40 protein-coding genes and 1 pseudogene are annotated in these 45,069 nt (G+C 71.8%); 26 read left to right on the plus strand and 15 right to left on the minus strand.

Features of this window, described 5'->3' with window-relative positions; genetic code table 11:
* Positions 1 to 429, plus strand: a pseudogene (locus D7X12_RS09085) (DUF1109 family protein); the annotation flags it as partial.
* An 18-nt stretch (positions 430 to 447) separates the two neighbouring features.
* Here D7X12_RS09085 and D7X12_RS09090 read toward each other — a convergent pair.
* Positions 448 to 888: a peroxiredoxin gene (locus D7X12_RS09090; RefSeq protein WP_120624872.1), complete on the minus strand. Its 441-nt coding sequence runs from the start codon at positions 886 to 888 to the stop codon at positions 448 to 450.
* A gap of 173 nt (positions 889 to 1,061) precedes the next feature.
* On the opposite strand from D7X12_RS09090, the gene D7X12_RS09095 reads away from it, so the two are divergent.
* Both D7X12_RS09095 and D7X12_RS44965 read left to right on the plus strand, forming a co-directional pair.
* Complete coding sequence (locus tag D7X12_RS09095; protein ID WP_244224446.1) at positions 1,062 to 3,176, plus strand: chloride channel protein; 2,115 nt, start codon at positions 1,062 to 1,064, stop codon at positions 3,174 to 3,176.
* Between the two features lie 39 nt (positions 3,177 to 3,215).
* Positions 3,216 to 6,776 (plus strand): hypothetical protein, encoded by a 3,561-nt coding sequence (locus D7X12_RS44965; RefSeq protein WP_120624873.1) that lies wholly within the window; start codon positions 3,216 to 3,218, stop codon positions 6,774 to 6,776.
* 31 nt (positions 6,777 to 6,807) lie between these two features.
* On the opposite strand, the gene D7X12_RS09105 is transcribed toward D7X12_RS44965, so the two are convergent.
* A complete protein-coding gene (locus tag D7X12_RS09105) occupies positions 6,808 to 7,707 on the minus strand; it encodes an SDR family oxidoreductase (RefSeq protein WP_120624874.1) in 900 nt (299 codons plus the stop codon).
* Positions 7,708 to 7,859: 152 nt separating this feature from the next.
* On the opposite strand from D7X12_RS09105, the gene D7X12_RS09110 reads away from it, so the two are divergent.
* A complete protein-coding gene (locus D7X12_RS09110; RefSeq protein ID WP_120624875.1) occupies positions 7,860 to 8,792 on the plus strand; it encodes a LysR family transcriptional regulator in 933 nt (310 codons plus the stop codon).
* A 25-nt stretch (positions 8,793 to 8,817) separates the two neighbouring features.
* Here D7X12_RS09110 and D7X12_RS09115 read toward each other — a convergent pair whose 3' ends face one another.
* From D7X12_RS09115 to D7X12_RS09125, 3 genes are all read right to left on the minus strand, one after another.
* Positions 8,818 to 9,921 (minus strand): CgeB family protein, encoded by a 1,104-nt coding sequence (locus D7X12_RS09115; protein ID WP_120624876.1) that lies wholly within the window; start codon positions 9,919 to 9,921, stop codon positions 8,818 to 8,820.
* A 227-nt stretch (positions 9,922 to 10,148) separates the two neighbouring features.
* Positions 10,149 to 10,709: a peroxiredoxin family protein gene (locus D7X12_RS09120; RefSeq protein ID WP_120624877.1), complete on the minus strand. Its 561-nt coding sequence runs from the start codon at positions 10,707 to 10,709 to the stop codon at positions 10,149 to 10,151.
* Between the two features lie 48 nt (positions 10,710 to 10,757).
* Complete coding sequence (locus tag D7X12_RS09125) at positions 10,758 to 12,038, minus strand: amidohydrolase family protein (RefSeq protein WP_120624907.1); 1,281 nt, start codon at positions 12,036 to 12,038, stop codon at positions 10,758 to 10,760.
* Between the two features lie 372 nt (positions 12,039 to 12,410).
* On the opposite strand from D7X12_RS09125, the gene D7X12_RS09130 reads away from it, so the two are divergent.
* Genes D7X12_RS09130 through D7X12_RS09140 form a run of 3 tightly spaced genes read left to right on the plus strand, consistent with a single transcriptional unit; the run spans position 12,411 to position 16,441 of the window.
* A complete protein-coding gene (locus D7X12_RS09130) occupies positions 12,411 to 14,648 on the plus strand; it encodes a serine/threonine-protein kinase (protein ID WP_120624908.1) in 2,238 nt (745 codons plus the stop codon).
* A 10-nt stretch (positions 14,649 to 14,658) separates the two neighbouring features.
* The gene (locus D7X12_RS09135) at positions 14,659 to 15,675 is read left to right on the plus strand and encodes an extracellular catalytic domain type 1 short-chain-length polyhydroxyalkanoate depolymerase (protein WP_120624878.1); all 1,017 of its coding nucleotides are present in this window, start codon (positions 14,659 to 14,661) and stop codon (positions 15,673 to 15,675) included.
* Between the two features lie 4 nt (positions 15,676 to 15,679).
* Complete coding sequence (locus D7X12_RS09140) at positions 15,680 to 16,441, plus strand: carbohydrate deacetylase (protein WP_120624879.1); 762 nt, start codon at positions 15,680 to 15,682, stop codon at positions 16,439 to 16,441.
* Here D7X12_RS09140 and D7X12_RS09145 read toward each other — a convergent pair.
* Positions 16,428 to 18,323: an ATP-binding response regulator gene (locus D7X12_RS09145; protein WP_120624880.1), complete on the minus strand. Its 1,896-nt coding sequence runs from the start codon at positions 18,321 to 18,323 to the stop codon at positions 16,428 to 16,430. The two genes, D7X12_RS09140 and D7X12_RS09145, sit on opposite strands and share 14 nt — an antisense overlap.
* Positions 18,324 to 18,517: 194 nt before the next feature.
* On the opposite strand from D7X12_RS09145, the gene queF reads away from it, so the two are divergent.
* Complete coding sequence (gene queF, locus D7X12_RS09150; protein WP_120614360.1) at positions 18,518 to 18,877, plus strand: preQ(1) synthase; 360 nt, start codon at positions 18,518 to 18,520, stop codon at positions 18,875 to 18,877.
* A 39-nt stretch (positions 18,878 to 18,916) separates the two neighbouring features.
* On the opposite strand, the gene D7X12_RS09155 is transcribed toward queF, so the two are convergent.
* A complete protein-coding gene (locus D7X12_RS09155) occupies positions 18,917 to 19,927 on the minus strand; it encodes a serine/threonine-protein kinase (RefSeq protein WP_244224447.1) in 1,011 nt (336 codons plus the stop codon).
* Positions 19,928 to 20,198: 271 nt separating this feature from the next.
* Between D7X12_RS09155 and D7X12_RS09160 the strand changes: the two genes are divergently transcribed.
* The 11 genes from D7X12_RS09160 (at position 20,199) to D7X12_RS09210 (ending at position 30,857) form a co-directional block, all read left to right on the plus strand.
* Positions 20,199 to 21,203, plus strand: a complete 1,005-nt coding sequence (locus D7X12_RS09160; protein WP_208718901.1) for a DUF2169 family type VI secretion system accessory protein — start codon at positions 20,199 to 20,201, stop codon at positions 21,201 to 21,203.
* 32 nt (positions 21,204 to 21,235) lie between these two features.
* On the plus strand, positions 21,236 to 21,703 hold the full coding sequence (locus D7X12_RS09165; RefSeq protein WP_120624883.1) for a DUF4150 domain-containing protein: 468 nt from the start codon (positions 21,236 to 21,238) through the stop codon (positions 21,701 to 21,703).
* Entirely contained in the window at positions 21,700 to 22,284 is a 585-nt protein-coding gene (locus D7X12_RS09170) for a DUF1877 family protein (protein WP_120624884.1), read from the plus strand. The genes D7X12_RS09165 and D7X12_RS09170 overlap by 4 nt, the downstream gene beginning before the upstream one ends.
* A 7-nt stretch (positions 22,285 to 22,291) precedes the next feature.
* Positions 22,292 to 23,614: a TIGR02270 family protein gene (locus tag D7X12_RS09175; protein ID WP_158620012.1), complete on the plus strand. Its 1,323-nt coding sequence runs from the start codon at positions 22,292 to 22,294 to the stop codon at positions 23,612 to 23,614.
* 14 nt (positions 23,615 to 23,628) lie between these two features.
* On the plus strand, positions 23,629 to 24,762 hold the full coding sequence (locus tag D7X12_RS09180) for a hypothetical protein (protein WP_147443588.1): 1,134 nt from the start codon (positions 23,629 to 23,631) through the stop codon (positions 24,760 to 24,762).
* Positions 24,763 to 24,787: 25 nt separating this feature from the next.
* On the plus strand, positions 24,788 to 25,792 hold the full coding sequence (locus D7X12_RS09185) for an AHH domain-containing protein (protein ID WP_120624887.1): 1,005 nt from the start codon (positions 24,788 to 24,790) through the stop codon (positions 25,790 to 25,792).
* A complete protein-coding gene (locus D7X12_RS09190; RefSeq protein WP_120624888.1) occupies positions 25,792 to 26,385 on the plus strand; it encodes an imm11 family protein in 594 nt (197 codons plus the stop codon). The genes D7X12_RS09185 and D7X12_RS09190 overlap by 1 nt, the downstream gene beginning before the upstream one ends.
* Positions 26,386 to 26,388: 3 nt before the next feature.
* Positions 26,389 to 27,180: a hypothetical protein gene (locus tag D7X12_RS09195; protein ID WP_120624889.1), complete on the plus strand. Its 792-nt coding sequence runs from the start codon at positions 26,389 to 26,391 to the stop codon at positions 27,178 to 27,180.
* An 85-nt stretch (positions 27,181 to 27,265) separates the two neighbouring features.
* Positions 27,266 to 27,790, plus strand: a complete 525-nt coding sequence (locus tag D7X12_RS09200) for a DUF6484 domain-containing protein (RefSeq protein ID WP_120624890.1) — start codon at positions 27,266 to 27,268, stop codon at positions 27,788 to 27,790.
* Positions 27,791 to 27,958: 168 nt separating this feature from the next.
* Positions 27,959 to 29,479 carry a Ppx/GppA phosphatase family protein gene (locus D7X12_RS09205; RefSeq protein WP_120624891.1) on the plus strand — a complete coding sequence of 507 codons (1,521 nt, stop codon included), beginning with the start codon at positions 27,959 to 27,961 and terminating at the stop codon, positions 29,477 to 29,479.
* 154 nt (positions 29,480 to 29,633) lie between these two features.
* Complete coding sequence (locus tag D7X12_RS09210; protein ID WP_120624892.1) at positions 29,634 to 30,857, plus strand: zinc-dependent alcohol dehydrogenase; 1,224 nt, start codon at positions 29,634 to 29,636, stop codon at positions 30,855 to 30,857.
* 4 nt (positions 30,858 to 30,861) lie between these two features.
* Here the strand turns inward: D7X12_RS09210 and D7X12_RS09215 are convergent, their stop codons facing one another.
* Positions 30,862 to 31,887 carry an S-adenosylmethionine:tRNA ribosyltransferase-isomerase gene (locus D7X12_RS09215; RefSeq protein WP_120624893.1) on the minus strand — a complete coding sequence of 342 codons (1,026 nt, stop codon included), beginning with the start codon at positions 31,885 to 31,887 and terminating at the stop codon, positions 30,862 to 30,864.
* The gene (locus D7X12_RS09220; protein ID WP_120624894.1) at positions 31,884 to 32,606 is read right to left on the minus strand and encodes an SDR family NAD(P)-dependent oxidoreductase; all 723 of its coding nucleotides are present in this window, start codon (positions 32,604 to 32,606) and stop codon (positions 31,884 to 31,886) included. Before D7X12_RS09220 ends, D7X12_RS09215 begins: the two co-directional genes overlap by 4 nt.
* 86 nt (positions 32,607 to 32,692) lie before the next feature.
* Here D7X12_RS09220 and D7X12_RS09225 point away from each other — a divergent pair, with 86 nt between their 5' ends.
* Both D7X12_RS09225 and D7X12_RS09230 read left to right on the plus strand, forming a co-directional pair.
* Entirely contained in the window at positions 32,693 to 33,250 is a 558-nt protein-coding gene (locus D7X12_RS09225; protein ID WP_120624895.1) for a helix-turn-helix domain-containing protein, read from the plus strand.
* 207 nt (positions 33,251 to 33,457) lie between these two features.
* Positions 33,458 to 34,999: a hypothetical protein gene (locus tag D7X12_RS09230; RefSeq protein WP_120624896.1), complete on the plus strand. Its 1,542-nt coding sequence runs from the start codon at positions 33,458 to 33,460 to the stop codon at positions 34,997 to 34,999.
* A 90-nt stretch (positions 35,000 to 35,089) separates the two neighbouring features.
* Here the strand turns inward: D7X12_RS09230 and D7X12_RS09235 are convergent, their stop codons facing one another.
* Positions 35,090 to 35,794: a hypothetical protein gene (locus D7X12_RS09235; RefSeq protein WP_120624897.1), complete on the minus strand. Its 705-nt coding sequence runs from the start codon at positions 35,792 to 35,794 to the stop codon at positions 35,090 to 35,092.
* A 277-nt stretch (positions 35,795 to 36,071) separates the two neighbouring features.
* Between D7X12_RS09235 and D7X12_RS09240 the strand changes: the two genes are divergently transcribed.
* Positions 36,072 to 36,608 (plus strand): hypothetical protein, encoded by a 537-nt coding sequence (locus tag D7X12_RS09240; protein ID WP_120624898.1) that lies wholly within the window; start codon positions 36,072 to 36,074, stop codon positions 36,606 to 36,608.
* Here the strand turns inward: D7X12_RS09240 and D7X12_RS09245 are convergent.
* Complete coding sequence (locus D7X12_RS09245; protein WP_120624899.1) at positions 36,590 to 37,192, minus strand: 2OG-Fe(II) oxygenase; 603 nt, start codon at positions 37,190 to 37,192, stop codon at positions 36,590 to 36,592. The genes D7X12_RS09240 and D7X12_RS09245 overlap by 19 nt on opposite strands.
* 83 nt (positions 37,193 to 37,275) lie before the next feature.
* Between D7X12_RS09245 and D7X12_RS09250 the strand changes: the two genes are divergently transcribed.
* Both D7X12_RS09250 and D7X12_RS09255 read left to right on the plus strand, forming a co-directional pair.
* Positions 37,276 to 37,890 carry a DUF4230 domain-containing protein gene (locus tag D7X12_RS09250; protein ID WP_120624900.1) on the plus strand — a complete coding sequence of 205 codons (615 nt, stop codon included), beginning with the start codon at positions 37,276 to 37,278 and terminating at the stop codon, positions 37,888 to 37,890.
* 21 nt (positions 37,891 to 37,911) lie between these two features.
* Positions 37,912 to 38,421, plus strand: a complete 510-nt coding sequence (locus tag D7X12_RS09255; RefSeq protein WP_120624901.1) for an O-acetyl-ADP-ribose deacetylase — start codon at positions 37,912 to 37,914, stop codon at positions 38,419 to 38,421.
* A gap of 10 nt (positions 38,422 to 38,431) precedes the next feature.
* Here D7X12_RS09255 and D7X12_RS09260 read toward each other — a convergent pair whose 3' ends face one another.
* Together D7X12_RS09260 and D7X12_RS09265 are read right to left on the minus strand one after the other, a co-directional pair.
* The gene (locus D7X12_RS09260) at positions 38,432 to 39,685 is read right to left on the minus strand and encodes a tetratricopeptide repeat protein (protein ID WP_120624902.1); all 1,254 of its coding nucleotides are present in this window, start codon (positions 39,683 to 39,685) and stop codon (positions 38,432 to 38,434) included.
* A 14-nt stretch (positions 39,686 to 39,699) separates the two neighbouring features.
* A complete protein-coding gene (locus D7X12_RS09265; RefSeq protein ID WP_208718903.1) occupies positions 39,700 to 41,739 on the minus strand; it encodes a hybrid sensor histidine kinase/response regulator in 2,040 nt (679 codons plus the stop codon).
* Positions 41,740 to 41,913: 174 nt separating this feature from the next.
* On the opposite strand from D7X12_RS09265, the gene D7X12_RS09270 reads away from it, so the two are divergent.
* Together D7X12_RS09270 and D7X12_RS09275 are read left to right on the plus strand one after the other, a co-directional pair.
* Positions 41,914 to 42,708 (plus strand): DUF2270 domain-containing protein, encoded by a 795-nt coding sequence (locus tag D7X12_RS09270; RefSeq protein ID WP_120624904.1) that lies wholly within the window; start codon positions 41,914 to 41,916, stop codon positions 42,706 to 42,708.
* Between the two features lie 187 nt (positions 42,709 to 42,895).
* A complete protein-coding gene (locus D7X12_RS09275; RefSeq protein ID WP_120624905.1) occupies positions 42,896 to 43,903 on the plus strand; it encodes an isocitrate/isopropylmalate dehydrogenase family protein in 1,008 nt (335 codons plus the stop codon).
* Positions 43,904 to 43,908: 5 nt separating this feature from the next.
* On the opposite strand, the gene D7X12_RS09280 is transcribed toward D7X12_RS09275, so the two are convergent.
* On the minus strand, positions 43,909 to 44,289 hold the full coding sequence (locus tag D7X12_RS09280; RefSeq protein ID WP_120613795.1) for a translation initiation factor: 381 nt from the start codon (positions 44,287 to 44,289) through the stop codon (positions 43,909 to 43,911).
* A gap of 20 nt (positions 44,290 to 44,309) precedes the next feature.
* A partial coding sequence (locus tag D7X12_RS09285; RefSeq protein ID WP_158620013.1) for a DsbA family protein occupies positions 44,310 to 45,069 on the minus strand: 760 nt, incomplete at its 5' end.

The raw sequence follows: 45,069 nt of genomic DNA on the forward strand, positions 1-45,069 counted from the left end.
CTGCTCATCGTCGCGGGCGTGGGGGGCGGGGCGCTGCTCGGGCTCGCGCCGAGCCGGCGGACCTGGCCGCTGGGATGGGTGGCGGCGGGCGCGGGGGCCATGGTGGTGGCGCAGCTGCTCGGGCGCTCCGGGGTCCAGGTGCGGCCGTTCCTCACGGGCACGCTGGGGTGCATGGGCACGGAGGTGGCGCTGTCGGTGGTGCCGCTGGCCCTGGCGATGGTGCTCTTGTGCCGCTCCGCCTACCAGCCCGTGCGGGCGCTGGCGGCGGGATTGTCCGCGGCGGGCGTGAGCCTGCTGGTGCTGCACGTGCACTGCCCCGACGGCACCGCGGACCACCTGATGCTGGGCCACCTGCTGCCGTGGGGGGTGCTGGCCGGCGTGGCGGTGTTCATCCGCTCACGCCTGCCGTCCCGCAGCTTCGCGCCCTGAAGGCCCTGGAGCCGGCTCCTACTGGAGCCGCGACAGCGCTTCCTGGGGGAAGGCTCTCGCGTCCACCTTGGCGTGCCACTCCTTCACCTTGCCGTCCGGCCCGATGACGACGCCCACCCGGCGCGCGTTGGCGGCCGTCGCGTCGTCCGCGGCCCCGTAGGCCAGGCCCACCTTCCGGTCCACGTCGCACAGCAGGGGGAAGTTGAAGTCGAACTTCTTCGCGAAGGCCTGGTTCTCCTCCGGCGTGTCGAAGCTGATGCCCAGGATGACCGTGCCCTTCTGCTCGTACTGGGCCTTGTGGTCGCGGAAGGAGCACCCCTCGGCGGTGCAGCCCGGGGTGTCCGCCTTCGGGTAGAACCAGAGCACCACGTTCTTGCCCCGGTAGTCCGACAGCCGGTGCGTCTTGCCCGTGTGGTCGTTCACCGTGAACTCCGGCGCCACGTCTCCCTGCTTGAGCATGTGCGATGCCTCCTTCGAGGTGGGAACGGCGCCGTCGTAGCACGCCGCCGGGCAGCCAGCCGGGCACCGCTCGGACGATGTGTGGAGTGGAGTGCAGGCGGACGGTCCGGGTGTGACAGCACCTTCAAGACGCTTGAAACCCACCCCCCTCGTCCGTTTAGTAGGGGCTCCAAATGAACAACAGTGACGAACCTCCGCCTGCCCAGTCCGGGCAGCGACTGGCCACGCTTCGCGCGTGGGCACGGCTGAACCTCTCCCGGCTCATCTACTTCCTGCTGGGTGCGTCCAACCGCATCCGCCTGCCCACGCCGTCGGTGCTCCCTGTCGCGGGCGCGGTGGTGGGGCTCTACAGCGGCCTCGCCGCTGGCATCTTCTCCAACCTCATTGGCGTGATGAGCGGCATCACGTTCAGCGCCGCGGAGCTGGCGGCGACGCTCAAGCCGCAGCGGCTGCGCACGTTGATGGAGTCGCTCTCCTCCGCGCGCTGGCACCTGGAGTACGCGCTGGTGGGCGTGCCGCTGGCCATGGGGGCGCTGCTGCTCGCGCGTATCATCGAGCCCGGTGGGCCTCGCGACGAGGTGAAGCGCCGGCTGCGGCTCCTGGCGCTGCTGACGCTGGGCGGGCTGTCGCTCTACTACCCGCTGGTGGGGCTTGCGGCCATCAACTCGGTGTTCGGCCATGCGCACAACCTGCCCGAGGCGCTGCCGCACCTGCCCTGGTGGCTCATCCTGCTGGCGCCCACGCTGGGTGGGCTCGCGGTGGGCCGCCTGCTGCGCGACCGGCCGGAGACGCACGGCCACGGATTGCCGGAGGTGGTGCGCGCGGTGAAGAGCGGCGCCAACGTGGTGCCGGCGGACCGGGGGCTGCTGAAGCTCATCGCGTCCGCCATCACCATTGGCAGCGGCGGGTCCGCGGGGCGCGAGGGCCCCATCGTCTATGGCGGCGCGGCGTTCGCCTCCAGCGTGGGGCGCGTGCTGGGCTTCAGCCGCAGGGAGCTGTCCATCCTGCTGGCGTGCGGCGCGGGGGCGGGCATCTCCGCGTCCTTCAACGCCCCCATCGCGGGCGCGGTGTTCGCGATGGAGATCATCCTGCGCGAGTTCGAGCTGCGCGTGTTCTCCCCCATCATCCTCGCCAGCGTGGCGGGGACGCTGGTGAGCCGCGGCGTGCTGGACGAAGCGCCCATGCTCAACCGGGTCAACTACGAGCTGGTCAGCGGCGCGGAGGTGTTCGCCTACGCGGGGCTGGGCATCGCGTGCGGCCTGCTGGCGTTCGCGTTCGTGAAGCTGCTCCACGGGGTGGAGCACTTCTTCCAAGGCGGCTCGAAGGGACGGCTCTCCCCGTGGCTGGGGAAGAAGCCGCTGCCGGTGCGCGCCGCGCTGGGCGGCCTGTGCACGGGCGTGCTCGTGTTCCTGAGCCCCACGGTGTGGGGCAGCGGGCACGACTTCATCAACCTGGCGGCGGCGGGCCAGCTGCCCTTCATCTTCCTGGTGACGGCGTGCCTGCTGAAGCTCGTCGCCACGTCCATCACCATCGGCTCGGGCGGGTCCGGCGGCACGTTCTTCCCGGCGGCGGTGATTGGCGCCATGGCGGGCGGCGCGTTCGGGACGCTGGTGCACTACTTCTTCCCGCTGGCCACCGGGCCCAGCGGGGCCTACGCCATCGTGGGCATGGGCGGCGCGGTGGCGGCCCTCACGCGCGGCCCGCTCACCGGCATGATGATGCTGTACGAGCTGAGCGGCAGCCACGACATCATCCTGCCGCTGATGGTGACGTGCACCATCGCGTCCGCGCTGTGCCACTACCTCATCGAGCGCACCTCCACCAAGGTGCAGAGCGACGAGGACCTCCTGGCGGGCACCCATGTCCGCACCCTGATGACGGAGGTGCCAGCGGTGCCCGCGGGCACGCCGCTGCGCGCGCTGACGGACCAGCTGCTCACGTCCGAGGCGGGCGCGCTGCCGGTGCTGGACCCGCTGGGCAACCTCTATGGCACCGTGCAGGTGGAGCAGCTGCGCGAGGTGTGGCGTGACGAGTCCATGTACCCGCTGCTCGTCGCCAGCGACCTGGCGCGCAAGCTGCCCGCGCTGCCGCCGGACACGGACCTGGCGCACGCGCTCCAGGTGATGGACCAGGAGGACGTGGACGCGCTGCCGGTGTCCCCGGTGCTGGGCCTGGCCCCGTGCGGGCTCATCACCCGCGCCGCGGTGCGCCGCTTCCTCTTCGCGCAGCACGCGCGCGAGCACGCGAAGGGCAACTCCCCCGTCGCCCCGACCGAAGCCACGCACTGAGCTGTCAGGAAACCGGAGGAGCGGGCATCCTTGGGCGCCATGTCCGACTCCCGCCTTTCCGCCCTGCGCGCCGAGCTGTCGTCCACCTTCCATGATGCCCGGGTGCGTCACATGGTCGCCCTGGGGACCCGCGCCCGGACGGACCCGGAAGCGCAGGGGCTGCTGGACGGGCTGGCGCGGGGGGACGCCTCGGAGAGGCGCCTGGCGCTGGCGGCCCAGTTCACCCGGCGCGACGGCGGGGCGGTGCTGCGGGCCCTGTCGGACGAGTCGTTCCGGGTGCGCGCGCTGGCGTTCGAGCTGGTGCCGCTCGCCTGTGATGATGCCCAGGCCCTGGAGGCCCTGCGCATGGCGCACGGCATGCGCCGTGAGCAGTCATTGCTGCGCGGGCTGGTGAAGCGGCGGCGGCGCGCGGTCATCGACGCGTACCTGGACGGGCTGGCGGAGCGGTCGGACGGCGCGACGTTCGCGGACGCGGTGCCCCTGGCGTCGGAGGAGGGACTGCGCCGGCACCTGGCGCGCGCGCTGGAGCGGCCGAGCCACCGGTTCTGGGTGCGGCTCGCGCGCTACGCCCCGGCGGTGCTGGGCGAGGTGCTCATCGAAGAGGTGCGCGCGGTGACGGGGGAGGCGGACCCCGTGACGCGCCATTGGGTGGGCCAGCATCTGGAGGGGCTGGCCCGACAGGTCCCCGACACGGCGGAAGCGCTGCTGGAGCTGATGCTCTCGCGCGGCATCCCCGCGGACGTGGGCGCCCTGCGGTGGCTGGTGCGGCTTCGCCCCGCGCGCACGGTCGCCCTCCTGCGCCAGCACCCCGGCGTCGCCCTTCCCCACCTGCTGTTCGAGAAGGTCGTGGCCTCGCTGGACGCGGAGGCGCTCACGTGGATCCTCCAGCGCGACCCGACGGTGCTGGGCAGCGCGAAGGACGTGCTGGAGCAGGTGACGGAGCCCCTGCGGCGGACCGTCACGCAGGCCTGGGCCGCGGCCGTGGACACCTCGCCCGCGTGGGGCACGGAGCTCATCGCCCACGTCCAGGATCCCGCCGTGCGCGAGCACGTCTTCCAGCGCTGGAGCGCGGCGGTGCGCAACCGCGACGGCGTCATCCCCCTGGCGCACCTGGAGCGGCTGCCCGTGGACCTGCGCGAGCGCGAGGCGCGGCGGCACCTGCACGAGGTGGTGGCCCTGGGCACCCGGGCCGAGGCGCGCTTCGTGTACGCGCGGCTGCTGCCCTGGGACGAGGCGCAGGGGGAGCTCCGGGGCGCGCTGGGACATCCCGACGCGGCCATGCGCATCGCGGGCCTGGGCTCGCTGTTGGCCCTGCCCGGCCTGCGTCCGGAGGAGGCCGCGGGGGTGGCGCCCGCGCTGGCGCTGGTGCTGGCGCGGAAGAACGAACAGGACCCGGTGCGCGGGACGATGCTGCAGGCGCTCGCGGGGTGGCCCCGGCGGATGTGGCGCGCCGAGCACACCGAGTCGCTGGGCCGCATCCTGCGCGACGCGCTGGACGCCGCGGACCTGTCGCAGATGACGGCGCAGGCGGCGGAGCGGCTGCTCGTGCGGGCCTTCGGCGTGGACCCCGTCTGGGGCGCGACGTGGCTGGGCACCTTCCTCAAGGAGCGGGGCAGCCTCCAGGACGCGAGGCTGGGCCTGCGGCTGAACGACGCGCAGGTGCGCCAGGCCGCGCCCCAGCTGCTGGCCCTGGCGAAGGCCTGGGCGGAGCGCGAGCGCGGGTGGAACCTGCTCCAGCTCGTGCAGAGCCTGGGCGCGCGGGCGGCCCTGGTGCCTGGCCTCTCCGAGTGGCTGGTCTCCACGCGGGACGTGACGCCGAACGGGTGGCTGTCGGTGGAGCTGAGCCACTGGCTGTCGAAGGAGGACCGGACGCGCTTCGAGGCGACGCTCGCGGGCGCGCTGCGGCGCTGGCGGGACCGGGGCTGGGACGACGAGGTGGTGGCGCTGGCGCAGCAGGAGCCGCGCGACGTGCCCCTGCACCGGGAGCTGGTGGCGGAGCTGGAGCGGGTGGCGCTGCGGCTGGGCAAGCCGTCCGCGAACGCGCTGTGGCTCTTGCGCTCGCGCGCGCGGGCGGACTTCGACCGGATGCTGCCCACGCTGCTGAAGCGGGACGAGAGCGCCATCGCCATCCCGTTGGTGCGCGACTACCTGCACCGGCGGCGGCAGGACCTGCTGGGGCCGTACCTGGCCGCGCCGGTCATCACCGGGCAGTTCGCCACCGGGGCGACGCATTGGCTCCTCCCCTTCGACTCGGGCTTCTTCCGGTGGACGGCGGAGCAGAACCGGACGTATTCGCGCGCGCTGTCGAAGCTGTGCGAGGACCCGGAGCGGGACACGCCCTCGCTGCTGCTCGCGGTGACGCGGCTGGCGGCGCTGGACTGGGCGCCCATGGACGCGCTCCAGGCGATGGCGGACGACAAGCGCCCCGCGGTGCAGGAGCGGGCCCTGCGCGTGCTGGCCCGGTGTGACCAGGGCCAGGGCGTGCCCACGCTGCTCAAGTGCCTGGAGGACAGCCGCGCGCGCATCGCCATCTACGGCCTGCGCCGCGCGTTCAACGGCATGCCCCCCGCGCGGGTGCTGGCGCTGCTGGCGGACGTGCCGCTCTCCAAGGTGACGGTCGCCAAGGAGGTGGTGCGGCTGATGGGGGAGCTGCGCTCGGATGCGGCCTACGCGCGGCTGCTGGAGCTGGACGCGCTGCCCCTGCACCGCGACGTGCGCATCGCGCTGCTGCGCGCGCTGTGGGACCACCTGGACCGCGAGCCCACCTGGGCCGTGTTCGAGCGCGCTGTCAGCGGCGAGGACGCCATCATGGCCTCGCGCGTGGGGGACATCCCGGCGGACCGGCTCACCGAAGCGCTGGACGCGCGGCTGTCCGCGCTGCTCGCGAAGGTGCTGGCGCGGCCGGAGCCCGACGCGCGCATCAGCCTGCTCCAGCGCGCGGCGTGGCTGCGAGTGATGGACCGGGAGCGGGTCTTCCTCTCCGCGTGCGGTGCGCGGCTGGCGTCGCCCTTCGATGACGAGGTGCGCGCGGCGATGGGGGCGCTCGTCCACCGGTCCGACGAAGACGACCTGCCGCTGATGGCGCGGATGCTGGAGGCGGTGGTGGAGGACCGGCGGGCGCTGAGCGTGGCGCTGGACTCGCTGCTCCAGCGCCGGGAGTGGATGCGCCCCGTGCCCCTGCGCACGGTGCGCCTGCTGGCCGAAGAGGTGCTGGCGAAGGACCCTCGGCTGGCCACGCCGCGGGTGCGCTGCGCGGCCGTCGCGCTGGAGCCGGGGGAGTTCGCGGGCCACCTGAATGCCATGGGCAAGGCGGGATGGCTTCACGCGGACGCGCTGATGGCGGCCCAGGTGGCGGTGGCCCAACTGCCCGTGGAGTCGATGCGGGCCGTGGGCGCGCGGCTGCGCACGAGCTCCGTCCCGGAGGTGCGGCGCCTGGCCGTCGAGTGCGTGGTGCGCGATGCGCAGGAGGGGCGCGGCTGGACGCCGGAGCGGCTGGAGACGCTCGCCACGCTCCAGCGGGATGAATCACCGCTCGTCGCGGGCGCCGCGCAGTTCGTGTTCCCTCCGCGCGAGGTGGTGAAGGCGCCGCAGGCGGAGTGAGTCCTGCACGTCACCGGGAGACGGACGGCCTTTAGCCGTTGAAGTAGTGACCTGCTTCGAGGTCCGGGATGAGCGCGGCCTGCACGGGACGCCATCCCAGCTGCTTCTGGGTCAGGGTGCTCGACGCCGGGTAGTCCTGCGAGAAGAGGTGAGCAAGCCAGCCGAAATGGGCCTCTGCCCCCTCACGGGAGAGGGCGGTCACCGGCAGCTTCAACTGCCGGCCGATGGCGCCGGCGATGTCGCGCACCGGCACCCCCTCGTCACCGATCCCGTGCAGCCGTGCACCCGCGGGCGCTGCTTCCAGGGCCAGACGGAACAACCGCACCGCGTCGAGTCGGTGCACGGCGGCCCAGCGATTGGCCCCTTCGCCCACGTAGGCCGAGACCCCTTTCGCGCGGGCGACGGCAATCAGCGCCGGGACGAAGCCATGCGTGTCGCCGTTCCCGTGCACCGACGGAGGGAGCCGCAACACCGAGACGCGCACGCCGCGCGCGGAGAACGACATCGCCATCTCTTCGGAGGCGAGCCGGACCGCCGAGGGCGAGCCGGGATCCAGCGCATCCTCCTCCGTCCGGATGTGGCCCGGTGCGAGCAGGGCGGTCCCCGAGGTGACGACGAAGGGCCGATGGGAGCCCGCAAGCGCCTCGCCGAGCGTCTCGATGGCGCGTCGATCCATCTCCGCGGCAGCTCCGAAGTTCGCGAAGTCGTGGTTGAACCCCGCGTGGATGACGCCGTCTGACGCGGCCGCTCCGCGGCGCAGGCTCTCGCGGTCATCGAGTGCGCCGCGGTGCACCTCCGCCCCCGCGGCCGTCAGCGACGCAGCGGACGTGTCGGAGCGGGCAAGGCCGACGACGCGATGCCCGGCGTCGATGAGTTCGCGAACGATGGCGGAACCGATGAATCCGGTCGCGCCGGTGACGAATACACGCATGGTGAGCTCCTTCAGTGGAAGGACGCCATCGTTCGCCCGGGACGCGATCCGAGTCCAAAGCCTGTTTTGTATCGGGCCATGCACTTCAGGCATCACCCCAGGGCCTGGAGCGTTTCAGGGGCGGGCCCGCGCTGACGGGTTACGCTTCAGCCATGCCCGATTCGCCTCCTGCACCGGACCTCGACTTGCGGCTGGTGCGGTACTTCACGGTCGTCGCCGAGCACCGACACTTCGGCCGCGCCGCCGAGGCCCTCCACACCACCCAGCCGTCCCTGAGTCGTCAGGTCCGCCGCCTGGAAGAGCAGTTGGGCGCTCGCCTCCTGGACCGCACGCCGCAGGGCTGCCAGCTCACCGAGGCCGGAGAGAGCTTCCTCGCGGACGCCAGGGCGTTGCTGCGCGCCGCCAGTCAGGCGGCGGCGCGCACCCGTGCCGCCGCCGAGCCCAGCCGGATCACCATCGGGTTCACGCCGAGCCTCATCATCACTCCGGCAGTCCGCGAGCTGCGGCGACAGCATCCGGATGCCGAAGTGCAAACCCTGCATCTGGCCTGGAACGAACCCCGCGCGGCCCTGCTCGCGCACCGGGTGGACGCGGCGGTGACCCGGCTGCCATTCCCCACCGACCAACTGCACGTGACCGTCCTCTATGAGGAACCCCGACTGCTGCTGGTCTCCCGCGACCACCGCCTGGCCGGCAGGCCATCCGTCACCCTCGACGACATCGCCGATGAGCCGATGCCCCAGGTGGCCGACGCGGGCTGGAATGCCTTCTGGCGTATCGACCCCCGGCCCGACGGAAGCCGTGCACCCGACGGTCCCCTCGTGGAGGCCATCGAGGACAAACTCGAACTCATCGCCGCGGGGCAGGCCGTGGCCATCTCCGCCGGCCTCCACACCAGCAGCCTCCGCCCCGACCTCACCGCGATCCCCCTGCGGGGCGTCGGGCCGAGCCACGTCGTGCTCGCGACCCGCGTTGGCGACGACAACCGCCTCGTGGCGGCCTTCCGCACGTGCGCCCAGACCCAGCTCATCGGTCCCGGCCCTGCGAGGTCCGCGAGTGGCCCTCCCACGCGCTCCGGGGGATGACCCGCACCGAGGGGCGCGCAGGGGTTCAGTTCGGCCGGCGCTCCAGCACCTCGGGCACCCGGGTGGGCGCTCCCGAGGAGCCGCCCCGCACGGCCTCGCAGGCGTACTGCTCCAGCGCCAGCGCCCGGTGCGCCACGGTGTGCTCGGCGAGCACTCGCGCCCGGGCGCGCTGGCCCAGCTGGAGCCGGTCCGCTTCCGGCATCTCTCGCAGGTAGCGCAGCACGTCCTTCGCCGTGCGCGCCACGACCACCTCCTCGCCCAGCGAGAAGAGGTCCTCCAATCCCTCCCACGGGTCGCAGACCAGCGTCGCGCCGCACGCCGCGGCCTCGAACAGGTTCCTGCCCGGCGTGTGCTCCGCCCGCGAGACGGCCAGCGTGAAGCGCTGCGCGCCGTAGCAGGCCGGGTGCTCGCGGGACGGGGTGGCCGCGTGCCGCTTCACGTTGTCGGGCCACGCCGCATCCGCATCCACCACGGACATCGTCCCGGCGAGGAGGAAGCGCCCTTCGGGCCAGTCAAACGCGGCGTCCAACAGCAGCGGCTTCAACAGCGACCGGCGCTCCGCCGACAGCAGCCCCAGGTGCCCCAGGTCCCAGCGCACGCCCTGCGCCCTCGGGGCGAAGTGCTCCGCCTGCACGCCGGGCAGCAACACGCGCGCCCGGGGCACACCCCACTCGCGCTCCAACCTCCGGGGCACCGGCCCCCCGCTGGAGCACAGGTGGATCCGGTAGCCCGTCAGATGCTCCAGCGTCAGCCGCGCCGCATCCCCACGGTGGGCCTGCCGCTGCAACGTCCGGGGCGTGTCGTGGTCCCAGAAGGCGGTGAGGCCGCGCGCGGTCTCCGTCGCCCAGCGCCCCACCTCCGCGACCCCGGGCACGTCCGAGTCCACCAGCACCAGGTCCGCACCCCGCACATGGGAACGGAAGCGCGCATCGAGGTCCGCCACGCCCAGGTACGGCGCGCAAGGCGTCTCCGCCTCCAGTTCCAGCCGCCGCGCAGAGGGCCCCGCCTGCTCCAGGAGCAGCACCATGTGCCCGCGCTGTCGCAGCGCGTGCGCGAGCTGCCTTGAAGCCAGGCCGACCTTCACGTCAGCGACTGCCCCGCCCGGAGGCCCCAGGAAGACGATGTTCATCCATGTGGGCCTCCTTCACGCCCCCGGCCCCGACGGACGGTGGACGCCCCGCGCGGCAACTCCAGGGCTATCGCTTCCGGCCTCCGACGAACAAGGCGCCAGGCCCGGGGCCGCGTGAACTCCTCAACGGCGCACCCCTCGGACGGACCGCTCCTGCGCAGCCGCGTCCAGCAATGGACCGTGGCCCCTCCCTCCGAGGCGAGGAGCCCGTGTCATGAAACCCGGGACTACTTCGAGGGCGCTTCGGGCTTGATGGGAGGCGTATTGCCAGCGGGCGCCGTGGCGGGCTTCGCGGCCGCGGGCTTGCGCAGGGGGCACGCGACGATGGCGCCCGTGGGGTCGATGGCGTCCTTGCCCTCGTCCACCTTGAGCACCTTGCGGTCCTCGCCCACGACGAACGTGTAGCGCTTGGACACCGTCAGCACCGGCATCTTCACGTCGTACGCGGACACGACCTTGCCTTCAGGATCCGGGATGAACGGGAAGGGCGCCTTCAGCTCCTTCTTGAAGCGCGCCAGCGTCTCCGCGTCATCCGTGGAGAAGGCCAGCACCTGCCCCTGCGCCTGCTCGATGTCCTTGTAGCGGCTCGTGTACGCGGTCAGCTGGCGCGTACACCCGCCGGTGAACGCCTTGGGAAAGAAGGCCACGATGACGGGCCCCTTCTTCACCATCTCCGACAGCGTGTAGGTCGTCCCACCGGTGTCCTTCACCGTGAAGTCCGGGGCGGTTTCGCCCACCTGGGGAATCGCTGCGCTGACCAATCCGACGACGAGCAGGGGAATGAGCATGGCCGGGACTTAACGGCCCCCGGACATCGGAACAAGCCGCCCGGGGTTCTACGGCTGGTTCAGCCGAGCCCAGACGGCCGTGGCGGCCTCGCGTGACTGGTCCGCCACCACGGTGGGGTTCACCGACAGGGGCCTGCGCGCCCAGACGCGCCACACGCCGTCCACCATCACCGCCTCCACGTGCCGGCTGCCCAGCCCGTGAATCACGTGCCACGCCAGCGTCTCCGCCGTCAGCGGCGTGGGCGACAGGTAGTCCATCACCAGCAGGTCCGCGACCGAGCCCTCGCGCATGGGACCGATGGCCGCCTCGAACACCTGCGACGCCAGCCGGTGGCCGTTGGCCAGGTAGCGCAGCACGTCAATGGGCTGCCCCGCCTCACGCGAGCGCAGGTACGCCGCCTGCGCCTCCGCGAAGAGGTCCGCTGACGTGCCGTCGGTGCCCAGCGACGCCCGGGCCCCGAACTTCAGCGCCGGCGCGTAGCCCACCTCCTGCTCCTGGTTGGAGCGGGGCGTGTGCACCAGCCACGTCCCCGTGGCCAGCACCTGCGCCAGGTCCGCCCACTCCAGGTGGCCCGCGTGCGCCGCCATCGCGCGAGGCGAGAGGAGGTTTCCGTTGAGCAGCCGGGTCACCGGGGGGTTGCCGTGACGCTCGTTGGACAGCCGCTCGTCCAGCGGATCCTCCGCGAGCGGGAAGTGCAGCCCGGTGTTGGTGGTGTTGAGCGCTTCGCCCAGCCCCTGGAGGGCGTCATCGCCCAGCGTGAAGACGGGCCCCGCGCCCACCTGTCCGCGGAAGCGGCCCCGGGCCTTGCGCGCGAAGCTGACCGTCTCCTCCAGCCCCTCCTCGCGGCCCACCGCGCCCATGCGGTCCGTCACCGCGTAGGCCAGCACGCCGCGCACGCCCACCTCGTGGAGCCCGCGCGCCATGCGCAAGAGCGAGCCCGTCACCGCGTGCGGCGAGGCGTGCAGGTCGAACAGGGTGGTGGTGCCGCACTGGATGGACTCCAGGCCCCCCGCCGTGGCGGCCACCTGCACCGCGTCCAGGTCCAGGGCGTTCTCGAAGGGCCAGCGCACCTGCTCCAGCAGGGCCTGGTACGACGCGGGCGTCGGCCGGACCCAGCCGCGCGCGAGCACGTACGAGAGCCGGTGGTGCGCGTTGACGAGCCCCGGGAAGACGAGCTTGCCGGACAGCGCCACCACCTCGTCGTCAGGGGCGGGCGTCAGGTCCTCGCCCCGCGCCACGATGCGCTCACCCTCGATGCGCAGGTCCACCCGCTCCACGGACGCGGGCTCCAGTTCGACGACGTAACCACCCTTGAGGACGGTGCCCAACATCCCTCCCTGCATGCGCGACGGTGCGCGAGGTTCTCACGACGGAGCCCCCCTCCCCTTAGGGGTCCCGTTTCGAGCGGGGCAGGTTAGCACCGCATCCCCGCCCCCGGTCACCGGGTACGGCCATCCTTCCACCCACACCCGTCGTCCCGGCCCGCCCTACACGGCCCGCGTGGGCCCGCCAGGGGCCCCCGCTCCTGCTGGAACGTCCGTGCAACAGGGAGGTTCCATTGGGGACAGCCAGGCAGGCGGACCTGTAGGACCTTGGGTGCCGGGGGCGGGGCCCCGTAGACTGCCGGCACCTTGGCGTCGGAATCCGGCATCACCTGGGCAGGGAACTACCGCTTGAGCGCGCGCATCGCGACGGGCGGCATGGCCGAGGTGTACCTGGCGCGCCCCGTCGCGCCGGACGGACAGCGGGGCCCTTCCGTGGCCGTGAAGCGGCTGATGCCCCACCTGGTCGTGGACCGGCGCATCGTGCAGATGTTCCTCAACGAGGCGCGCATCACCGCGCAGGTGCGCCACCCCAACGTGGTCTCCATCCTGGAGCTGGGCATGGAGGGCGGAGAGCCCTTCATCGCCATGGAGCTGCTGGAGGGGCGCTCGTTCGCGGAGGTGCGGCAGGAGGCCGCCGAGCGGGGCCAGCGCGTTCCTTTGGGCATCACCCTGCGCGTGCTGGTGGATGCGTGCCGGGGGCTGGATGCCGCGCACCGCGCCGTGGACGAGGCGGGCCGGCCGCTGCGGATCGTCCACCGCGACTTCACGCCGGACAACATCCACGTGGGCGTCAACGGCGCGGTGAAGGTCATCGACTTCGGCATCGCGAAGGCGGACGCGCTGGGCTCCGGCACGGAGCCGGGGACGCTCAAGGGCAAGTTCTTCTACATGTCGCCGGAGATGATCGCCGGCCGCAGCGTGGACCACCGCGCGGACCTGTTCGCCGCGGGGGTGATGCTCTACGAGCAGCTCTGTGGCCGGCGCCCCTTCACCGGCATGACGCCGGACGAGGTGCTGTCGCGCATCGCGGAGGGACGCCCGAAGCCGCCCACCGCGTTCGACCCGTCGGTGCCGCAGGCGCTGGAGGGGGTGTGCCTGATGGCGCTCGCGAAGGACCCGGAGGCGCGCTTCGACAGCCTCCAGACCTTCATCGCCGCCATCGAGCACATCGGCGGGCCCGCCGAGGTCGCGACGCACGCGCAGGTGGCCGCGTACCTGGACCTCCTCTTCCCGCCGGACCGCGACCCCAAGCGCCTGGCGCTGCGCCGCGCGAGGCTCGCGGATCCGTCCAACTCCGGCGCGGAGGTGGGAGCGCCGGTGCAGGGCGGTGCGGACTGGCCCGTGGAGCTGGGAGGCACGGCGTCCCGGGCCGGCGCGCAGGGCTCGTGGCCCGTGTCGAAGACGGGACCGGGCGGCCCGGCCGAGTGGCCCGCGATGCCGGTGGGAGTCCACGGCGACTGGCCCGTGGCACCGGAGGCCAGGCCCCGGGACACGAGCTCGGATGCGACGTCCACCCGGGTCACTTCGCACGAGGAGGTGCGCGCGTCCGCGGCGGCCGCCTCCGCGGCGCGCGGAGCCGAAGCAGCCTCCGCCGCGCCTCGGGGTGAAGGCCCGGCCGTCAAGGCCAGCCAGCCACCTCGCGCCTCCACGGCGGAGGGAGGCGACACGCGCACCCGTTCGCGCTGGGGCATCGCCCTCTTCGCGGGCGTGCTCGCGGTGGGCGGGCTGGGCGCGGGGGCCACGTGGTACCTGCGCCGTCCGGATGTCACGCCCACGGCCCGGCTCGCCGCCGCGGAGACCGCCACGACGCTGGAGGCGAAGCTCTCCGCGCTGGAGGCGCTGGGCAAGGACCCGCGCGCTACGGGCCGGGAGCTGGCCCGCGCGAGCACCCTGCTGATGAGCCTGGGTGCCCACCCACAGGCCCTGGAGCTGGCGGAGACGTACACCGCGCGCTTCCCGAAGGAGGCGGAGGCGCACCTGCTCGCCGCGCGCGCCGCCACCGAGCTGCGCATGGGCAAGCGCGCCGAGCGCGCCATCGACGAGGCCGCGCTCCTCGCCCCGAAGGACATCCGCGCGCCGCTGGCCCTGGCCGAGCTGCGGGCCCGCCAGGGCGACGTGCCGGGCGCGCTCACGGCGCTCGCCAAGGCGTACGCGCAGGCGCCGGGCTCCGCCAAGGTGGCCCCGCGCTACGGACAGCTCCTGTCGCAAGGCGGGCGCCTGGACGAGGCCGCCACCGTGCTCTCCACCTGGACGCGCCAGCACGACGACGCGGCGGCGCTCGCGGAGCTGGGCTTCGTGCGCTTCCGCCAGGAGAAGCTGGACGACGCCGTCACCCTGCTCAAGCGCGCGCTGAGGAAGGCGCCGTCGCTCGCGGTGGCGCACTCGTACCTGGGGGCCGTCCTCTTCCGGCAGGGCGACCTTCGCGGCGCCGAGCGCGAGTACCGGGAGGCGGAGCGTCTGGCCCCGGACGACCCTCGCGCCCTCACGGCGCGGTGCCAGCTCCACGCCCACGAGGGCAACACCGCGGCGGTGGCCGAGGTGAAACGTACGCTGTCGGAAAGGTTCCCCGACCGTGCATCGGCACTGGCGGCGGAGTGCGGTCCGGGGAATTAGATCCCCACCCATGCGACTTCGCCTCCTCGTCCTCGCCGCGTCCTGCCTGTTGATGACCGCCGCGTGCTCCTCCACGCCGGACGACCCCACGCCCACGCCCGACGCCGGGACGCAGCCTCCAGACACCACGACGGGTGACGTGGCGCCCGCGGACCGCACCGCCTGTTCGGGCCTGACCGTGACCGCGGGCACCTACGACTGGACGGTGGAGCACGGAGGCCGCACCCGCGCCTACCGCGTCCACGTCCCCCGGGGCTACGACGCCACGAAGCCCACGCCCGTGGTGCTCAGCTTCCACGGCTTCGGCTCCGACGAGCAGGAGCACGAGCTGCTGAGCAACTTCTCCCGGCTGGGCGACACCGAGGGCTTCATCTCCGTCTACCCGCGCGGCCTCAACTTCCCGGAGGCGCTCGGCCGGGGCGACGCAGACAGCCGGAGCTGGAACGGCGTCGCGTGCTGTGGCCCGGCGCAGGTGGCCAACGTGGACGACGTGGGCTTCGTGGACGCGCTGCTCGCGGACCTGGACGCGCGCGTGTGCACGGATCCGCGCCGCGTCTTCGCCAGCGGCTTCTCCAACGGCGGCTTCTTCACCTACCGGCTGGCCTGTGAGCGCGCGCAGCGCTTCGCCGCCATCGCGCCCGTCGCGGGCATGGAGGGCTCGGCGGCCTGCGCCCCGTCCCGCCCCGTCCCGGTGCTCCACTTCCACGGCAGCGCCGACCCGGCCATCCTCTACGAGGGCGGCAACAACATCCCCGCGGGCAGGCCCTACCCGTCCGCCGCCGAGTCCGTGCGCCGCTTCGCCGCGCGCAATGGCTGCACCGGCCCGGAGCAGCAGACGTTCCAGAAGGGCGACAGCACCTGCGTCGCGGCCACCGGCTGCAGCCCGGAGAGCGCCACCGCGAGCCTGTGCACCGTCACCGGGGGCCAGCACGCCTGGCCCGGTCAGCCGAACTTCAACGGCGGCACGCTGGACCTGGACGCGACGCTGGAGATGTGGCGCTTCTTCCAGGCCCGCCCGCGTCCCTGACGGAGTGAAGGAGGACGTCACGCCGCCCCGCACCCTCATCCTCAACGCCGATGACCTGGGCTACGACCCGGGCATCACCCGGGGCATCCTCCAGGCCCTGCGCGAGGGCGTCGTCTCCTCCGCCACGCTCCTGGTGAACACCCCGTGGTCCGAGGAGGCCGCGCGTCAGGCGCGGGGACTCGCCATCGGGTTGCACCTGAACCTGGACCGGGGTCCGCCCATCGGCCCCGACTTCCCGCGCGAGTGGCGGTCCGCAGAAGGAGGCTTCGTCGGAGCGCGCGTCGCGGAGCTCCCGGCGGACGTGGTGGCGGCCGAGGCCTTCGCGCAACTCCGGCGGCTGGAGGGGCTGCTGGGCCAGCCCGCCACGCACATCGATGTGCACAAGCACCTGCACCGCCATCCCCGGGTGCTGGAGGGACTGGCGCGCGTCGCCCGGCGCGCGGGCCTTCCCGTGCGCTCCATCGACGCGGACATGCGGGCCGCGCTCCGGGCCCGGTGCGTGGCCACGAATGATCACTTCGTCGGCGAGTCCGGCGAGTCCGCGTACTGGACGCCGGAGCGCTTCGCGCAGGCCCTGGCCGGGCTTCCCGCCGAGGGCGTCACGGAGTGGATGTGTCACCCCGGCCACCTGCCCGAGGTCGTCACCAGCCGCTATGCGGCGCAGCGCGAGGTGGAGCTGGCCACCTTCCTCCAGCCCCGCTCGCGCGAGGTGTTGGAGCAGGCGGGGATACGCCCCACGGACTTCCGCCACCTCACGCCTGCGTAGCGAGCACGACCTCCGACTCCGCTGGCGTCACCGTCCGCCGACGCTCGCGGCCCAGCACGTGGTGCACGCCCGCGAGCAGCTCGTCCGCGCGGTAGGGCCGGGGGCACAGCCCGGTGTTCTCCTGCGCCCACCACGGCCGCGAGTCCCCCGCCAGCAGGATGGGCACCGGCCGGGCGCGGGGCAGCGTGGCGAACGTCTCCAGGAAGGAGGCCATCTGGGGCTGCGTGGCGCTCGTCGACAGCACGATGAGGTCCACGGGCAGGTGCGTCGCCTTGCGCAGCGCCTCGGCGCCGTTCTGCACGGTGAACACCTCGAAGCCCTCCGCGCGCAGCGTGCGCGCCGCGGCCGCCTCCTGGCTCCGGTCCTCGTCCAGCACCAGCACGCGCCGGGGCAGCCTGCGCACCTCGTGCGCCGACATGCGCGGCAGGTCCATGGTGAAGGTGGACCCTTCGCCCTCCAGGCTGCGCAGCGCGAGCGCGCCGCCGTGCATCTTCACGATGGAGTGGCTGATGAACAGCCCCAGCCCCAGCCCGCCGAAGTTGCGGTGCGACACGTTGCGCGCCCTGTAGAAGCGCTGGAACACCTGCGCCTGATCCGCGCCTGGAATGCCGATGCCGTGGTCCTGCACCTGGATGCGCGCCGCGTCCGCCGTGCGCAGCACCCGCACCGCGATGGGCGCCCCCGCCGGGCTGTACTTGTGCGCGTTCTCCAGCAGGTTCACCAACACCTGCTCCAGCCGGTCCCTGTCGCCCAGCACCCAGACGCCGTCGGGAGGCACCTCCACCGTGAAGGGGCGCTCGAAGGCATGGCGGAAGTGATCCACCACCTCCGCCACCAGCTGCCCCACCTCCAGCGGCGCCGAGTCCAACGCCAGCCGTCCCAACTCCAGACGGCTTGCGTCCAGCAGGTCCTCCACCAGTCCGGCCAGCCGGTCCACCTGGCGCTTGGACTTGAGCACGCTCGCCAGCTCCACCGGCTGCCCGGCGGCGATGCGGCGCTCCATGGAGTACAGGCCCAGCTTGAGCGGCGTGAGCGGCGTCTTCAGCTCATGCGACGCGATGGACATGAACTCCTCGCGCACGCGCAGGGCCGCCTGGGCCTCGCGCAACAGGCGCGCGTTCTCCACCGCCACGGCGAGCTGACTGGCCGCCGCGCTCCACATCTCCAGCTCCCGCACGGAGAACGAAGCGCCCTGCTCCTTGTAGATGATCAGCAGGCCCACGGTGCGGCGCGGCGCGCACAGCGGCACCGCCGCGAACACCGAACCCACCGCGTCCCCGTAGCCGCGCTGGATGCCCAGCTGCGGCTGGCGCAGGGCGAGGGCCTGCCGGTAGGGGTCCTCGGAAGGGTCGAACGCGTCAATGGGCACGTCGTGCCCCTCCAGGTCCGACACCGCCATGCGCCGCAGCGTCGCGTCGTCCTCCTCGTAGAGGAACACCTCCGCGCGTCGCACCTGGGCACACCGGACCAGGGACACCACGGCGGCCGAGCAGACGCGGTCCACCTCCAGCGACTCACCCACCGCGCGGGCAATCTCCCGCACGGCCTGTGAAAAGGCGCCCTCGTCGTCCACGCCGGACGGCTCCACCACCAGCCACGCGCCGCCCGAGGGGGTGGGCTTCACCTGCACGCGTACCTGCCGGAGCGCGCGCGTGATGACGTGGCCCGAGTGCGTCCGCCCCTCGCGGATGGCGCGCTCCAGGGCATCCACGCTGCGGCCGTGCTCCAGCGCGTCCAGGAGCGTGCCGCCTTCGGCCAGCACCACGCCCGTCTTGGCCGCGAAGCCCTCCTCGCGCCACTGGACACGAAGGTCGGGTCCCACGCGCACGAGCGCTTGGGGCAGGCACGAGAGGACATCCTCGACGTCGTTGGGTGGCAGCATGGGGTCGGGGGCGCGGCAGGGGTCGCTGGGGAGATAGGGATCCCCTCCCATGATCGCCAAGCACCCCCGGCCGATCTGTGGCCCCCGGGGGCCCCCTTCCCGTTGGGCCCCGAACAGAGGCGTCGGCGGGCAGCCAGGGAAGCGGCGCTTGCGGGAGCGGCGACAGGCACTGAACGTGTGCTAGACGACACCCCATGTCCTCAAAGCCGTCCAAGGAAGTCCAGACCTTCCCCAATCCCGCCCCCGAGCGCGATTACGAGATCGCCTTCGACGTCCCGGAGTTCACGTGCCTGTGCCCGCTGACGGGCCAGCCGGACTTCGCGCGCTTCACCATCAAGTACGTGCCGGATCAGCTCTGCGTGGAGCTCAAGAGCCTGAAGCTCTACATGTGGTCCTACCGGAACGAGGGCGCCTTCCACGAGAAGGTGACCAACACCATCGCGGACGACATCGTGAAGGCCATCCAGCCGCGCAAGCTCACGGTGGTGGGTGACTTCTTCGTGCGCGGCGGCATCGGGACCATCGTCACCGTCACGCACGAAAAGAAGAAGTAGGCGGCCCCCGCCCGGCGTGGGGCCTCCCTCTTTCTTCCGTCACCGCGTGAGCTGATCCAACACGGGCAGCCAGTGGGACTGGGTGAGGTAGAGGCCCGTGCCGACGGCGGCCGTACCCGCGGCGAATGCGGCCAACGTCCACTTGAGCTGGCTGCGCCGGGGGGGCTTCGGCGCGTTGAACACGTCCAGCACGCCCAGCTCCTGCTGGGTGAGGTGGGCGAGCGCCTCCGTCTCCGTGAGCTTCTGGCGGTAGCGCAGGAAGGCCACGAGCAGCGCGGGGTGGGACACGGGCACTTCACGGGCGAGGAACAGGTCCAGTTCGCGGCGCATGGCGGCGGCGTCCGGGAAGCGGGCCTCCGGCTTCACGGCCAGCGCGCGCTTGACGATGCGCGCCAGGGGCGCGGGCACGTTGGGGGCCACCTTGTGGAGGGGCGTGAACTTGCCATCGCGGATGCGGGCGAACACCTCGCCGGCGGACTTGCCGACGAAGGGGCGGGTGCCGGAGAGGGTCTCGTAGAGGAGTACGCCCAGGGAGAAGATGTCGGTGCGCGCGTCGATGGGCGCGCCGGTCACTTGCTCGGGGGACATGTAGGAGGGCGTGCCCACGGCCATGCCCTGCTGGGTGAGGGCTTCGAGGCCCACGTCCTTGGCGATGCCGAAGTCCATGAGCTTCACCTCACCGGACTTGGTGAGCATGACGTTCGCGGGCTTGAGGTCGCGGTGGATGATGCGGCGGAAGTGGGCGTGGTCGAGCGCGCTGGCGATGCGCGCGCAGATGACGGCGGCGACGTCCGGGGGCAGCGGCCCTTCCTTGATGAGGCCGTGGAGGGTGGGCCCGTCGACGAACTCCATGACCATGAAGAAGCTGTCGTTCTTCTCCACCAGGTCATAGAGGGTGACGATGTTCTGGTGACGGAAGGCGGCGAGCGCCAGGGCCTCGCGGCGGAAGCGGGACAGGGCCTCCTTGTCGCGCTGACCTTCGGGCAGCAGCTCCTTGATGGCCACCTCGCGCTGCAGCAGCTCGTGCAGGCCGCGGTACACGATGGCCATGCCACCGCGCCCCAGCTCACCCAGCACGCGGCAGGCGCCAATCTTGCGGTGACGAACGGCTTTCTCATTCTTCTCGGCGACGGTCACGGGGTCGCAGGGTACCGATTCACGTCTCATGCGTCGATGGGCCCTCCCGACAGGGGCCGTTCGCACAGGTGTGGTGGAAAGGCGCGGTGTCGCTGTCTCACTCCCACGCCAGGGGGCCTACCTGCCCGCAGGGGGCTGGCAGCGGGGAGCGTGCGGCGATATCCACGACGGGGGGCCAGCCAACGTGCCACACGCGGAACTCCAGAACGAAACGCCCTTTGCCTTCGAGCAGGTGTACGTCTCGGACGAGGACGGCCGGCCGCTGCTCGCGCTGGTGGTGAAGGCCACCTACGACCTCCGCGAGGACGGGCTCCAGTTGGCGGAGACGCAGGTGCCGGTCGACCTTGGAGGCAAGTCCTGGGGAGAGCCCGGCAAGTCCAGCTACAAGTTCGAGCCGGAGGGTGCCTTCTTCAAGCCGACCACGGACGTGGCGCTCATTGGCCACGCATACCCTCCCGCGAAGGGCGCCACGGAGACCCTGGTGGCGCTGCAGGTGGGCCCCCTGAAGAAGGCCATCCGGGTGCTGGGCGAGCGCACCTGGTTCAGGAGCATGGGACGCGTCGCCGCGACCCGGCCGCTTGCCTTTGAGAAGCTGCCCCTTTCCTGGGAGCGTGCCTTCGGCGGTTGGGACCGGACGGACTCCGCGAGCCCCTCCTTCGAGCCTCGCAATCCCCTGGGGGTGGGCTTCCGCGCCAGCCCACGCCACTTCGAGGAGGGGCTGAGGCTGCCCAACCTGGAGGACCCGGCGGAGCCGCTGCGCGAGTTCGGCCAGCGGGTGACGCCCGTGGGCTTCGGCTTCACCGTGCCCCAATCGCAGCCACGCGCGAGGTATGCGGGCACCTTTGACGAGGTGTGGAACAAGACGCGCAAGCCGCTGCTGCCCACCGACTTCGACCGGCGCTTCTTCAACGCCGCCGCACCGGGCCTCGTCGCTCCGGGCTACCTCAAGGGTGACGAGGCCGTCGTCCTCGTGAACGCCTCGCCCCGAGGACGGCTCGCCTTCGCGCTTCCCGGCCAGGCCCCTCCGGCCATCACCGTCCGCCTGGGAGGACCCATCACCCCGGAGATGCACCTGGACACGGTCATCCTGGACATGGATGACCACCGGGTGATGCTTCTCTGGCGGGGGCACGTCCCATTGGACAGAGGGCCCCATGACGTCCGGAGCATCGACCTCCGCCGGGTGTAGACTGGGCGCCCCACGCGCACTCGAGGCCCGCAATGGCGAACACCGTCGGAGTCAACAAGCTCTCCGTGGTAACGAAAGACAGCCATGGCGTCACCATGGCTTTCCCAGACGTCTGCAAGACGCCTGGTCCAGCCGGCCCCATTCCCATTCCCTACCCCAACGTCGCGAAGTCCTCGGACTCCGCCAAGACAGCCGACTCCGTCACGGTGGCGGGCAAGCCCCTCTGCGTGAAGGACTCGAACTTCAGCACCAGCACGGGTGACGAGGCCGGCACCGCGGGGGGTGGGGTGGCCTCCAGCAAGACCCAAGGCAAAGCCGAGTTCGTCAACTTCTCCTTCGACGTGAAGGCAGAGGGCAGAAACGTCGCCCGGGCGCTGGACCTGATGCTGCACAATGACAAGAACACCCCGCCGTTCCCCCTGATGCAGCCCCCCGTGGTAGCGCTCGGCGAGCGCGAGGAGAAGCTCAAGTGCCCCTGCTGCGGAGAGCCTCGTAGATGAGCGCCAACTGCTTGTTCTTCGCGCTGCCCCAGAGTGCCTGGGAGCAGCTCCAGAGAGAGCCGCAGGCCGGGCTTGAGATCCCCACCTCTCCGGTCCTCTACGAGGAAGATGAGGAAGGAGGCTATTCCTTCCGTGGGCTGACGCTGCAGGAGGACGTCGTGGACGCACTCCGGTTCCTCCTGGGAGAGGTGGAGGAGCCAGGGGCTGTCGTGCCCTTCGTGGCGACCCTGGCTTCGGCCCGTCCCATCGACGAGGCGGTGGGCCAGCCGACGCCGCTCGAGGGTCAGGCCTGGTACCTGTCTCCCGATGAGGTCCGGCGGGCCGCGGTGGGGCTTGCGCGGGTGACCGCCCAGGAGCTTGCCTCCCGGTTCAACGCCGCGGAGCTGGAGGACTCCGGCCTCGCGAAGCTCGCCGAGGAACTCGACGCGCTGGAGCCGTGGAGGGAGGAAGACCTTCCGTCGCTCCAGCAGTCCTACGCGGAACTGGTGGAGTACTTCCAGCGGGCGGCGGAGCGGCGCGAGGGCATGCTGGTCCTCCTGGAAGACGGCCCCGTCTCGGCGCTCGACCTCGACATGGAATGAGATGGCCATGGCCTACCCGGAGGTAGCCCCCCACTGGGAACTGTACGAGGTCCACCTCGACGAGGCGGAGTACCTCGACACCCAATGGGAGAACGCGCTCACGGCACCGGATCGATACCTGGGCCATGTGGCTCAGCGCGAGGCGCGGCTGCTGGCGCACGTGGACGCGCTGGCGCTCGGCGGAGGCGAGGTGTCCCAGCGCTACCTGCGACCCGCCCTCGCGGTCGAAGAGGCTCCCCGCGTCAGCGCCGCCGCGCTCGCCCTGCTGCTGCAGGAGGGCACCGCCGGGCGTGACGCCGTCCTCGCCGCGCTGACGGACGGGCCGCCCCAGGCGCTGCCGGGCCTCCAGCGGGCGTTGGAGCTCTGTGGGCGCGAGGACGTGCTCCCAGCGCTGACGGCGCTGCTCACTCCGGACACCGACCCCGCCGTGAGCGCCGTGGCGCTGGAGGTGCACGCGGCGCACGGGCGCGTTCCTTCCGTGGCGCTCGAATCCTGGCTGGTGCACCCGGAGCCCACCGTGGTGGCCGCGGCCTGCCGGGTGCTGCCTTTCATGGGCACCGCGCTCCCTGCCCCCGTGCTGCGCCAGTGGACCCAGGCGCTGGAATCGTCCGAACCGCTCGTCCGCGATGCGGCCCTGGCGTCCGGGGCGGTGCTCGGGCTTCGCGCCGCGTGGACACGCTGCCTGCAGGTGGTGGAGGCCCGGGAGCCTTCGGGTCGCCTGCCGCTGCTATTGCTGGCGCAAGGGGGGAACACGCAGGAGCACGCGCGACTCATGGAGCTGCTGGACGAGCCCCGCTCGTGCGTGGATGCGGTCTGGGCGCTGGGCCATGGTGGCCGGCCCGAGGCCGTGGACGCCTGCCTGAGGCTGCTGGAGGACGGGCACGCCGGGGTGGCGCGGCTGGCCACGGAGTCCTTCGCCTCCATCACCGGCTTCCCCCTGGAAGACGCCCACCTGCTCCTGGATGAGGAGCCCCCGGAGGACGCGTCCCCCGCTGCGCCCCTCCTGCTGGAAGTGGAGAAGACGCTGCCACGGGCGTCCCCCGAGGCCGCGCGCGCCTGGTGGACCCGGCAGCGCGAGCAGCGGCGCTTCGCACCCGGGATGCGCTATCTCGCGGGCGTTCCCTTCTCCGCCACGGCGCTGGTGCGGTCCTTCGCCACGGCGCCCGCGCGGCGATGGTCCGCCCTGGCGCTGGAGCTCTCCATCCGGAGCCGTGGCCGCCACATCGTCTCCGCGCGCGACTTCAGCTTCCGGCGCCACCAGCGACTGGCGACGGTCCAGGGCTTCGCTCCACGCGGGGAGCAGCCGTTCTCATCCTTGCTGCATTCGTGAGCGCGAGCGCCTCCATGTCCCCCGTCCCCCCTGCCGCCGAGCCCGTCTTGACCCAGCGCATCCACGCCTTTGTCGAGGCCGCGGGCATGGGCTCGCCCCTGGGCCCCTTCATCCAGGCCTGCGCGGCGTTCCGCGCGGGGATGGACCGCTTCGAGGGGGCACGGGACTTCCACCACTTCGCGGGCGAGGAGAACGCACGGCTGAAGCTGACGGTGTCCGCCCTGCCGTCGGCCACGTTCGGCTTCGCCGCGGCCGGACGGCTGGTATCCATCGCCTGCGAGACGTTCCAGGACCTGCGCACCCGGCTGTCGGAAGGAGCGCTCACGCGCGACATGCCCCTCTTCCTGGCCCTGCCGGATCCGCTGGACCTGGGGATGGCGGTGTCGCCGGAGTTGGAGCGCAACGAGCCGCGGCGGCTGCAGTCCCTGGGGCGGCGGGTGCTGTCCATCACCTTCGAGAACCTGGGCTGGCCCTGGCCCGGAGGCCCCTGGCACTTCTTCGGCGGCGGACACGCAGGGTTTGCCCGAGCGCTCCAGGCCGCCGGAGCCTGGATGGCCAGCAGCGCCGGCCGGGGCTGCGTGGTGGGGTCCGTGGACAGCCTGCTGGACGCGGGACTGCTGGAGACGCTCCTGCTCCAGCAGCGGGTGAAGACCGAGGAGCAGCCGGTGGGCTTCACTCCGGGCGAGGCGGGCGTCGCGCTGCTGCTGCGCGTCCCCGGCCACACTCCGGCCGAACTGCCCCGGGGCCGCCCCCTGGTCGAGGCCGTGAGCCTGGGGCAGGCGCCCGCGGACGCCTCGGGTGGCGCCCGCGTGCTGGCCTCGTGCGTGCGCGCGCTGAGGTCGTTCCTGCCTGGAGAGGCTGGGGAACCCTTCTGGGTGAGCGACCACAACGGCGAGGAGCTCCGGGCCCTGGAGTGGGGCACGCTCCAGACGCTGCTCCGGGCGGAGCCGCCCCTCTGGGCGTCCTTCGAGGCCTGGTACCCCGCCACGGGATTCGGCGAGACCGGGGTGGCCTCCGGGGCCCTGGGGGTGTGCCTGGGGGCTCGGGCCTTGGAGCGCGGGTACGCGCCAGCCCGAGCGGGTATCATCCTGTCCACGGACGAAAGCGGCGAGCGTGCCGCCGTGCTGCTGACGTCCACGGCCACCTGAGCGGGTGGTGGGGGGAGGGCGAATCGTGAGCAAGGCGAAGAAGAACGACCACTTCACCAAGCAGCCGCTGGGCGCCGGTGAGAGCGACATCTTCAACCCGGACCTGTCCGCCAAGCCGGGGCTCTTTCCCGAGTTGGACGACGTGGACTACCCGGCGAAGCTCTTGGAAGAGCTGAAGAAAGACAAGCAGCAGCAGGACAGGGAGGCCGAGGACTGCCCTCCCGCCATCGCCCACCGGCGCCGGCTGCGCGGCTTCCACAAGTACCGGACGGCGGCCTACATCCACGACCAGGGCAAGCTGGGCAAGAACGGCCGCGACCGCTACACGAAGCGGCCCGAGTACGGGAAGCAAGCACTGGACGGCGCGCTGGCCTCAGGCCTCATCGGCCAGAAGACGTACGACGTCCTGAGCGACGAACAGAAGTGGAAGGACGCGATGGCGTTTCCCCGTGAGGGCTCGCCGTCGAAGTACAGCAAGGACAGCAAGCGCTTCCTGCTGAGCAACGTCAACCAGCACAAGACAGAGCAAGACAAGTTCTACCTGACCGGCTCCTGGTATCCCTACCAGTGGACCGCCCACCACCTCATCCCGCACGAGCTGCTCTCGGAAAAGAGCCTCGGGGACAAGGAGTATGAGCTGCTCCAGCAGTCGGGCTACGACGTCAACAACGGACACAATGGCATCATCGCCCCGGCCTGTTCCTGGGCCGTGCCCATGCACCAGGTCATCCAGCACAAGGGCAACCACCCCGCGTACACCGAGTTCGTGCTCATCGAGATCGCCTCGGTGAAGAGCGCCCTCAAGACACTGGCGGACCAGGTCAAGGAGGCGAATCCCCCCAAGGACCACAAGACGGTGCTCGCGGACGTCCTGGGCGATCTGACCCAGAAGGAGCAGGTGCTCTGGAACCGCCTCCTGAAGATCAGCGCGGCGGTCGTCCCGGAAGCCCTGAAGGCAAGCCAGGGTGCAAGTTCATTCGTCTCCTTCGCGAGGGGCAAGTCCCTCTTTCCCTTTGGAGTGCTGAGCTGATGGCAGTCAACGATTACTGGGTCCTGAAGACCAACTACACCAGCGCCGTCATCAAGGAGATGCCGCCGGGCGCACCGGAGGCCCACACCCTGGAGCGCGGAGAACCCGCGGCGGAGCTGTTCCCGCCCGAGTCCACCGTGCGCTTCTCGGAGGAATTCCCCACGCGGCGGAAGGTCTGCGACTTCATGTCCAACATCTTCGGCTCCCTCATCGTGTCCGCCAAGGTGAAGCGCATCCTGGAGGAGCAGGGCGCGAACAACTGTGAGTTCATCCCGCTGCGCATCCTCGACCACAAGGGCAAGGTGGCCAGCAAGGAGCACTTCCTGCTCCAGGTGCTGGGCCATGTGGAGGCCGTGGACATGGAGCGCTCGCAGGTGGTGATGAGCGCAATCCTGAAGGAGCGCATCGGCAACATCGAGCATCTGGTGCTCAACCGGGAGGCCATCCCGCCCGATGCGGTCATCTTCCGGCTCTCACGCAAGCGCAACGAGTTCCTAGTCAAACAGGCCACGTACGAGGCCCTCACGAATCAGGGAGTCACCGGCCTCAAGTGCTTCCAGGCGGACGGCTGGGACGGGATGGACATCTACTAGCGCATGGAACTGGACTTCCGCAGCCTGCGCGAGGACTCGGCCCTGGCACTCGAACTCCTGCTGGGACGCATCCACCCGGAGGCCTCCCGCGAGGAGCTGGTACGCGACGTGGCGGCCGTGTGCCTGCGCTTCCACACGCTGGGCGTGGCCAGCCTGCTGGTGGACGGCTACGCGAAGGATTTCTTCCTCAACCTGGGGCGCGCGGGGGAGAGCTGGCGCCGGCTGCTCGCGCTGCTGCGCTCGCGCGGTGAGTCCCCTCCGCCCGCGACCTGGCAGGAGCCGCTGCTGGGCGCGGTGGCCGCAGGGCACTGGGAGCTCGCCCGGCGCATCGTCCAGGACTCGGCCACGCAATGGCAGCCGGAGGCCGACGAGTACGAAGATGACTTCGACTGGGCGGTGCTTCTGCGAGAGTTCATCGCCCCACGGGAAGAAGGGCCGGAGCGGACGGACGCCCTGGTGGCGAGGCTGGAACGCTCCGGAGCCGATACCTGTGCGGAGCGACTGGCGTTGGTGGAGGCCCTGCGGAAGCGGGACGCCCACGCTTTCTTCGAGGCCTTCGAGGCCACCCGGCTGGAGCACGGGCGCCAGACGGAGAAGCTCGCCAACAGCTTCACCACGGACGTGGAGCGCTTCGCGCCCCATCGCTACGTCTGGTTCGAGGGCATTGCGCTGCTACGCCTGGGCGAGCGCGCCGGACTCCAGAGCCACGACCGCTACCTCTACTGCCCACCGCTGGCTCGCGTGCGCATGGACGTCCCCATTGATGAGGACTGGCTCGTCCGTCTGCCTGTTTGAGCGAGGGCACATCGCTGGCAATCCCCAGAGTCGGTAGACTCATCGTCTGGGCGGGTCCACGCGGGCCCGCAACGGGGGCACGCGCATGAGCAAAAAGTCAGACGTCCCGGAGCCGGGTCCGGGGACCCGCACGCCGGAGCCCATCCTGGGGAGCCGCGAGGGCTGGGCCGCCGGTATCGACTCGCAGGGCCGGTTGCTCGTGGACTTCGAGGACAACCCCCTCGGGCAGCCCGTGCCCGCGAAACTTGCGGTGGTGCTCGACGCCCAGGCCCGGCAGGACGTCGTCGCGTCCCGCCAGCGGGTGGTGCTGCTCTTCGAGAAGGGGGACCCGCGCCTGCCATTCCTCATGGCCCTGCTGCATGAGCCCAGCGAGACGCCGCTGCTGGATGCACTGCTGGAGCCGGCCCCGGTCTCCCCGCGCCTTCCGGCCGAGGCCCGCGTCGATGGAAAGAGGGTGGTCCTGGAAGGAAAGGACGAGGTCATCCTCCAGTGCGGCGAAGCCAGCATCACCCTCCGGCGCAATGGGAAGATCGTCATCAAAGGCGTCACTGTCGAGACGCGGGCCCGGGGAGCCCACCGCATCAAGGCCGGTACGGTCGACATCAACTGAGCCCCTGACGGAGTTGTCCATTCGGGGACGCAGTCGAACTCCTTCGTCAGGAGGGCGGCCCACCGCCCGGCGAAGAAGCGCTCCCTCCCCGCTTCTTCTCGGACGCCACGCGGTTGACACGGGACTACGCTAGGAACGCCCATCATCGACGTTCCGCTCGCGAGCCCCATGGCCCCCTCCGTACGCCCCACCCCGCCGCCCGTCCTCGCCGCCATCGACGTGGGCACCAACGCCGTGCGCCTGGAGCTGGCCCGCGCCGACGCCGACGGCTCGCTCGAAACCCTCCACCAGGAGCGCGACCCCATCCGCCCCGGCGAGGGCGTCTTCACCACCGGCGAGATGCCCCCGGAGACCGCCGACCGCCTCCTGTCCACCCTGCGCCGCTACGCCGCCCTCTGCCGCCGTCACAAGGCCCAGGTGCGCGCCGTCGCCACCAGCGCGCTGCGCGAGGCCCGCAACCGCCAGGACATCGTGCGCCGCGTGCACGAGGAGGCCGGCATCGAACTGGAGGTCGTCAGCGGCAAGGAGGAGGCCCGCCTCATCTGCCTCGGCGTGCTGCACCGCAAGCCCGCCAACGCCCGCTCGCTCCTCATCGACATCGGCGGGGGCAGCACCGAGATCGCCATCGCCACCGGCGAGAAGCCCGACGAACTCTGGAGCCTGACCCTCGGCTCGGTGCGCCTCACGGAGGTGTTCGACACCTCGCGCACCGTGACGCCCAAGCAGCTGCGCCTCATGCGCGGCTTCGTCAACGAGGTGCTCCACAAGACCCTCCCCGAAGAGCTGCCCGCGCTGCCTCGCATCGCGCTGGGCTCGTCCGGCACCATCCAGGCCGTGGCGGGCTTCGCCGTGGGCGAGAACGGTGGCAACGCCACCGTGCGCCAGCTCACCCAGGCGGTGGAGACGCTGGCCTCGATGCCGCCGGAGCGCCGCCGCAAGCGCTTCGACCCGCGCCGCGCGGACATCATCGTCTCCGGCGCCGTCATCCTGGAGGGCGTCGCCCGCCACCTGGGCGTGGAGTCCGTCAGCGTCGTCAACCGCGGCCTGCGCGACGGCCTGCTCGTGGACCTGTTCTACCGCCAGGACGAGACGCGCGATGACCACAGCCTCGCGGACGCGGCGCTCGTCATCGGTCAGCGCTTCTTCTTCGACGAGAAGCACGCCCGCCAGGTGGCCCGCATGTCCCTGGCCCTCTTCGACGGGCTGGCCGCGCTCCACCAGTTGCCCCTGTCCGTGCGCCCCCACCTGGAGGTCGCCGCGCTGCTGCACGACATCGGCACGGCGGTCAGCCACGAGCGCCACCACCGGCACACGTACTACCTCATCCACAACGCGGACATCCCCGGCCTCGCGGACCGCGAGCGCGAGCTCATCGCCCGCGTCGCCCGCTACCACCGGCGCTCCCAGCCGGAGCTGTCCCACTCCGGCATGGCCGGCCTCACCCCGTCCGAAGCGCGCCGCGTGCGCAAGCTGGCCACGCTGCTGCGCCTGGCGAACGCGCTGGACCACAGCCACCACCAGCCCATCCGCGAGTTCAAGGTGACGCAGGGGCGCGACATCGTCACGCTGCACCTGCACGCCCGTCAGCCGCTGGACCTGGAGCTGTGGAACGCCGAGCGCGAGGTCGCCGCCTTCCGCAAGGTCTTCGGCAAGCGGCTCGCCTTCCAGGTCCACTCGGCCGGGCGCTAGGGCCACCGGCTCCCCGCCTGCCCTGCGGCAAGGGGAGCAACGCAAGCTTTGCCCCACCCCGCGTCCATGGACAGCGTCCAGGGACACGTGTCCGCGCGCGCCGCGCCGTGGACCGTTTCGTCTTTCGAAGCCCTGGCGGGGCAAGGAGCACATCATGAAGGCTGTCGTATTCCATGGGATTGGGGACATCCGGCTGGATGAGGTCGCGGAGCCGAAGCTGAAGGACCCCACCGACGCCGTGGTCCGGCTGACCGCCAGCGCCATCTGTGGCACCGACCTGCACATGATCCGCGGCACCATGCCCGGCATGAAGCCCGGCACCGTCCTGGGCCACGAAGGCGTGGGTATCATCGAGGAGCTGGGCGCGGACGTGCGCAACTTCAACGTGGGCGACCGCGTGGTCATCTGCTCCACCATCGCGTGCGGCAACTGCTCCTACTGCCGCTCCGGCTATTACGCCCAGTGCAATGACGCGAACCCCAACGGCCCCACCGCGGGCACCGCCTTCTTCGGCGGCCCGGCGACGACGGGGCCCTTCAACGGCCTCCAGGCGGAGAAGGCGCGCATCCCGTACGCGCACGTCACGATGGTGAAGGTGCCCGACACCGTCACCGACGACCAGGCCATCCTCGTCTCCGACATCTTCCCCACGGGCTACTTCGGCGCGGAGATGGCGGAGATCAAACCCGGCGACACCGTGGCGGTGTTCGGCTGCGGCCCGGTAGGCCTGTTCGCCATCGTGAGCGCGAAGCTGCTGGGCGCGGGCCGCGTGTTCGCCATCGACTGCCATGAGGACCGGCTGCAACTGGCGCGGAGCCAGGGCGCGGAGATCATCAACTTCGAGCAGGAGGACCCGGTGGAGACGCTCAAGCGCTTCACCGCGGGCATCGGCGTGGACCGCGCCATCGACGCGGTGGGCGTGGACGCCATGCACGCGCACCACGGCCCCGCCGCCAAGAAGGCCAGGGCGGAGGCGCCCGAGTTCAAGCGCGAGGTGGCGCAGGTCGCCCCCAAGACGAAGCCGGATGGCGACAACTGGGTGCCCGGTGACGCGCCGTCGCAGGCCGCGCAGTGGGCCGTGCAGGCGCTGGCCAAGGCGGGCACGCTGTCCATCATCGGCGTCTACCCGCAGACGATGAACGCGTTCCCCATTGGCGACGCGATGAACAAGAACCTCACCCTGCGCATGGGCAACTGCAACCACCGCAAGTACGTCCCGCGCCTGCTGGAGCTGGTGCGCGCCGGGACGGTGGACCCCACCGCCATCCTCAGCCACGTGAAGACGATGGAGTCCGCCATCGACGCGTACCGCAACTTCGACCTGCGCAAGCCGGGCTGGGTGAAGGTGGAGCTGGAGCCGGGCGTCACCGTCCAGTGACAGCTCAGGCATCCAGCAGCAGGCACGTGTCCCCGAACTCGTGCCCCACGTAGCCCACGGCCTCCGCGTGCGCCGCCGCCCTTTGCAAAAGCGGCAGCGGCGCGAAGGCCTGTAGCAGCGCATGGTGACTGCTCCCCGGTTCATGCACGCCGGAGAGCAGCCCGTGCACCACCCGGGGCACGTAGCCCGGCCCGAGCAGCAGGTCCGTCACGTCCTCGCCCGGCACCAGACGCCCTCCGTGCTGCGTCGCGCGGCCCTCCAGCGCCCGCACCACGGTGGTGCCCACCGCCACCACGCGCCCGCCTCGGGCCCGCGTCTCCTCCACCCGCGCCACCGTGTGCGCGGGAATGTCCGAGCGCTCCGGCCGGGGCAGCGCCGCATCCAGCGCCGCGTCCCCCGTGGAGGACAACCCCGCCGCATGCGTGAGCGACGCCCACCGCACGCCGCGCGCCTTCAACCGCTGGAACACGGACGCCGTGAGGGGCCGGCCCGCGGACGGCATCTCCGCGGCCCACGGGCGCGCGGCGTAGAGCGTCTGCACGTGCCACAGCGCCAGTGGCCCCGCGGTGTACGCGTACTGCACCGGCCGCCCGGCTCGATAGAGCGCGTGCCAGAGCGCCGCGCCGGTCAGGTCGAAGGCGACGCGCAGCAGCCGGGGCGACGGGGGCAGCACCTCCACCACCCGCGCCGTGAGGCCTCCTACTTCCAGGCGCGAGCCCACGGGCAGTTCGGGCGGAGGGGGCCGGTCCTCGGTGCGTCGGCGCCAGTCGCCCGCGCCGAAGAGCACCGCCGTCCAGGTGTCGTCGGGTTCGTGGGACAGCAGGCGCAACTCGATGGCGGCGCCCGCGCCGGTGCGGCCCGTGAGCGAGCCGGGCAGCGTGGCCGCGTCGTTGAGCACCAGCAGGTCTCCCTCGCGCAGGAGCAGGGGCAGGTCGGAGGCGACGGCGTCGGTGAAGCGTCCCGCGCGGGGCTCCACGTGCAGCAGCCTCGCCGCATCGGGCTGTTCCCGGGGCCAGCGGGCGGCGTTCATGCGGCCTCCCACTTCGCGGCCTCGAACCGCTGCCCGGACACGGCGTCCTTCGCCTCCACCAGCGCGAGGATGCGCGCGGCCACGGCCTCCGGTCTCGCCAGCGTCGCGGGGTCCACGTCCGGCAGCGCGTCCCGGTGCATGCGGGTGTCCATGTCGCCGGGGTCCACCGCCAGCAGGCGCACGCCGCTGCCCTCCAGCTCCGCGGCCCAGATGCGCGTCAGGTGCTCCAGCGCCGCCTTCGACACGCCGTAGGCGCCCCAGCGGGGATACGCGGACACCGCCGCGTCGGAGGTGATGTTGAGCACCAGGCCCCGCCCTCGCAGCACCATGCTCCCGGCCACCGCCTTGCTCAGCCGGAAGGGGCCCAGCAGGTTGACCTCCAGCACCTGCGACACGTCCTCGCAGGCGGTGTCCAACAGGAGCGGCAGCGGCGTGGGACCGAGGATGCTCGCGTTGTTGACGAGCACGTCCACCGGCCCCACCAGCGCGGTGGCCGCGCCCACCAACGGGTAGATGGCCTGCTTGTCCCCCACGTCGTAGGCCAGCGCATGCACCGCGAGCCCCTCGGCCCGGAGCGGTGTCACCGCCGCCATCAGCGCCTTCGCCTCGCGGGCCACGCCCACCACCCGGGCGCCCTTGCGTGCGAAGCCCTCCATCAGCGCCCGGCCCAGCCCCCGGCTCGCTCCCGTCACCAGCACCGCTTGTTGCTTCAAGTCCATGGTTCGCTCCTCCGTTGGGAAGACGAATAGCCGGGGCGCTCCCATCGGATGGCATCGCCGCCAATGGGTTGGCAGAATGCCAGCGCATGAGCGACGAGGACCTTCCTGGCAGGCTGGCGCGCAACCTCCGGACGCTGCGGGAGACGCGTGGGGCCACGCAGGTGCAGCTCGCGAAGCTGGCGGGCGTGCCCCGGGCGACCTGGGCCCATCTGGAGTCCGGCGCGGCCAACCCCACCCTCTCCGTGCTGCACCGGGTGGCGGGGGCGCTCCAGGTCTCACTGGAGGAGCTGCTCGCCCGGCCCAAGGCGAGCGCCCGGCACTACCCGCGTGAAAGCCTCCTCGTCCGTCAGCGCGGCGCGGCCCTGCTGCGCAAGCTCCTGCCGGACCCGCTGCCCGGCATGGAGTTCGACCGGCTGGAGCTCCCGGCCCGCGCGCGCATCACCGGCGTGCCCCACACGCCCGGCACCCGCGAGTACCTCGCCTGTGAGTCCGGCACGCTCGCGCTGATTGCCAGCGGCGAGCGCTTCGTCCTCGAGGTGGGTGACGTCGTCGTCTTCCGGGGCGACCAGAAGCACTCGTACGAGAACCCGGGGACGCGCACGGCGGTGGGCTACTCCGTCGTGCTGCTCACCCCGTCGGTCTGAAGCAGCGCTGGCCGGCTACGCGCCGCCGGCCTGCCAGAGGAGCATCCCCATCTCTGGCCCTGCTGCCGCGTCCACTCCAGCCCGGCTGCCCGGCTGCTGGGAGTTGAGGGGAACCGAGCACGGCGGGGGGTGGGGGCTTGCATCACCCTGCGTGAGGGTGACAGGAGACCCAGGCACTCCTCACTAGGGACCGCCATGACTCCTGGAATGAACCCCGCTCCTGCCTCCGCGCGACGCGCCCTGCTCCTGCTGGCCCTGGGACTGGCGGCCTGCGGCAGCAAGGACGTGCGCCCCGACGACGCCAACCCCGACGACGTCAACCCGGACGACTCTGGCGCGTTGGACGTCTGCGCCACGGGCCTGCCGGGGACGGACCCGGCCAGCGGGACGTGCGCGCCGGTGCGGTTGCAGTGTGCCCAGGACCTGGGCGGCTTCAAGACGGACCGCTACGTCTGGCGCGACCACGCGTGCCGCCTGCGTTCCGTGTCGCTGGTGCGCAACGACGCGGCGGATCCGGCCGGTTGGAATGGCGGCTACATCCGCCGCTACACATACGAGGTCGCTGGCGCCCAGCGCACCTGCGACGGCCAGAACCCGCAGGTGCCCGGCTGGGGCATGGTGACCAGCCACCTGAAGGACGGCCAGCCGTGGGGCGCGTGGACCCAGGGCACGCGCGGCACCGGGCGCACCATCTTCAAGGGCGCCCACCACGCGCTGCACGAATTGAAGTGGCCGCTGTCATTGGATGGCAACGTGGTGCAGGTGACGGTGCAGTACCTCTTCGCCACCGGCCGCGACCACCCGCTCTACGCCATCACCCACGACGCGTCCGGCTTCCCCGCGGACCGGATTGAGGCCGACGTGCGCTCGCCCTACGGCGACCTCGCCTTCGACGGCAACGCCAACGCGGACATCGCGGGCCTGGGCTGGGGTGACCGCTACCGCTTCGTCACGCTGGGCTCGCCGGTGAGGATGAACACCGGCTGGGACTACCGCGAACCCAACGTCGTCCCCTACACGCGCATGTGGACCGCCGCGCCGGACGCGGAGATGGGCGTGGTGCAGACCCAGACGTGGCAGCAGAAGCCCGCGGGCGGCTACTGGCTGTATCCCGAGTGGGGCACGCGCCACGAGGCCGGCCCCATGCCGGCGGACTACAACTGGCCCTACCAGCTCAACCAGTACGAGCTGCCCTTCGTGACCAACTCCCACCGACTCGCGTGGGGCAGCAACTTCGGCGCGGTGGGCAAGCGGCAGTACCCCCGCCTGGGCGATGACGGCGTGATGCTCTCCGGCCACCCGTACCAGAGCTACTCCGTCTTCATGGTGCTGGGCACGCACGCGGCGAACCCCGTGCTCTCGCTCGCGTCGGAGGTGGAGGCGTGGCAGGGCGTGAGGCTCTCCACCACCGAAGGCACCGTGCGCACGCGCGGCCCGGGGGGCGTGGGCCGCACGGACGAGGTGACGTACGACGTGGCGGGCTACAACCCCGTCTATGCGACGTGGGAGGTGAACGCCGCCTCCAACCGCGTGGCGCTGGCGTTCGACACCGCGGGGCGCACGCTCGTGCACCCGATGCTGGTGGTGCGTGACTACACCGCCACGGGCGCGCCCGGCGCCGTCACGTTGAACGGGCAGAAGCTCACCGCGAACACGGACTACTTCGCGTCGGTGGACACCGCCGGCAAGGCGCTCTGGCTCACCCTGCAGCGCGACCTGAAGGGCGCTGTCACGCTGCGGGTGGAGTGACCGCCAAAGGCAAGACAGGCCCCTTGCACACGAGGTGCGAGGGGCCCGTCCTGCTTGTTCCAGCGGTTCATGACGTCAGCGACGGGCGCGTCAGTCCACGGAGCCGCTGCCACCGAAGGCCTGGGGGGCCTGCGAGCGCAGCTGCTCCCACTGGGCGCGGGCCTGCTGCTCGGTGCGCATCTGCTCGTCCACGCGGCGGCGCGCGTCCTCCACGTCCCGCTTGGAGTCGGCGATGGCGGACAGGAAGTTCGATTCGGACATGTCCTTGGCGCGCACGTCGCCGGACTGCTCCAGCGCCTTGTACTCGGCCAGGTTCAGCTCCGACTCCGCCGCCTTCAGCTCGGCGTCGCGCAGGTCCTTCTCCGCCTTGAGCGTGTCCGTCTTGCGCTCATGCCAGGCGACCTGGGCCTCGGCCGCGGCGCGTCCCGCCTCCGCGCCCTGGAGCCTCGACCTCGCCTGCGCGATGGGGCTCGACTGGCCGGTGGCCTCCGCGGCCTGCACGGCGGCCTGCTCCGCCTCCACGCGGCTGCGTGCGGCGTCCCCGTTGCGGCGGGAGACGTCCGCGGCGCGCTCCGCGTCACGCACGGCCACCTCGGCCCGCGTCACGTTGTCAGCGGCCTTGGTGCGGGCCTGCTGGGCCTCCCGCACGTCCCCCAGCTGATCCTCGGGGATCCGGGCCATCATCTTGTCGTCCACCTGCGTGGCCTTGGAACCTCCGCAGCCCGCGAGGAATACCAGCGATGCCCCCATCGCCACGCCCGTCACCCAATGACGCTTCGTCCTGTTCTGGATCATGCTTTGGACCTCCCGTACGCAGATGACTTTGGGAGAAGCTAGGCACTGTCGGACCCAGGGACAGGCATTCCGGACGCTCCAGGTGCCCCATTCCCCGCTGGGAGTGCAGCTCCCGAATGAACCTGCCTGGGGGGTAGGCAGGCGTTGCCCGGTCCCGGAGCCCTTTCTGGAAAAAGCCATGTCCCAACCTGGCGGGCGAGCGTGTCTCAACCGCGCGCGGTCGATGCGCCACCAGGGAGGGAACTTGAAGCGAGCCGGATGGGGAGTCGTGTTGGGAATGAGCTGTGCGCTGCTGGGCGCGGCCTGTCAGCCGGAGGGGGACACCGGGCCGGACGGCGAGCTGGGCGAGGACTCCGTGAAGATGCGCATCTCGCTGCAGGGGGATGCGTGCGGCGTCGTGAGCGCGGATGCCACCGTGTCCGCTCCGGACTTCATGCCCATCGGGCCCGAGCCCCTCTTCGTGCAGAACGGCTACATCGAGGGCGGCATCCAGGACGTCCCGGCCGGGCGGCAGCGGCTGGTGGACGTGCGGGCCTACAACACCGCGGGGCTGGTGGTGTACGCGGGCAGCGCGTTCGTGGATGTGTATGACGGGCCGGTGTCGTACGCGCAGCTCACGCTGAAGCGCAACCCGCACAACTGCCCGGGCACGGGGACGGGGGACATCTACATCATCGGTGTGTTGGAGGGCCGCCCTGGAGAGATTGACGGCGGGGCGTATGACGCGGGTCCTGGCCCTGGTTGGGATGCGGGCTCCGGCTGGGATGCGGGCCCGGGTCCATCCTACGACGCAGGCTACGCGCCCCGGCCGTAGAACCAGGCGGTGAGGGCGAGGCGGGTCGCGTGCGAGGGCAGCACCTCGTGCTCCAGCCGCTCGCTCAGGAACACCACGAGCCGGTCCAGCACCGGCGCCACGTCCACCGGGTCGCCGGGGTCCTCGGGATGGAGGCGCAGCATGCCGCCGTCCGGGGGCGTCCAGCCGGCGTTGGCGTACCAGATGGCGGTGAGCCGCCGGTTGGACTGTCCGGGGAACGCGTCGCGGTGCCGCGCGTAGTGCGCACCGCCGCCGGGGTAGCAGGCGAGCTGCACGTCGAAGCGCCCCAGGCCCAGGTACGCGGCGGAGGACACCGCGTCGCCGAGCTCGCGGAAGTGGTGCCACAGGGTCTCCAGCGCGGGGTCCGCGCCGGGCAGCACCCATTCGATGTGGTCGCCCCGCACGGAGGTATCGAGCGAGTGGTCCGCGCCGCGCCGGATGCCCGCGGGCCGGAGCACGCCCGCCTCCACGCGAGCGAGCGCCGCGTCTCGCACCGCGAGGGCCTGGGGTTCGCCGAGGAAGGCGTCGCGCAGGAAGTATCCATGCGAGCCCAGGGCCTCCACCTCCGCGTCCGTCAGGTCCATCCCGCCTCCAAAGCCCGCCAGGAACTCAGGCGACACGCTGCCCCAGGACGCCGGTGCAAAGGAAGCGGGTAGACTGCCGGGCCATGGCGAACCTCTCGCGAGTCCTCTCCGTCCTCGCCGCCGCCGCGGTCGGCGCGCTGGTCGCATGGGTGCTGCTGCGCCCGGCCGCTCCGAAGCTGCCGGACAGCGCCACGGTGGTGGAGCAGATGCGGGAGGTGGCGAGGCTGGAGACGCTGGATGTGGCCCTCTACAAGAAGGTCACCTTCACGCCGGAGCCGGCGGCCACTGATGCGCTGTGGAAGGACGTGCTGCTCTGGGCGAGCTACACGCTGCAGAACCCGCACGGGCGCGCCATCGTGTTCGCGGATGCGCACCTGGGCTTCGACTTCCAGCGCTTCGACGCAAGCCACCTGCACGCCTCGGGAACGCGGGTGGACGTGCTCCTGCCGCCCATGGAGGTGAGGGTGGCGCTGCGGCCGGGGGAGACGGAGATCATCGACTCCAACCTGGACAGCGCGCAGACGGCGCAGTTGCTGGAGAAGGCCCGTCTCGCCTTCGAGCAAGAGGTGCGGCAGGACACGCGGCTGCAGGAGAAGGCGCGCCAGTCCGCGGAGCGCGCCCTGCGGGGACTGCTGCTCACGCTGGGCTTCCGCGAGGTGCGCTTCGTGGACACGCTGCCGTTGGGCGCGGCGGGCTGAGGCCTGCGAAAGGGCTTCGCGATGACGGCTCGATGGGAGTTGGTGCAGGGCGACCTCACGCAGGTGAAGGCCGACGCCATCGTGAACGCAGCCAACTCCGCGCTGTCCGGAGGCGGTGGTGTGGACGGGGCCATCCACCGGGCGGCGGGGCCGGAGCTGCTCGCGGAGTGCCGCCCCCTGGGCCGCTGTCCCTTTGGAGAGGCCCGCATCACCCGAGGCTACCGTCTGCCAGCGGCCCACGTCATCCATGCCGTGGGGCCCGTGTGGCAGGGCGGAACCCACGACGAGGACGCGGTGCTCGCCGCGTGCTACCGGAACGTCTTCGTCCTCATGGAGCAGCACGGCCTGCGCACCGTGGCCTTCCCCTCCATCTCCACCGGGGCCTACGGCTTCCCCATTGAACGGGCCGCCCGGATCGCGCTGAAGGAGATTCTCGCCGCCCTGGAGCGTCTGCCTTCACTCCAGCGGGTCACGGTGGTGCTCCACAGTGAGAGGGATTTGAAGGTGTACCAGCGGGCACTCGAATCCTGAGCGCAGGACTTCACTCCGACCGCAGTCCTTCCCCGTCCATCAGCAACAGGCCGGGGACCCCATCCGGCGCATGTCCCAACGCGGTGAGCATCTGCACCGAATCCGCGTCCGACGCCCGGCACAGCAGCGCCACCTCGCGCCGGCCCAGGCTCACGCGCAGGCGTCCACCGCCCGTGGCGGCATCGAGCCACCGACGCTGCGACTTCGTGAGCAGCCGCGCTCCGTCGTACCCGTCGCCGCCCGTCACGGCCCAGACGCCGGAGAAGGCTTCGGCCAGTCGCACCTCGCCCTGGTCGATGACGACGGGCCGCACGTCGGCGGGATGCGCCTCCAGGTTGCGCCACGCCGCCGCGTCCACGGCTTCGAGCGTGAGCGCTGAATCCACCAGCGCGCTGGCGGGCAGGTAGCGCACGAACTCCGCGTCCTCCAGCACGTAGAAGACCTCCAGCCCCGCTGGCCCCGGCCGGAACAGCGCGCCCTGGGTTCCCGCCACGAATCCCGCCGGCCTGAGCACGGGCCGCAGCGACTCCAGCGCCACGCCTGTCGGACCCACGCCCGAGGACAGGCCCCCCAGGCGCGCCGCCAGCGCCTCCGCATGCGCGGTGAGCCCCGAGGGCCCGGGGGCCTCGCGATACGCCGCATACAGCGAGCCCACGTCCACGCGCCCCACGCCGCCCGACGCCAGCTTCACCAGCAGGTCCTTGCCCTGGCGTCGGAAGGTCACGCCCGCGCGGCCCAACGCGGCGGTGAGCGCGGCGGTGAACTCCGGGCGCAGCACCTGCTCCTGCGGCGCGGGAGACGGTGGCAGGTCCGCGGCCTCCAGCTCCGCGCGCAGCAGCTTCGCCTCCGCGTCGAAGGGGTCGCGCTCCACGGCCTCCGCCACGTAGGCCCGGGCGCGTGCGGCCTCACCCTGTCGCAGCGCGAGCACCGCGAGCACCTTGAGGACCTCCGGGTCACCGGGGTTCAGGACCAGCGCCTCGCGCAGCTCGCCTTCCGCGTCGCGGTGCCGCTCCAGCCCCAGCAATGCGCGCGCGAGCCCCAGTCGCACCTGGAGGTCCTCCGGGAAGTCGCGCCGCAGGGCCTGCATCAGCGGCAGGGCTTCACGCTCGGCGTCGGCGTTGACCAGCGCATGCGCCACGGCGAGGCGCAGCGTGGGGCCGGGGCTCGATGCGGCCTCGGCGCGCAGCGCGGCCAGCTCCGCGTCGCTGAGCGCGTCTCCCGCCTCCACCTTGCGGCGCAGGCGCTCCAGTTCCGCCAGGGGCATCACGCGCGGGGACTCTAGTGGCCTCCACCCGGAGCGCCCAGCCCTTCGGCGGGCGCTTCCTCACCCCGGGTCTGCGCGAGGAACTCGTCCAGCGCTCCCACGTCGATGGGCTTGCGGAACACCGCGTCCACCAACGCCAGGCTCGCGCGGTTCTGCCCGCGCACGTCCATCCCGGTGACGATGGCCAGCAGGGTCTGGGGCGAGCGCTGCCGCAGCTCGCGCGCCAGCTCCCAGCCGGTCATCTCCGGCATCACCGCGTCCAGGAGCGCCGCATCGAACGGATGCTTCTCCCAGATGCGCAGCGCCAACTCCGGGCTGTGCGCCACCTGCACGTCGTAGCCCTCCTCGCCCAGGACCTCGGCCATCATCCGCGCGTTGTCCAGGTCGTCGTCCACCACCAGCACGCGGCGCGCGGGCCGCGTCAGGCGCGGCACGCCTCCCGGGGCCATCCGCACCGGCGCCTGGGCGTCAGCGATGCCTGCCGCCGTGTCGCTGTAGCGCGGCAGCCGCACGACGAAGCTCGCGCCCGGGCCGTCGCGCCGGTTCTCCACCGTCAGCTCCCCGCCCCAGCGCTGCACCTGCGTGCGCGCCACCGCCAGGAACAGCGAGAACTGGGGCGCGCCCGGGTCCCGGCGCAGCGGGTCGAACAAGCGCGCCAGCTCATCCACCGCGTAGGGCGGCCCGCCGTCCTCCAGCTTCAATGACAGCCATCCCTCCCCTTCCGGACGCGTGCGGACCTGGAGCATGCCGCCTCCCTCCATCCGGTCCCGCGCCGACAGCAACAGGTTGACGATGAGTTCGCGGAAGAAGCCCGCGTCTGCCTTCACACCCCACGGGAAGCCCAGGTCCAGCTCCGTGTGCACCGGGTGCTCGCGCTGCTCCAGCTCGCCTCGCGCCAGCTCCAGGGCCTCGCGCACCGTCTGGTCCACCGGCACGTTGGCCAGGCGCTCCTCGGTGCGCTGCACGCCGAACTCCTGCAGCCGCGCGACCAGCTCGCCCACCTGGCGCACCGTCTTGTCCAGCGCCTCCACGTGCTCGGGTTTGTATTCGCGTTGCAGCAGCGTGATGCGCAGCCGCAGCACGTTGAGGAAGTTGTTGAGCGCGTGCGCGGCGCCGCTCGCCAGCTGCCCCAGCGCCTGCTGCCGCGTGCGCCGCAGGAGCTGTCCCTGGAGCCTGCGCACCTCGCCGTGGGCGCTCTCCAGCGCCTTGGTCTTCACGGCCGCTTCGGTCCGGTCGCTGAAGGTCTGGATGACGCCGGCGAGGACATGGTCCTCCTCCCACACCGGCGTGGCGCTCATCTCCAGCGTGGCGTCGGTGCCGCCGGGACGCTCCACCACCATCATCACGCCGCGCACCGGGCCCTTCTCGCGCAGCGCGCGCAGGAACGGCATGTCCTGCACGCGGAAGGGTTCGCCCGTCGGGTGCCGGGCGTTGACCTGCGTGAGCACGGGTGACAGCGAGCCGGCGGCGCGCGCGCCCACCACCGCGCGCATGGGCACACCCATCAGGCGGCTCACCGGCGGCGAGGCGAAGGACACCATGCCGTCCGTCTCCGCGAGGAGGATGCCCACCTCCACGTGGTTGAGCACAGACTCCATCACCGCGGCCTCGCGGAAGCGGACCTCCTCCGTCTTGAGGACGCGCGCGTAGGAGGCCTGCGCGGACGCATCCGCCTCCCACACCAGCTCCGACACCAGCTCCGCGACCTCCGCGTCGATGAGGCCCCCGTTGCGGCGCGCGTAGACGTACAGCAGCACCTCCTGGAGCGACTTGAACTCGCGCGTCAGGTCCTCGGGTTCGAAGTTCTGGTCGTACCGGAACGCCCCGTGCGAGCGCACCACCTCCGGCCACAGCCGTATCGCGTCCTCGCCCCGGTCCCGGAGCAGGCGGGCAAGCTCTTCCAGCAGGTGGTTCAGGGGCGCCCGCAGGTCGCGGCCGGGCACCTCCACTTCATAGGTCTCCGCCCGCAGGCGCTTGGCCCACAGACGGGTGATGCGCTCGCCCTCGTCCGAGAGCAGGCCCGACAGTGCGGTGATGGCGGTATCGGAAGGCACGCTCAAGGGCGGACGATGCGCACTCTCCCTGCTCGCAGCCACCCGGCCCCCCTGGAGGGGTCGCGCGCCAGTGTCCAGCCCTGCACACCGCCGGGGCCACCAGGGGGCTTGAGCGCCTGGCTGGCCGGCTGCCCTGGCTGATGGCGCGGATCATCCCCACCTTCCCCGGCACGGATGAGCGTGAAAGAGCGCAGGCCGAATGATCTGGAGCAGCCCCTGGTCTCCCAGCAGGCCATGGCGCAGCTGTTCCGTGGGGAGCTGAGCCGCTCGGACACGTGGCGCACGCGCCTGGACACGACGACCAACTGGGCGCTCACCACGACGGCGGCGGTCATCTCCTTCGGCTTCGCGACGCCGGAGAGTTCGCACGTGACGTTCCTGGCGGGCATCTGGATGGTGGTGTCGTTCCTGCTCATCGAGGCGCGCCGCTATCGCTACTACGACCTGTGGAACCGCCGGGTGCGCCTGCTGGAGGACGGGTGGTGGGCGCCGATGCTGCGGCGGGAGCCGGTGGATCCGGATGCCCTGCGCGAGCTGGCGGTGGAGATGTCGCGGCCGCAGATCCAACTGTCGTTGGGGTCGGCCATCGCGACGCGGCTCAACCGCGCGTATGGGCCCATCCTCATCGTCCTGTTGGTGACGTGGTTCTTCAAGGTCTACAGCCACCCGCGTCCGCCCAAGGACTTCAGCGACTTCGTGGAGCGGGCGCACGTGGCGTGGCTCCCTGGCCCCATCGTGATGGGCTCCCTGCTGTTCCTCACGGTGGCGGCGGCCTACCTCTTCACCGCGTCCTTCTTCATCCGGGCACCGCTGGGCGAATTGCGCACGCGCCCCCGGGGTCGCCGGGCCGCGCTGTGGGAGACCTTCTACCGGCCCTACGCCATCCAGCGCCGCAAGCGCACGCGCCGCACGGGGGCCATGGGCAACCGCCCCACGCAGCCCCGTCCTCCGGCCCCGTTCGACCCCTGAGCGGCGTCCCGTCCCCTGAGCCCCGGAGACCCGGGTAGGCACAGGTCCGCCCCGAGGGGCTCCCTCTCGCACCCCCGGGAGGCAGGGGAGCGGGCCGCCCGGGGCTGATGGGGACCATGCCTCCCGATTGAACGGGGCCCGCTTTCGTCCTTCCGGCCCCCCTGGATTTGTGGTGTGAACCGCCCCCATGGCGAACACGCGCACTGTGACGGTCATCAACGGCGACGGCATCGGTCCCGAAGTTTCTGCGGCCACCATTCGCGTCCTCGAAGCCCTCAAGGTCCCGCTGGAGTTCGAGTTCAAGGACGCCGGCACCGAGGTCGTGGCCAAGTTCGGCACCAACCTCCCCCATGAGACCGTGGAAGCGGTCCTCAAGAGCGGCGTCGCCCTCAAGGGCCCCACCGGCACCGTCGTCGGCGGCGGCCTGCCGTCCGCGAACGTGGGCCTGCGCAAGCGGCTGGACCTGTACTCGTCCCTGCGCCCGGTGAAGAGCGTCCCCAACGTCAAGACGCGCTACGAGAACGTCGACCTCGTCGTCGTGCGTGAGAACACCGAGGACCTCTACGTCGGCCTGGAACACATCATCGTCCCGGGCGTCGTCGAAGCGCTGAAGATCATCACGGAGAAGGCCTCCACGCGCATCGCGCGCTTCGCCTTCGAGTTCGCCAAGAAGAACGGCCGCAAGAAGGTGTCCGCCGTCCACAAGGCGAACATCATGAAGCTGTCCGACGGCCTCTTCCTGGACTGCTGCCGCAAGGTCGGCCGCGAGTTCCCGGAGATCCAGTACGACGAGGTCATCGTCGACAACCTCTGCATGCAGCTCGTCAAGGATCCGACCCGGTTCGACGTGCTGGTGACGGAGAACCTGTACGGCGACATCGTCAGCGACCTGTGCGCGGGCCTCGTCGGCGGCCTGGGCATGGTGCCGGGCGCCAACATCGGCGAGCGCACCGCCGTCTTCGAGGCCGTGCACGGCACCGCCCCGGACATCGCGGGCAAGGGCATCGCGAACCCCACCGCCCTGATGATGTCCGCGGTGATGATGCTGGAGTGGCTGGACCTCAAGGACGAGGCCATCCGCATGCAGGGCGCCATCCAGAAGGTCTACGGCGGCGAGGCGAAGGTGCGCACCGGCGACCTGGGCGGCAGCGCCACCACGCGCGAGTTCACCGACGCCATCATCGCCGCGCTGTAGTCCCCCTAGCCGACGATGACCTTGCGAACCCCCCGCGCTTCCAGGAGCGCGGGGAGCCGTTCGCGCTGGTCGCCCTGCAACACCAGCGCGTCCTCCTCCACGACCCCGCCGCAGCCCAGGCCGCCCTTCAGCGCCTTGAGCCAGGTGTCGAGCTGGGACGCCGGCAGCCCCAGCTGCTCCACCACCGTCACCTCCTTGCCCCCCCGACCCTTGCGCTCCATCCGCACGACGGCGCGCGCGGGCCCCTTGGGTTCGGGCTTCGCGCGGGGCTCTGGCGGAGGCGGCCCCGCGGGCAGGGCCTCCCGCTGCGCGGACAGGGCGGCGAAGGGGTTGTTGAAGGGCCCCGGCGCTGGCGGGGCCTCGGCCTTCTTGTCGCGCTTGCCCATGACGTGCGGCCCCTTCCTGCCTACGGGTGGGCGTGGCCCTCGTGGCCGGACGGCATGGCCATCGCCTGCGGCAGGACGTTGAAGGCGGGGTGGTTGGCGTCGCCCCGGGCCAGCACCAGCGCGTAGATGAGCGGCGCGGACGGCGGCACCTCCCGGCCGTTCACCAGCACCAGCGGCGTGGCCTGGATGTTGTACTTCAGCGCGTACTCGACGTCCTGGCGCAGCTTGCCCACGGTCTCCGGCGAGGACATGCACCCCTCCAGTTGCGGACGCGCCACGGAGCCGGAGCTGGCGATCTCCATCACCCTGTCGGTGTCCAGGAAGGCCTGCGCGGCGAACAGCTTCTCGCGCAGCTCCCAGAAGTCCTTCGCGCCCTCCAGGCACACCATGGCCCGGGCCGCGTCACAGCGCACGCTGGGCGCGTCCAGGCCGCGCTTGGGGATGGCCGGGTTGCACGCGCCATCCAGCGGGAAGTGCCGCGCCTCCACGGACAGCGAGCCCTGCGGCGCGTGCTTCTTGAGCAGCGCCAGCTCCTCCACCAGCGACTTGCAGTGGGGGCACTTGCTGTCGGTCCACTCCAGCACCTTCACCGGCGCCTCCACCGGGCCGAAGAGGCGGCGCGCGGGGTAGGCGGCCAGCTTCGGCGTGCTGCCGCGGTACACCGCGAGCGCGTTCGCCAGGAACTGCTGCTGCTCGCGGGGCAGGCTCGCGAGGAAGCCGTCCAGCGTGGCCGGCGGCGGCGGGGCCGGCACGTTGGCGGTCGAAGCCCCGGGCGTGGGC

Origin of the sequence: Corallococcus sicarius, from assembly GCF_003611735.1 — a bacterium.
Classification (GTDB): Bacteria; Myxococcota; Myxococcia; order Myxococcales; family Myxococcaceae; genus Corallococcus; species Corallococcus sicarius.

Coding starts and splice junctions, on each gene's coding strand:
- D7X12_RS09090 (WP_120624872.1), bottom strand. CDS start 888: ATGCTCAAGCAGGGAGACGTGGCGCCGGAGTTCACGGTGAACGACCAC.
- D7X12_RS09095 (WP_244224446.1), top strand. CDS start 1,062: ATGAACAACAGTGACGAACCTCCGCCTGCCCAGTCCGGGCAGCGACTG.
- D7X12_RS44965 (WP_120624873.1), top strand. CDS start 3,216: ATGTCCGACTCCCGCCTTTCCGCCCTGCGCGCCGAGCTGTCGTCCACC.
- D7X12_RS09105 (WP_120624874.1), bottom strand. CDS start 7,707: ATGCGTGTATTCGTCACCGGCGCGACCGGATTCATCGGTTCCGCCATC.
- D7X12_RS09110 (WP_120624875.1), top strand. CDS start 7,860: ATGCCCGATTCGCCTCCTGCACCGGACCTCGACTTGCGGCTGGTGCGG.
- D7X12_RS09115 (WP_120624876.1), bottom strand. CDS start 9,921: ATGAACATCGTCTTCCTGGGGCCTCCGGGCGGGGCAGTCGCTGACGTG.
- D7X12_RS09120 (WP_120624877.1), bottom strand. CDS start 10,709: ATGCTCATTCCCCTGCTCGTCGTCGGATTGGTCAGCGCAGCGATTCCC.
- D7X12_RS09130 (WP_120624908.1), top strand. CDS start 12,411: ATGGCCGAGGTGTACCTGGCGCGCCCCGTCGCGCCGGACGGACAGCGG.
- D7X12_RS09135 (WP_120624878.1), top strand. CDS start 14,659: ATGCGACTTCGCCTCCTCGTCCTCGCCGCGTCCTGCCTGTTGATGACC.
- D7X12_RS09145 (WP_120624880.1), bottom strand. CDS start 18,323: ATGCTGCCACCCAACGACGTCGAGGATGTCCTCTCGTGCCTGCCCCAA.
- queF (WP_120614360.1), top strand. CDS start 18,518: ATGTCCTCAAAGCCGTCCAAGGAAGTCCAGACCTTCCCCAATCCCGCC.
- D7X12_RS09155 (WP_244224447.1), bottom strand. CDS start 19,927: ATGGCCATCGTGTACCGCGGCCTGCACGAGCTGCTGCAGCGCGAGGTG.
- D7X12_RS09165 (WP_120624883.1), top strand. CDS start 21,236: ATGGCGAACACCGTCGGAGTCAACAAGCTCTCCGTGGTAACGAAAGAC.
- D7X12_RS09170 (WP_120624884.1), top strand. CDS start 21,700: ATGAGCGCCAACTGCTTGTTCTTCGCGCTGCCCCAGAGTGCCTGGGAG.
- D7X12_RS09175 (WP_158620012.1), top strand. CDS start 22,292: ATGGCCTACCCGGAGGTAGCCCCCCACTGGGAACTGTACGAGGTCCAC.
- D7X12_RS09180 (WP_147443588.1), top strand. CDS start 23,629: ATGTCCCCCGTCCCCCCTGCCGCCGAGCCCGTCTTGACCCAGCGCATC.
- D7X12_RS09190 (WP_120624888.1), top strand. CDS start 25,792: ATGGCAGTCAACGATTACTGGGTCCTGAAGACCAACTACACCAGCGCC.
- D7X12_RS09195 (WP_120624889.1), top strand. CDS start 26,389: ATGGAACTGGACTTCCGCAGCCTGCGCGAGGACTCGGCCCTGGCACTC.
- D7X12_RS09200 (WP_120624890.1), top strand. CDS start 27,266: ATGAGCAAAAAGTCAGACGTCCCGGAGCCGGGTCCGGGGACCCGCACG.
- D7X12_RS09205 (WP_120624891.1), top strand. CDS start 27,959: ATGGCCCCCTCCGTACGCCCCACCCCGCCGCCCGTCCTCGCCGCCATC.
- D7X12_RS09210 (WP_120624892.1), top strand. CDS start 29,634: ATGAAGGCTGTCGTATTCCATGGGATTGGGGACATCCGGCTGGATGAG.
- D7X12_RS09215 (WP_120624893.1), bottom strand. CDS start 31,887: ATGAACGCCGCCCGCTGGCCCCGGGAACAGCCCGATGCGGCGAGGCTG.
- D7X12_RS09220 (WP_120624894.1), bottom strand. CDS start 32,606: ATGGACTTGAAGCAACAAGCGGTGCTGGTGACGGGAGCGAGCCGGGGG.
- D7X12_RS09225 (WP_120624895.1), top strand. CDS start 32,693: ATGAGCGACGAGGACCTTCCTGGCAGGCTGGCGCGCAACCTCCGGACG.
- D7X12_RS09230 (WP_120624896.1), top strand. CDS start 33,458: ATGAACCCCGCTCCTGCCTCCGCGCGACGCGCCCTGCTCCTGCTGGCC.
- D7X12_RS09235 (WP_120624897.1), bottom strand. CDS start 35,794: ATGATCCAGAACAGGACGAAGCGTCATTGGGTGACGGGCGTGGCGATG.
- D7X12_RS09240 (WP_120624898.1), top strand. CDS start 36,072: ATGAGCTGTGCGCTGCTGGGCGCGGCCTGTCAGCCGGAGGGGGACACC.
- D7X12_RS09245 (WP_120624899.1), bottom strand. CDS start 37,192: ATGGACCTGACGGACGCGGAGGTGGAGGCCCTGGGCTCGCATGGATAC.
- D7X12_RS09250 (WP_120624900.1), top strand. CDS start 37,276: ATGGCGAACCTCTCGCGAGTCCTCTCCGTCCTCGCCGCCGCCGCGGTC.
- D7X12_RS09255 (WP_120624901.1), top strand. CDS start 37,912: ATGACGGCTCGATGGGAGTTGGTGCAGGGCGACCTCACGCAGGTGAAG.
- D7X12_RS09260 (WP_120624902.1), bottom strand. CDS start 39,685: ATGCCCCTGGCGGAACTGGAGCGCCTGCGCCGCAAGGTGGAGGCGGGA.
- D7X12_RS09270 (WP_120624904.1), top strand. CDS start 41,914: ATGAGCGTGAAAGAGCGCAGGCCGAATGATCTGGAGCAGCCCCTGGTC.
- D7X12_RS09275 (WP_120624905.1), top strand. CDS start 42,896: ATGGCGAACACGCGCACTGTGACGGTCATCAACGGCGACGGCATCGGT.
- D7X12_RS09280 (WP_120613795.1), bottom strand. CDS start 44,289: ATGGGCAAGCGCGACAAGAAGGCCGAGGCCCCGCCAGCGCCGGGGCCC.